The organism is Tamlana sp. 2_MG-2023, from assembly GCF_030548465.1.
Taxonomy (GTDB): Bacteria; Bacteroidota; Bacteroidia; order Flavobacteriales; family Flavobacteriaceae; genus Pseudotamlana.
Genome location: NZ_JAUOSF010000001.1, coordinates 1 through 57,671, shown reverse-complemented (window position 1 = coordinate 57,671; position 57,671 = coordinate 1). Strand labels below are relative to the sequence as shown.

At 32.9% G+C, this 57,671-nt stretch carries 59 protein-coding genes; 14 read left to right on the top strand and 45 right to left on the bottom strand.

What is annotated here, in order from left to right; all coding sequences use genetic code 11:
• Positions 1–103: 103 nt before the first annotated feature.
• Positions 104–1,600, bottom strand: a complete 1,497-nt coding sequence (locus tag Q4566_RS00295) for a TrkH family potassium uptake protein (RefSeq protein WP_303418107.1) — start codon at positions 1,598–1,600, stop codon at positions 104–106.
• A gap of 13 nt (positions 1,601–1,613) precedes the next feature.
• A complete protein-coding gene (trkA, locus tag Q4566_RS00290) occupies positions 1,614–2,963 on the bottom strand; it encodes a Trk system potassium transporter TrkA (protein ID WP_303417105.1) in 1,350 nt (449 codons plus the stop codon).
• Between the two features lie 137 nt (positions 2,964–3,100).
• Between trkA and ubiE the strand changes: the two genes are divergently transcribed.
• Both ubiE and Q4566_RS00280 read left to right on the top strand, forming a co-directional pair.
• Entirely contained in the window at positions 3,101–3,826 is a 726-nt protein-coding gene (ubiE, locus tag Q4566_RS00285; protein ID WP_303417103.1) for a bifunctional demethylmenaquinone methyltransferase/2-methoxy-6-polyprenyl-1,4-benzoquinol methylase UbiE, read from the top strand.
• A gap of 4 nt (positions 3,827–3,830) precedes the next feature.
• Entirely contained in the window at positions 3,831–4,559 is a 729-nt protein-coding gene (locus Q4566_RS00280) for a porin family protein (protein WP_303417101.1), read from the top strand.
• Positions 4,560–4,638: 79 nt separating this feature from the next.
• On the opposite strand, the gene Q4566_RS00275 is transcribed toward Q4566_RS00280, so the two are convergent.
• Positions 4,639–5,364: an RNA methyltransferase gene (locus Q4566_RS00275; protein WP_303417099.1), complete on the bottom strand. Its 726-nt coding sequence runs from the start codon at positions 5,362–5,364 to the stop codon at positions 4,639–4,641.
• A gap of 171 nt (positions 5,365–5,535) precedes the next feature.
• Between Q4566_RS00275 and Q4566_RS00270 the strand changes: the two genes are divergently transcribed.
• From Q4566_RS00270 to Q4566_RS00255, 4 genes are all read left to right on the top strand, one after another.
• Positions 5,536–8,070: a BamA/TamA family outer membrane protein gene (locus tag Q4566_RS00270; protein ID WP_303417097.1), complete on the top strand. Its 2,535-nt coding sequence runs from the start codon at positions 5,536–5,538 to the stop codon at positions 8,068–8,070.
• Between the two features lie 134 nt (positions 8,071–8,204).
• Positions 8,205–9,272 carry a class II fructose-bisphosphate aldolase gene (fbaA, locus tag Q4566_RS00265; protein WP_303417095.1) on the top strand — a complete coding sequence of 356 codons (1,068 nt, stop codon included), beginning with the start codon at positions 8,205–8,207 and terminating at the stop codon, positions 9,270–9,272.
• A gap of 294 nt (positions 9,273–9,566) precedes the next feature.
• Complete coding sequence (gene accD, locus Q4566_RS00260) at positions 9,567–10,424, top strand: acetyl-CoA carboxylase, carboxyltransferase subunit beta (protein ID WP_303417093.1); 858 nt, start codon at positions 9,567–9,569, stop codon at positions 10,422–10,424.
• A 42-nt stretch (positions 10,425–10,466) separates the two neighbouring features.
• Positions 10,467–11,039, top strand: coding sequence for a hypothetical protein (locus Q4566_RS00255; RefSeq protein ID WP_303417091.1), 573 nt, complete (start codon positions 10,467–10,469; stop codon positions 11,037–11,039).
• Between the two features lie 71 nt (positions 11,040–11,110).
• Here the strand turns inward: Q4566_RS00255 and Q4566_RS00250 are convergent, their stop codons facing one another.
• Complete coding sequence (locus Q4566_RS00250) at positions 11,111–12,223, bottom strand: PAS domain S-box protein (protein ID WP_303417089.1); 1,113 nt, start codon at positions 12,221–12,223, stop codon at positions 11,111–11,113.
• Positions 12,224–12,390: 167 nt separating this feature from the next.
• On the opposite strand from Q4566_RS00250, the gene rpsO reads away from it, so the two are divergent.
• From rpsO to Q4566_RS00215, 7 genes are all read left to right on the top strand, one after another.
• A complete protein-coding gene (gene rpsO, locus Q4566_RS00245) occupies positions 12,391–12,660 on the top strand; it encodes a 30S ribosomal protein S15 (protein ID WP_303417087.1) in 270 nt (89 codons plus the stop codon).
• A gap of 209 nt (positions 12,661–12,869) precedes the next feature.
• The gene (locus tag Q4566_RS00240; protein WP_303417085.1) at positions 12,870–15,113 is read left to right on the top strand and encodes a polyribonucleotide nucleotidyltransferase; all 2,244 of its coding nucleotides are present in this window, start codon (positions 12,870–12,872) and stop codon (positions 15,111–15,113) included.
• 188 nt (positions 15,114–15,301) lie between these two features.
• Complete coding sequence (locus Q4566_RS00235; protein WP_303417083.1) at positions 15,302–16,744, top strand: glycosyltransferase family 2 protein; 1,443 nt, start codon at positions 15,302–15,304, stop codon at positions 16,742–16,744.
• 151 nt (positions 16,745–16,895) lie between these two features.
• A complete protein-coding gene (locus tag Q4566_RS00230; RefSeq protein WP_019387909.1) occupies positions 16,896–17,759 on the top strand; it encodes an RNA polymerase sigma factor RpoD/SigA in 864 nt (287 codons plus the stop codon).
• A 212-nt stretch (positions 17,760–17,971) separates the two neighbouring features.
• Positions 17,972–18,376: a BLUF domain-containing protein gene (locus Q4566_RS00225; RefSeq protein WP_303417081.1), complete on the top strand. Its 405-nt coding sequence runs from the start codon at positions 17,972–17,974 to the stop codon at positions 18,374–18,376.
• A 55-nt stretch (positions 18,377–18,431) separates the two neighbouring features.
• Positions 18,432–19,094 carry a ribulose-phosphate 3-epimerase gene (rpe, locus tag Q4566_RS00220; protein WP_303417079.1) on the top strand — a complete coding sequence of 221 codons (663 nt, stop codon included), beginning with the start codon at positions 18,432–18,434 and terminating at the stop codon, positions 19,092–19,094.
• A 190-nt stretch (positions 19,095–19,284) separates the two neighbouring features.
• Positions 19,285–20,223, top strand: coding sequence for an alpha/beta fold hydrolase (locus Q4566_RS00215; RefSeq protein ID WP_303417077.1), 939 nt, complete (start codon positions 19,285–19,287; stop codon positions 20,221–20,223).
• Between the two features lie 20 nt (positions 20,224–20,243).
• Here Q4566_RS00215 and Q4566_RS00210 read toward each other — a convergent pair whose 3' ends face one another.
• The 24 genes from Q4566_RS00210 to Q4566_RS00095 form a co-directional block, all read right to left on the bottom strand.
• Positions 20,244–20,735, bottom strand: coding sequence for a hypothetical protein (locus Q4566_RS00210; protein WP_303417074.1), 492 nt, complete (start codon positions 20,733–20,735; stop codon positions 20,244–20,246).
• A 2-nt stretch (positions 20,736–20,737) separates the two neighbouring features.
• A complete protein-coding gene (locus tag Q4566_RS00205; RefSeq protein ID WP_303417072.1) occupies positions 20,738–21,106 on the bottom strand; it encodes a 3-hydroxyacyl-ACP dehydratase in 369 nt (122 codons plus the stop codon).
• Between the two features lie 4 nt (positions 21,107–21,110).
• The gene (locus tag Q4566_RS00200; protein WP_303417069.1) at positions 21,111–21,704 is read right to left on the bottom strand and encodes an outer membrane beta-barrel protein; all 594 of its coding nucleotides are present in this window, start codon (positions 21,702–21,704) and stop codon (positions 21,111–21,113) included.
• Positions 21,705–21,717: 13 nt separating this feature from the next.
• On the bottom strand, positions 21,718–22,323 hold the full coding sequence (locus Q4566_RS00195; protein ID WP_303417066.1) for a hypothetical protein: 606 nt from the start codon (positions 22,321–22,323) through the stop codon (positions 21,718–21,720).
• Positions 22,301–22,918: an outer membrane lipoprotein carrier protein LolA gene (locus Q4566_RS00190; protein WP_303417064.1), complete on the bottom strand. Its 618-nt coding sequence runs from the start codon at positions 22,916–22,918 to the stop codon at positions 22,301–22,303. The genes Q4566_RS00195 and Q4566_RS00190 overlap by 23 nt, the downstream gene beginning before the upstream one ends.
• Positions 22,911–23,687, bottom strand: coding sequence for a polysaccharide deacetylase family protein (locus Q4566_RS00185; RefSeq protein ID WP_303417061.1), 777 nt, complete (start codon positions 23,685–23,687; stop codon positions 22,911–22,913). Before Q4566_RS00185 ends, Q4566_RS00190 begins: the two co-directional genes overlap by 8 nt.
• Positions 23,681–24,745, bottom strand: a complete 1,065-nt coding sequence (locus Q4566_RS00180; protein ID WP_303417059.1) for a beta-ketoacyl synthase chain length factor — start codon at positions 24,743–24,745, stop codon at positions 23,681–23,683. The genes Q4566_RS00185 and Q4566_RS00180 overlap by 7 nt, the downstream gene beginning before the upstream one ends.
• An 11-nt stretch (positions 24,746–24,756) precedes the next feature.
• Complete coding sequence (locus Q4566_RS00175) at positions 24,757–25,959, bottom strand: beta-ketoacyl synthase (protein ID WP_303417056.1); 1,203 nt, start codon at positions 25,957–25,959, stop codon at positions 24,757–24,759.
• Positions 25,960–25,993: 34 nt separating this feature from the next.
• Positions 25,994–26,251: a phosphopantetheine-binding protein gene (locus tag Q4566_RS00170; RefSeq protein ID WP_303417054.1), complete on the bottom strand. Its 258-nt coding sequence runs from the start codon at positions 26,249–26,251 to the stop codon at positions 25,994–25,996.
• Position 26,252: 1 nt separating this feature from the next.
• Entirely contained in the window at positions 26,253–26,870 is a 618-nt protein-coding gene (locus Q4566_RS00165; RefSeq protein WP_303417052.1) for a 3-oxoacyl-ACP synthase, read from the bottom strand.
• Position 26,871: 1 nt separating this feature from the next.
• The gene (locus Q4566_RS00160; protein ID WP_303417050.1) at positions 26,872–27,933 is read right to left on the bottom strand and encodes a class I SAM-dependent methyltransferase; all 1,062 of its coding nucleotides are present in this window, start codon (positions 27,931–27,933) and stop codon (positions 26,872–26,874) included.
• A gap of 3 nt (positions 27,934–27,936) precedes the next feature.
• Positions 27,937–29,082, bottom strand: coding sequence for a beta-ketoacyl synthase (locus tag Q4566_RS00155; protein WP_303417047.1), 1,146 nt, complete (start codon positions 29,080–29,082; stop codon positions 27,937–27,939).
• Between the two features lie 19 nt (positions 29,083–29,101).
• Positions 29,102–29,548: a thioesterase family protein gene (locus tag Q4566_RS00150; protein WP_303417044.1), complete on the bottom strand. Its 447-nt coding sequence runs from the start codon at positions 29,546–29,548 to the stop codon at positions 29,102–29,104.
• Complete coding sequence (locus tag Q4566_RS00145) at positions 29,526–30,791, bottom strand: ABC transporter permease (RefSeq protein ID WP_303417041.1); 1,266 nt, start codon at positions 30,789–30,791, stop codon at positions 29,526–29,528. Before Q4566_RS00145 ends, Q4566_RS00150 begins: the two co-directional genes overlap by 23 nt.
• Positions 30,784–31,527: an ABC transporter ATP-binding protein gene (locus Q4566_RS00140; protein ID WP_303417038.1), complete on the bottom strand. Its 744-nt coding sequence runs from the start codon at positions 31,525–31,527 to the stop codon at positions 30,784–30,786. Before Q4566_RS00140 ends, Q4566_RS00145 begins: the two co-directional genes overlap by 8 nt.
• A 4-nt stretch (positions 31,528–31,531) precedes the next feature.
• Positions 31,532–32,527 carry a BtrH N-terminal domain-containing protein gene (locus Q4566_RS00135; RefSeq protein WP_303417036.1) on the bottom strand — a complete coding sequence of 332 codons (996 nt, stop codon included), beginning with the start codon at positions 32,525–32,527 and terminating at the stop codon, positions 31,532–31,534.
• Positions 32,517–32,924 carry a hypothetical protein gene (locus Q4566_RS00130; protein ID WP_303417033.1) on the bottom strand — a complete coding sequence of 136 codons (408 nt, stop codon included), beginning with the start codon at positions 32,922–32,924 and terminating at the stop codon, positions 32,517–32,519. Before Q4566_RS00130 ends, Q4566_RS00135 begins: the two co-directional genes overlap by 11 nt.
• A 9-nt stretch (positions 32,925–32,933) precedes the next feature.
• Positions 32,934–33,389, bottom strand: coding sequence for an ABC transporter permease (locus tag Q4566_RS00125; RefSeq protein WP_303417030.1), 456 nt, complete (start codon positions 33,387–33,389; stop codon positions 32,934–32,936).
• On the bottom strand, positions 33,382–33,816 hold the full coding sequence (locus tag Q4566_RS00120; protein WP_303417027.1) for a hypothetical protein: 435 nt from the start codon (positions 33,814–33,816) through the stop codon (positions 33,382–33,384). Before Q4566_RS00120 ends, Q4566_RS00125 begins: the two co-directional genes overlap by 8 nt.
• 3 nt (positions 33,817–33,819) lie before the next feature.
• Positions 33,820–34,953, bottom strand: a complete 1,134-nt coding sequence (locus Q4566_RS00115; RefSeq protein WP_303417024.1) for a beta-ketoacyl-ACP synthase III — start codon at positions 34,951–34,953, stop codon at positions 33,820–33,822.
• A 14-nt stretch (positions 34,954–34,967) separates the two neighbouring features.
• Positions 34,968–35,891 (bottom strand): dialkylrecorsinol condensing enzyme DarA, encoded by a 924-nt coding sequence (locus tag Q4566_RS00110; RefSeq protein WP_303417021.1) that lies wholly within the window; start codon positions 35,889–35,891, stop codon positions 34,968–34,970.
• 5 nt (positions 35,892–35,896) lie between these two features.
• Entirely contained in the window at positions 35,897–36,781 is an 885-nt protein-coding gene (locus Q4566_RS00105) for a lipid A biosynthesis acyltransferase (protein WP_303417018.1), read from the bottom strand.
• 8 nt (positions 36,782–36,789) lie between these two features.
• Complete coding sequence (locus tag Q4566_RS00100; RefSeq protein ID WP_303418105.1) at positions 36,790–37,032, bottom strand: acyl carrier protein; 243 nt, start codon at positions 37,030–37,032, stop codon at positions 36,790–36,792.
• A 215-nt stretch (positions 37,033–37,247) separates the two neighbouring features.
• Positions 37,248–38,375, bottom strand: coding sequence for a WG repeat-containing protein (locus Q4566_RS00095; RefSeq protein WP_303417015.1), 1,128 nt, complete (start codon positions 38,373–38,375; stop codon positions 37,248–37,250).
• Positions 38,376–38,756: 381 nt separating this feature from the next.
• Between Q4566_RS00095 and Q4566_RS00090 the strand changes: the two genes are divergently transcribed.
• On the top strand, positions 38,757–40,001 hold the full coding sequence (locus Q4566_RS00090; protein WP_303417012.1) for an NAD(P)/FAD-dependent oxidoreductase: 1,245 nt from the start codon (positions 38,757–38,759) through the stop codon (positions 39,999–40,001).
• 5 nt (positions 40,002–40,006) lie between these two features.
• On the opposite strand, the gene Q4566_RS00085 is transcribed toward Q4566_RS00090, so the two are convergent.
• The 17 genes from Q4566_RS00085 to Q4566_RS00005 form a co-directional block, all read right to left on the bottom strand.
• Entirely contained in the window at positions 40,007–41,080 is a 1,074-nt protein-coding gene (locus Q4566_RS00085) for a putative zinc-binding metallopeptidase (RefSeq protein ID WP_303417009.1), read from the bottom strand.
• A gap of 143 nt (positions 41,081–41,223) precedes the next feature.
• On the bottom strand, positions 41,224–42,075 hold the full coding sequence (locus tag Q4566_RS00080; RefSeq protein ID WP_303417007.1) for a zinc-dependent peptidase: 852 nt from the start codon (positions 42,073–42,075) through the stop codon (positions 41,224–41,226).
• Between the two features lie 95 nt (positions 42,076–42,170).
• Positions 42,171–42,764 (bottom strand): hypothetical protein, encoded by a 594-nt coding sequence (locus Q4566_RS00075; RefSeq protein WP_303417005.1) that lies wholly within the window; start codon positions 42,762–42,764, stop codon positions 42,171–42,173.
• 550 nt (positions 42,765–43,314) lie between these two features.
• Complete coding sequence (locus Q4566_RS00070; protein ID WP_303417002.1) at positions 43,315–43,800, bottom strand: hypothetical protein; 486 nt, start codon at positions 43,798–43,800, stop codon at positions 43,315–43,317.
• 35 nt (positions 43,801–43,835) lie between these two features.
• Positions 43,836–44,795, bottom strand: a complete 960-nt coding sequence (locus Q4566_RS00065) for a hypothetical protein (RefSeq protein WP_303416999.1) — start codon at positions 44,793–44,795, stop codon at positions 43,836–43,838.
• Positions 44,779–45,303, bottom strand: a complete 525-nt coding sequence (locus tag Q4566_RS00060) for a hypothetical protein (protein ID WP_303416996.1) — start codon at positions 45,301–45,303, stop codon at positions 44,779–44,781. The genes Q4566_RS00065 and Q4566_RS00060 overlap by 17 nt, the downstream gene beginning before the upstream one ends.
• Entirely contained in the window at positions 45,303–46,484 is a 1,182-nt protein-coding gene (locus Q4566_RS00055) for a hypothetical protein (protein WP_303416994.1), read from the bottom strand. Before Q4566_RS00055 ends, Q4566_RS00060 begins: the two co-directional genes overlap by 1 nt.
• Positions 46,485–46,487: 3 nt before the next feature.
• On the bottom strand, positions 46,488–48,389 hold the full coding sequence (locus Q4566_RS00050) for a type II secretion system protein GspD (RefSeq protein ID WP_303416991.1): 1,902 nt from the start codon (positions 48,387–48,389) through the stop codon (positions 46,488–46,490).
• 2 nt (positions 48,390–48,391) lie between these two features.
• On the bottom strand, positions 48,392–49,804 hold the full coding sequence (locus Q4566_RS00045) for a GspE/PulE family protein (protein ID WP_303416990.1): 1,413 nt from the start codon (positions 49,802–49,804) through the stop codon (positions 48,392–48,394).
• A gap of 481 nt (positions 49,805–50,285) precedes the next feature.
• Positions 50,286–50,708, bottom strand: coding sequence for a type II secretion system protein (locus Q4566_RS00040; RefSeq protein WP_303416987.1), 423 nt, complete (start codon positions 50,706–50,708; stop codon positions 50,286–50,288).
• Between the two features lie 12 nt (positions 50,709–50,720).
• The gene (locus Q4566_RS00035) at positions 50,721–51,851 is read right to left on the bottom strand and encodes a type II secretion system F family protein (protein WP_303416984.1); all 1,131 of its coding nucleotides are present in this window, start codon (positions 51,849–51,851) and stop codon (positions 50,721–50,723) included.
• A complete protein-coding gene (locus tag Q4566_RS00030; RefSeq protein ID WP_303416981.1) occupies positions 51,841–52,335 on the bottom strand; it encodes a type II secretion system protein J in 495 nt (164 codons plus the stop codon). The genes Q4566_RS00035 and Q4566_RS00030 overlap by 11 nt, the downstream gene beginning before the upstream one ends.
• The gene (locus Q4566_RS00025) at positions 52,322–52,663 is read right to left on the bottom strand and encodes a hypothetical protein (protein WP_303416979.1); all 342 of its coding nucleotides are present in this window, start codon (positions 52,661–52,663) and stop codon (positions 52,322–52,324) included. Before Q4566_RS00025 ends, Q4566_RS00030 begins: the two co-directional genes overlap by 14 nt.
• A complete protein-coding gene (locus tag Q4566_RS00020) occupies positions 52,641–53,861 on the bottom strand; it encodes a hypothetical protein (protein ID WP_303416976.1) in 1,221 nt (406 codons plus the stop codon). Before Q4566_RS00020 ends, Q4566_RS00025 begins: the two co-directional genes overlap by 23 nt.
• A gap of 5 nt (positions 53,862–53,866) precedes the next feature.
• The gene (locus tag Q4566_RS00015) at positions 53,867–54,664 is read right to left on the bottom strand and encodes a toxin-antitoxin system YwqK family antitoxin (protein WP_303416973.1); all 798 of its coding nucleotides are present in this window, start codon (positions 54,662–54,664) and stop codon (positions 53,867–53,869) included.
• Positions 54,609–55,517, bottom strand: a complete 909-nt coding sequence (locus tag Q4566_RS00010; RefSeq protein ID WP_303416970.1) for a hypothetical protein — start codon at positions 55,515–55,517, stop codon at positions 54,609–54,611. Before Q4566_RS00010 ends, Q4566_RS00015 begins: the two co-directional genes overlap by 56 nt.
• Before the next feature lie 17 nt (positions 55,518–55,534).
• Positions 55,535–57,154 carry a T9SS type A sorting domain-containing protein gene (locus tag Q4566_RS00005; RefSeq protein WP_303416967.1) on the bottom strand — a complete coding sequence of 540 codons (1,620 nt, stop codon included), beginning with the start codon at positions 57,152–57,154 and terminating at the stop codon, positions 55,535–55,537.
• Positions 57,155–57,671 lie beyond the last annotated feature (517 nt).

Below are 57,671 nucleotides of genomic sequence, written 5' to 3'. Positions count from 1 at the left end.
ACAGTAACACTTCATATAAAAAAGCCGTTAATTGAATTTAGCGGCTTTTTTTATATCATATCTTTAAACTATAATTTTGGTTTCTAAAACAAAATCTGAAGGATTATCTATTTCTCCAAAAGAATGGCGTAAACAAGATAAGTACTGTAAACAGCTCAAGACGCCCGATAAGCATTAAAAAGGATGCCCACCACTTGCCCAAGTCTGGAAGTAATGCGTAATTATTTACTGGTCCGAAATCACCAAAAGCTGGCCCAACATTTCCTAAGGTAGATGCCGCTAAACCAATGGCCGAGCTAAACTCCAAACCAAACATAGAAAACACTAATCCTCCTATAATAAAGGAGAGCATATACAAAATAAAGAAGGCTAAAACATTAAATACAATAAATCGATTAATTGCCTTCCCATTATATCGTACAGGCACAATAGCATTAGGATGCAACGTACGTTTAAATTCTAAAAAACCATTCTTTATCAAAATTAAATGACGCACTACTTTCACCCCTCCCGATGTGCTTCCTGCCGAACCTCCTAAAAACATTAATCCGAAAAAGAAAACCACCAAAAATGGTGTCCAAAGGGTATAGTCTGCAGAAACAAACCCTGTAGTTGTCACTATAGATAGTACTTGAAATAACGCATGTCTAAAGGCACTTTCAGCTTCTCCCCATACAACAGGATGATGAATGGAAGATAAACTTAAATCGGCATGAAAATAAATAATAACCCCTGCTATAGCCGTAAAAATCGCTATAAACTTAAAATACAGGCTAAACTCTTCATCATGCAATATTTTTTGAAATTTTCCTTTAAAAGCAAAGTAACTTAATACAAAATTTGAACCTGCTAAAAACATAAACAAGCAAATTATATACTGTATAATAGGTTGATGATTCCAATAAGCAACACTTGCATTCTTAGTAGAAAATCCTCCTGTAGAAAGCGTACACATAGCATGATTAATCGCATCAAAAAACGACATCCCAGCAAGGTTTAAAAGAATAGTTTCTGCAGCCGTGTAGCTAAAATAGATAAGCCATAAACGTTTTGCTGTATCTGTTATACGTGGATGTAGCTTATCGCCACTAGGACCTGGCGCTTCCGCTGCAAAAAGTTGCATCCCACCAATTCCCAAAAGCGGTAAAATAGCTATGGCGAGTACGATAATCCCCATACCTCCAATCCAATGCGTTAAACTACGCCAAAACAATACACCTTTTGGTACCGCTTCAATATCATTTAAAATAGAAGCTCCTGTAGTCGTATAACCAGACATGGTTTCAAAAAAAGCATCTGTAAAACTAGGAATACTTTCAGTAATCACATACGGCAAGGTTCCTGAAAGTGACATAAAAATCCAGCCAAAAGTTACAACAATATAACCTTCACGCTTGTTCATCACTTTCTCATGATTTCGTGTAAAAAACATTCCAACAGCACCTATAAACATCGTCAAAACACCAGCAATTGATATTTGAGATGTTACGCCGTCTTGATAAATTAAGCTGACTAGTGCTGAAAGCAACATAAAACCACCATTAAACAATAATAGCAATCCTAAAAAATGAAAAATGATTTTAAAATTAAGTTTCAATATGGATTCTGTTTAATTAGATAAATAGTTTTTCAACGCGCTTGATAGATTTTAACAAACAACAAACCACCACACGGTCGCCTGCTTGAATTTTAAAGCTCCCTAAAGCAATCATTCCAACCCCATCTCTAATGACTCCTCCAATAATAGCACTTCTTGGGAAATCGATAGATTTAATAGCTTTATTACAAACTGCCGATGAACTCTTTACCTCAAACTCTAATAATTCGGCGTTCAAGTTACTTAGTTTGGTCATGGCAACAACTTCACCACGACGTATATATCTAAAAATATTATTTGCTGCTAAAAGCTTTTTATTAATTAAGGTGTCAATCCCAATGGAGTGGGAAAGATCAAAATAATCCATGTTTTCAACTAATGCAATAGTTTTTTTAACACCTTTAGATTTCGCCACTAAACAAGACATAATATTGGTTTCAGAGTTTGGACCTACGGCTATAAAAGCATCCATATCTCCAATGTTTTCTTCATCTAGCAAATCTGCATTTCTACCATCACTATTAATAACGAGTACTTTCGTTAAAACATCAGCAATATCAAAAGCACGATCTCTATTACCTTCCATCAGTTTTACATTAAACCCTTTTGCACTTAAATCACGAGCCGTTTTAAAACCAATTTGTCCACCTCCTAATATCATGACATCCTTAATCTCTCGATTAACTTTTCCGGATAATTTACATAACTCTTCTGCACCACCTTCTGAAGTAATAAAAACGACGTTATCACCACGTTTAAAAACGGTATCGCCACGAGGAATCGTAGTATACTGTGTTCCAAAACGTTGAATCGCGATAGGCACAAAGTGAATTTCAGGAAAAACCTCAGCTGCTTCTTTCACCGTTTTACCAACAAAAGTGGCCGATCTTGAAAGTGTTAATCCTGCCATTGAAAGGGCGCCTTCTTCAAACTCATAGGTCTCGTTGAAGGACGATTGTTTCAACGACAATTCAATTTCTGAAGCCGCTAAAGCCTCAGGAGAAATTAGCTCATCGATACCAAATTTAGTAAACCCAACTTCATCCTTATAGCGGATAAATTCGGTATTAGAAATTCTAGCAATCGTTCGTTTAGCTCCCAATTGCTTGGCTAAAACGCAAATTGTAATATTTGTAGTTTCACTAGAAGTAACGGCAATAAACAAATCGCAAGAATCTATTCTAGCCTCCCTTAAAATAGCGATAGAAGTTGCATCTCCTTTAACAACACGGATATCCAATTGGTTATCTGCGTGTGCTAAACTTTTCTTATTGGGATCTATTAAAGTTATTTCTTGAGATTCGTAAGACAATAATTTTGCCAAATGAAATCCTACTTCACCTGCTCCTGCAATTATTATTTTCATTTTTGTGTCATCATAAAAAGTAGAACAAATATAATATAAAATAAAGGGGCCTACATAAAATTGAATCAATATAATTATTTAGAGCCCTATTATGTAAAGCTTCTTTAAAAGTTTATATTTGTGAAAAATTTACAAACTTGTCAAAAGTAAAACCATACAAAAACAGCGCATTAGGCAAAAAAGAACAAGTCACTAAAATGTTCGATAATATTTCTAGTGACTATGACGGCTTAAACCGCGTAATTTCTTTCGGAATTGATATTAAATGGCGTAAAAACGTCGTTAAAATTATAAACAAAAGTAATCCTGAAAGCATTTTAGACATTGCAACAGGAACCGGAGATTTAGCCATAAACCTTTCCGAAACTAATGCTACTAAAATTGTTGGTTTGGATATTAGTAGTGGTATGCTTGAAATTGGCAAAGAGAAAGTTAAAAGGAAAGGGCTTGATTCTAAAATTGAAATGGTTTTAGGCGATAGTGAAAAATTACCTTTTAAAAATGACACTTTCGACGCTATTACTGTGGCTTTTGGTGTTAGAAACTTTGAGAATTTAGAAAGCGGGTTGAAAGAAATTTACCGCGTTTTAAAACCTAATGGTACTTTCGTAATTTTAGAAACCTCAATCCCAACAAAAGCACCATTTAAACAAGGTTATAACTTATATACCAAAAACATTATGCCCCTTATTGGTAAAATCTTTTCTAAAGACCGAAGTGCTTATCAATATTTATCAGAATCAGCTTCTGTTTTTCCATATGGTGAAGCTTTAAACAATATTTTACGAAAAATTGGGTTTATTAATGTTGAAGATTTTCCACAAACTTTGGGTGTGGCAACTATTTACAAATCATCTAAGTAAACATATGAAGCACTTTTTTGCATTAATCGCTTTCTTTTTTATACTCCAAACATCATACGCTCAACTATTTAGCAAAGAAAAAGTAATATACGACGCTAATCAAGGCCGAGGTTCAACAGATTATAATCTACTCCGTTGGGGTTACTATTTAGGCGTTAACGTTTTAGATTTTAATTTCGATTATAACGAAGACTTACGTGATGTTTACGTAAAACGCAGTCCTGGATTCAGTGTAGGTTTAATAGGAAACTTACGTTTGAACAACTACATGGATTTACGGTTAGAACCAGGGTTAAACATTTCGACTAGAGAATTAAAGTATAGCGAAACTTACTTTGATGGCATGAGTTATTCCAATGCAGATTTAGTTAGAGAAGTTAAATCAACTTATATACATATACCTTTATTATTGAAGGTTTCAACTAAACGCATCAACAATTTTAAACCGTTTATTGTTGGAGGTTTTTCAGCAGCCATAAATTTATCGAGTAACGAAACGAACCCTGAAGACAACTCTAGCGGACAATTCAGAACGGAAACAACTCCTTTGTTTTACGAACTAGGGTTCGGGATAGACTTCTATTTATATAACTTTAAGTTTACGCCTTCTGTTCGTGGGGTATTTGCTATTTCTGATGAGTTAATTAGAGATGAAGATCCTAACAGCCCATGGACTAGCAATATAGCTAGCATGAAAACAAGAGGTGTATTTTTAAACTTTACGTTTCAATAAACTGCTTTTTTTTCAGACTCTCTTGGTTAACATTTATGATGAGATAAAAGTGTTTTTCAATTTCTGAATACTTGCAACTCTAAAAGGTCGCCCTTTTAAATTCACTAAGTAAAATAGCGGTTGCTGTTGCAACATTTAAGCTTTCGGCAGCTTGTAAATCACCAAATCTAGGGATTGATATTTTAGCTTTAATTAATTTCTCTATAGCTTCAGAAATCCCATTAGCTTCATTACCCATAACCAACACGCCTTCAGTAGGAAGCTTACTAGTATAGACATTTTCACCTTCCATAAACGCTCCGAAAACAGAAGTGTTTTGAAGCTTTATAAAGGCTTCCAAATCAACATAATTAATATTCACTCTTGCTATAGAGCCCATAGTAGCCTGAATAACTTTCGGGTTATAACAATCTACAGTTTCTTTACTACACACTAAATCATGAATACCAAACCAATCACATAATCGTATTATGGTTCCCAAATTCCCTGGGTCTCTTACGTCATCAAGTGCTACAATTAGTTTGTTTTCTTCAATAGGCTTCGGTTCAGGTATTTTAAATAATGCTAAAGCGGTATTTGGTGTAGATAAAAAGCTAATTTTTTTCAATTCAGCAAAAGATATTAAAACTTCACGATCTAAGTATTCTCCAAATGATTCTGTAGTATACAGTTGAAAAAGCTCTAATTCAGAACTCAAAAGTTCTCGAATTGTTTTTAAACCTTCAACAACAAAAAAACCATGCTGTTGTCTATATTTTTTTTGCTTTAAGCTCGTTATTAACTTAATCTGACTTTTAGAAAGCATCTACTTTTTATTTTTTTATAAAGAAAAGAAAATAATTAGAAGATTTACTTAGACTCGAATTAATTAAATACATTTTTTAGCTTAAATACTGTATTTTTGATTCCTAATTAATATTATTAGAATACTTCATATAAAAAAACACTTTTAAACCCTGAATTAACTATTCCTCATTTGAAAAAACAGCACTTAAAAATATTCATTTTAGCATTCATCACAGGACATCTTTTCTCTTGTGATACCGTAAAAAGAGTTAATGAGAGTGAACTTTTATTAACACAGAATGAAGTGTTTGTAAATGAAAAAAAAGACAATTCAGATAAAACTGAAAATTTACTTTACCAACAACCTAACAGTAAATTCTTTGGTTTACCTTTAAGGTTAAATATCTACAATACAGCAAGACCTAATAGAGACTCCATTTTTGAAGCTTGGTTGGATAAAAACCCGAAACGTCGAGAACGTCTAAAAAGAAAATACTCTCAAAAGCAGGTTAACAATTTAAAAAAATCTGCAATTGGCTTCAATAATTGGTTAAAAGAAACCGGTGAAGCACCTGTAATTATTAATGAAAGTAAAGCTAAGAAATCGGTAAATCGATTAGAAGCCTACTATATTAATAATGGGTGGTTTAATGCTGAAGCCAATTACAATATCATTGAGGAAAAAGACAAAAAAGCTGCTATAAAATACGAGGTAAAAACAGGAGCAGCCTTTTTAATTGACACTATTACAGAAACGATTAAATCTCCAGAAGTTAAATCGATTTATGACCGTTATAAAGCGGAATCTTTTATAAAGTCTAGTGAGCAATATCAAACTGCCAATTTTGAAGATGAACGCAAGAGAATTTCAACAAGATTACGTAATTCTGGAGTGTATCATTTTAATCAAGATTATATTACATTTGAAATTGACACCATTGGAACTAATAAAAAGGTAAACGTAGGATTAACAATTTTAAATCGCTCGATAAGAACTCATGATTCTATTAGGCGTGAACCTTTCGATGTTTATACCATTAGAGACGTTAATATCATTACAGATTACACCTTTGAAAACCGTGGGAAACCATTTCAAGATTCCACATCATTTAACGGTTATAAATTTTACAGTTATGGTAAAATAAAACACCAGCCTAAAGCTATTGTAGATGCTGTTTTTATAAAACCAGGGGATGTTTTTAGAGACGAAGACATGATTAACACCTACCGTCATTTAAAAGAATTACAAACCTTTAAATACCCTAACATTGAAGTTACAGAACGTCTTGACAACACGATAACCGACACTATCAAGTTAACGCCATTGAAAAAATTTAGTCTAGGGTTTAGTACGGATGTTTCAACAAGTAATATTCAAACTTTAGGGTTCTCTTTAAACCCAAGCCTACTGATGCGTAATATATTTAGAGGTGCCGAAACCCTCGAAATCGCAGGAAAAGGATCGATTGGCTCGTCTAAAGAGGCCAATAACAATATTAGCAGCAGTGATGCTTTCTTCGATATTATAGAATATGGTATTGATTTCCGATTAACCATCCCTAGGTTTTTCTCACCATTTTACACCAAGCATTTAATACCTAAATACATGTCGCCGACTACCAATATTAGTTTGGCTATGACAAGTCAAACGAATATCGGATTAGACAAACAAACGTTTGGGGGTATCTTTAATTATAATTGGGCACCAAACCAGACAGTAACTAATAGACTCGAAGTATTTAATGTACAATACGTACAAAATTTAAATGTTGACGCCTATTTTAATGTCTATCAAAATTCGTTTGAATCCTTAAATGACATTGCTCAGGATGTAAATTATATTGGTCCAGATGAAAATTTAAGCATCCCAGATCAGGCTAACGAATTTATTGAATACGCAACAACGATTCCACCTCCATCTGAATTTTCAGATAGCCAATACAACACAGTAAATAGTATTAGTGAACGAAAAAATAGATTAACTGAAAACAACCTAATTTTATCCGCAAGTTGGAATGTTACCGTTAACGAACGCACCAGTCTTTTTGATGAAGATTATTCTATTTTTCGCTTTAAAGTAGAACCCGCGGGGAATCTACTAAATTTAGGCGCTAACTTATTAAATCTAAAACAGGATGATGAAGGTCGAAATACCTTATTTGATGTGGCCTATTCGCAGTTTATTAAAACAGAAGTTGAATATATAAAACACTGGGACTTAGGTAAAAAAAACATCCTTGCTTTTAGAAGCTTTTTAGGGGTTGCTATTCCTTATGGAAACTCAAATAGTATTCCCTTTTCTCGAAGTTTTTTCGCTGGTGGCCCTAACGACAATAGAGCTTGGATAGCTTATAGCCTAGGCCCTGGGAGCTCTCAAACAACAGATGAGTTTAATGAAGCCAATTTAAAGCTAGCGTTTAATGCCGAGCAACGTTTTCATATTTTCGATAAATTCTTTGGAGCTGTTTTTGTTGATGTCGGTAACATTTATAATGTTTTAGATAACGTTACAGACGAAGGCGCGACTTTTACAGGTTTTAAATCCCTAGAAGATCTAGCCGTTGGTTCTGGTGTAGGACTTAGATACGACTTTAGTTTTTTTGTTTTTAGGCTCGATGTTGGTTTTAAAACACACGACCCATCTTATAACAAAGACAACAGATGGTTTCAAGACTTTAATTTCTCCAATGCAGTATACAATATTGGTATAAACTATCCCTTTTAGCACTAATAATCACTACATTTCACTACAACGTTTTAGTATTGTTTTAACGTTTTAGCCTCATAAAACACTGTAGAGTTAGTCCAAATTTGTTTACATTTATACTCTACTAACTCATAAAACATTATTTTTTTAAAATGGGACACAATATTAAACCAGGTGTAGCTACAGGACAAGAGGTTCAGGCTATATTCAAACATGCAAAAGCTAATAACTACGCACTTCCAGCTGTTAATGTAATCGGTTCAGACACTATAAACGGTGTTTTAGAAACCGCAAGAGACTTGAATGCTCCTGTGATTATTCAATTTTCAAATGGTGGCGCTCAGTTTAATGCAGGAAAAGGACTAAGTAACGATGGTCAAAAAGCAGCTATTGCAGGTGGTGTTGCTGGCGCTAAACATGTTCATACATTAGCTGAAGCTTATGGCGTTCCTGTTATTTTACATACAGACCACTGTGCTAAAAAATTATTACCTTGGATTGATGGTTTATTAGATGCTAGTGAAAAACATTTCGCTGAGACAGGAAAACCTTTATTCAGTTCTCATATGATTGACCTATCGGAAGAACCTATCGAAGAAAACATTGCTATTTGTAAAACCTATTTAGAGCGTATGAGCAAAATGGGAATGACTTTAGAAATTGAACTTGGTATCACAGGAGGTGAAGAGGATGGTGTAGATAATACAGATGTTGATGATTCTAAATTATACACACAACCAGAAGAAGTAGCTTACGCTTATGAAGAATTAAGTAAAGTGAGTTCTCAATTTACAATTGCAGCGGCTTTTGGTAACGTTCATGGAGTTTACAAACCAGGAAACGTAAAATTAACGCCGAAAATCTTAAAAAATTCACAAGAATATATTTCTAAAAAATATAATGTTGAACATAACCACATTGATTTCGTATTCCATGGTGGTTCTGGATCTACAGTTGAAGAAATTCGTGAAGGAATTAGCTACGGTGTAATCAAAATGAATATCGATACCGACTTACAATATGCATTCATGACTGGTATTAGAGATTATATGGGTGAAAAATCTGAATATTTAAAAGCTCAAATAGGTAACCCTGATGGTGATGATTCTCCAAACAAAAAGCATTACGACCCTAGAGTTTGGTTACGTGCAGGAGAAGTTACTTTCGTTGCTCGATTAAAAAAGGCTTTTGAAGACCTTAACAACGTAAATACTTTATAGATTTAAGATAAATTTACTACAAATACTATTTAAAAGGTCCTGTTTCTTGCAGGACCTTTTTTACTTATACCGCAGTTTTTCAATAAAATACAGAAGTCTACTTAATAAAACCTGAATGTGATTACTAGAAATTTAAAAAAAGGCTTAATTTTGTAGTCAGGCTTTTTCTGATTTTTTATGGCTGAATTTATTTCAAATTCATTCTTAAAATTAAGTTGAAGTATAATGATAACATTTTATTTTGAACACCACATTTTTTTAGCTAGACTAAAAAACTAAAATATATTAATCAATATGACTTGGTTTAAAAGAACAACAAAAGGAATAACAACCACTACCGAAGAGAAAAAAGACACCCCGAAAGGACTATGGTACAAATCTCCAACTGGTAAAATTGTAGATACCGAAGAACTAGAAAAGAACTTCTATGTAAGCCCAGAAGATGGCTACCACGTAAGAATAGGAAGTAAAGAATATTTTGAAATTCTTTTTGACGATAATAAATTTAAAGAGTTAGATATCAACTTAGAATCTAAAGACCCTTTAAAATTTGAGGATACTAAAAAATACCCAGACCGTTTAAAAACGGCTCAATCTAAAACTAATTTAAAAGATGCCGTTCGTACCGCAGTAGGAAAATCTAAAGGTAAAGATTTAGTTGTTGCCTGTATGGATTTCGCTTTTATTGGAGGTTCAATGGGTAGTGTTGTTGGTGAAAAAATTGCTCGAGCTGCAGATTATTCGCTTAAAAACAACATTCCTTTAATGGTTATTTCAAAATCTGGAGGTGCTCGTATGATGGAAGCGGCATTATCACTAATGCAATTAGCAAAAACATCTGTTAAACTTGCACAATTAGCTGATGCTGGAATTCCTTACATTTCATTATGTACAGACCCTACTACAGGAGGTATTACTGCTTCTTTTGCTATGTTAGGTGATATTAACATTGCAGAACCAGGGGCTTTAATTGGTTTTGCAGGTCCTAGAATTGTAAAAGATACTACTGGAAAAGACTTACCAGAAGGCTTCCAAACGTCAGAGTTTTTATTGGAACACGGATTCTTAGATTTTATTACGCAACGTAAAGAATTAAAAAATAAGGTGAATCAATACTTGGATTTAGTATTAAACCAACCTATAAGAGCATAAATTTAATCACTATTAACTTAATTTTTAACCAAACCATTTTTTATGAAAAACCAAATCAATGCCCTATTATTGGCTTTAACCTTAATTGTTTCTTTCACATCTTGTGACCAAGCAGATGAGTTAACAGAATTTGACGTTACTGAAACTTTTGATCCATCTTTATCTATTGACGTTCCTGGAAGCGATGCTGTTGCAAAAATAGGAGCTACTAAAGAGGAAATCAGTAACGATTGGAATGCATCTACAACAATTGATATTTCTGATAACGACGAAATCAATGACAATCTTAAATACATTGAGAAAGTAAAAATAAACAGTTTAGACTATAAAATTACAAACTATTCTGGACCAGATAACACAGCAGCAAGTAATGTTACTGTTACTTTAGGTGATGTAGAAATAGCTTTAGAAGATGTTATTTTAAAATCTGCATATGATGCTGGTAAACTTTTTAGTATTGAAGATCCAGAGAAATTGAATGCGATTGCAAATAAATTAAAACAAGACAAAAAGCTTACAATTTCTTCTAAAGGCACCGTTAACAATGGTACTTCTGATGTAGATTTTGAAATTCAATTCTACATAAAAACTACATTTACCATTGATGCCATCTAAGTTTTAAACTTATTTGATATTTATTATCATAAACTTAAAAAGTCTGCCAGTATATAATGAGCAGGCATTTTTTATGCGCTTTTAAAATATATCGAAAATTCACTTCCTACCCCCACTTCGCTTTCTACCATCACTTTTCCTCCTAAAGATTCAATATGGTTTTTAGTGATAAACAAACCAATACCTATAGCATCCTTATTTGAATGAAAGGTTTTATACATTTGAAAAAGCTTATTACCATACTTTTTCAAATCAATACCTTTTCCATTATCTGTAATTTTAAGAATAATAAAGCTACCCTCTTTAAAGGCATCTAATTTAATTTTAGCAGCACGCTCTTCGTCCCTATACTTTATGGCATTAGTTAAAAAATTTAAAATAATACTATCCAAATAAGCAGGTATACCTTTTATAAGTAAATCCTCATCAACTTTATTTATAATAGTCGCTTTTGTATTTTTAGCAAAAGCAGCTACGGTATAAATTGCTTTATCAACATAATCGTATAAATTCAAATGCTTAACTTCACTAGAATCTACTTGTTTTATTTTAGCAACTTGGGTTAAATGAGACACGGTGTCTTCAAGATTGCCAATAGCCCGTGATAAAAGCTCAAAATTTTCGTTTCCTTTCAACCAGGAAAACTCCTCTTCCATGAAACCTTTAATTGTAGATAAATTTCCAGAATGAGATCTTAAATTGTGAGTAATAATATCGGCGAAAGCTGTTAATCTTTCATTTTGTTCCCTCACAACACTTAACATCAGTTTTAGCTTATCTTGGTTACGTTTACGGTTTGTAATATCTGAAAACTGCCAAATCATTTGTCCCGGCGTCCCATCGGCATTCAATATTAAAGACACCGAAATTAAAACCCAAATAACCGAACCATCCTTATGAAAATAGCGCTGCCTGACTCGGTAGCGATCAAATTTCCCTTGCAATAAACGGTCATATTTAATTTGATGAACACCCAAATCTTCCCTAAAGATTATATTTTCAATGTTCATATTGAACAACTCTAGCCTAGTATAACCAAAGAGTTCACACACACTATCGTTAACTTTTATCCAGTCACCATCCAAAGTTAGAATAGCAATACCATTATAAGTATTATTAAAAATGCTTTCTAAAGAATCGTAAGTATCAGGAAAGTTGTTTTGAGAGAATAGTGCTTTCTTCATTTATACGCTTTGTATTAAAAAAATTAAATGATTCTATCTACTTTAATTCTAAGGAAATAATTAGTAAAAGTTACGCAAAAAAACTTTCAAACACAAAAAAGTTAGTATATTTGCCGCTCGAAAGAAAATCTTTCGTGTACATAAAAATCATTTACAATAATATTAGCATGTATTTATCAAAAGAAGAAAAGCAAGAGATGTTTGCTAAACACGGTAACGGAAAAAACGATACTGGTTCAGCAGAAGGACAAATTGCATTGTTTACACAAAGAATTAATCACTTAACTGAGCACTTAAAAAGAAATCGTAAAGATTTCAACACTGAGCGTTCATTAGTGAAATTAGTAGGTAAGCGTAGAGCTTTACTAGATTACTTAACTAAGAAAGATATCTTAAGATATCGTGCCATAGTAAAAGAACTAGGATTAAGAAAATAATAAAAAAAGAGGCTTTAATTAGCCTCTTTTTTTTATCTTAGCCTTTATCGGTTTTTGTCTAGAATTACAGATAAAATCAATAAAAAAACAACTCTAGCGCAGAGTTTAAACTACGTATTGAAGAAGCTAATTACAGTTTTTCATTGGTCACACACAACACTACACACAACAACACAACGACCATTGTTTAATTTAGTATTACAAAATTTATGATTCCACAAGTTTTTAAAGAGGTCATAGACCTAGGTGACGGTAGAGAAATTTCTATTGAAACTGGAAAATTAGCAAAACAGGCACATGGTTCTGTTGTTGTTAAATCAGGAAAATGTATGTTATTATGTACAGTTGTTTCCAATTACAAACAAGCTGACGTTGATTTTTTACCTTTAACAGTAGATTATCGTGAAAAATTTGCAGCTGCTGGACGTTACCCAGGTGGTTTCTTCAAAAGAGAAGCAAGACCAAGTGACGGTGAAGTATTAACCATGCGTTTAGTAGACCGTGTTTTACGTCCGTTATTTCCAAAAGATTACCACTCTGAAACTCAGGTGATGATTCAATTAATGTCTCATGACGAAGATGTAATGCCTGATGCAATGGCTGGATTAGCTGCTTCTGCTGCTATTCAACTATCTGATTTTCCTTTTGAATGCGCGATCTCTGAAGCTAGAGTTGGCCGTATCAATGGCGAGTTTATCATCAACCCAACAAGAGCGCAATTAGAAGAGTCTGACATCGATATGATGATTGGTGCTTCTGCTGATTCTGTGATGATGGTTGAAGGTGAAATGGATGAGATTTCTGAAGAAGAAATGACTGAAGCTATCAAATTCGCTCACGAAGCAATCAAAGTACAATGTGCTGCTCAAGTTAAATTAGCTGAAGCCTTTGGTAAAAAAGAAGTTCGTGAATACGAGCCAGAACGTGAAGATGCTGATTTAGCACAAAAGGTTCACGATATGGCTTACGATAAAGTATATGCTGTAGCAAAAGCCGCTTCTTCTAAACATGAAAGAGGTGCTGCATTTGGTGAAATTAAAGAAGAAATAAAAGCGACTTTTTCTGAAGAAGAATTAGCAGACTTTGGCGATTTAGTTTCTAAATACTATAGCAAAGCTGAAAAAGCAGCTGTTAGAGATTTAACATTAAACGAAGGTTTACGTTTAGACGGAAGAAAAACTGATGAAATCAGACCAATTTGGTGTGAAGTTGATTATTTACCATCTACTCATGGTTCCTCTATCTTTACACGTGGGGAAACTCAAGCATTAGCAACTGTAACGCTAGGTACTTCTCGTGAAGCAAATCAAATCGATATGCCTTCTTACGAAGGAGAAGAGCGTTTCTATTTACACTATAACTTCCCTCCTTTTTCAACTGGTGAAGCCCGTCCTATTCGTGGTACATCACGTCGTGAAGTTGGACACGGAAATTTAGCACAACGTGCCTTAAAAGGTATGGTTCCTGCAGATTGCCCATATACAGTACGTGTGGTTTCTGAAATTTTAGAATCTAACGGTTCTTCTTCTATGGCAACAGTTTGCGCAGGTACAATGGCTATGATGGATGCTGGTGTGCAACTTAAAAAACCTGTTTCTGGTATCGCTATGGGATTAATTTCTGATGCTGATTCTGGAAAATACGCTGTTTTATCTGATATTTTAGGAGATGAAGATCACTTAGGTGATATGGACTTTAAAGTAACAGGTACGGCTGATGGTATTACAGCTTGTCAAATGGATATCAAAGTAAAAGGATTATCTTATGAAATTCTTGTTAATGCTCTAAAACAAGCTCGTGAAGGTCGCTTACATATCTTAGGAAAAATTACCGAAACGATTTCTGCTCCTAATGCTGATGTAAAAGAGCATTCTCCAAAAATGATTACAAGAAGAATTCCTAATGAATTCATTGGTGCATTAATTGGTCCTGGAGGAAAAGTAATTCAAGAATTACAAAAAGAAACAAACACCACTATTGTTATCAATGAAGATCCTGTTACAGAAGAAGGAATCGTTGAAATATTAGGTGTAGGTAATACAGGTATTGATGCGGTTCAAGCTAAAATAGATTCTTTATTATTCAAACCTGAAGTAGGTAGCGTATACGAAGTAAAAGTTATTAAAATGCTTGACTTTGGCGCCGTGGTTGAATACTTAGATGCTCCTGGAAACGAAGTATTACTACACGTTAGTGAATTAGCATGGGAACGTACTGAAAACGTAAGTGACGTAGTTAATATGGGTGACGTTTTTGATGTGAAGTACTTCGGAGTTGATCCAAGAACACGCAAAGAAAAAGTATCTCGTAAAGCCATTTTACCAAAACCTGAAGGTTATGTAGCTAGACCACCAAGAGATGACAAACGTTCTGGTGGACGTGATAACAGAGGTAGAGATAATCGCGGACGTGATAACCGACGTGACGATAGAAAACCTAGAGAAGATAACTAATTTATTCTTTTTCTAATATTATAAAACCCCATAAAGTTTAAACTTTATGGGGTTTCTTTTTTAGTATAAACCAGGGAGTAATCCTCTTTTTGAAAACTTTATGCATGTTATAAAAATGTTAAAACGAAATTAAGAAGCATCTAAACTCCAAGCCTACACGTACATCCAACAAACACAAACATCAAACCATGGGAAATAGAACAAAATTAACTTCAGCACAAAACGAGATCAACGAAGTAACAACCACACCTCCTGTCAATAAAACGATTGAATCCATAAAAAACCTATTAACAAACAAAACAGGCCGCACTTGGGGCTTTCTAGTTTTAGTGAGTACGTTTTTATTAATGGCAAATGCCGTTTATCTTTTCTATTTACTGCAAAATGATTTTTACGAATTTAACTTAGCACAATCAAGTTCTACATTGGGATCTATTTTCTTAATTTTCTGTACAGGATTACTCGTTTTTAAAGCTAGTTTTTTCATATATACTTTATATAAATATTTCTGTTATAAACCAGTTGAATCGGTTTCAGATGAAGAATTACCAACTGTTACCATTATTGTCCCTGCATATAATGAAGGAAAGCAAGTTTGGGATACACTAATCAGTTTGGCTGAAAGTGATTTCCCTGAAGAAAAACTACAATTATTAGCTATTGATGATGGTAGTAAAGATGATACATGGCAATGGATGCTTAAAGCAAAAGACCAACTAGGTAACCGATTAGAAATACTAAAACAACCAAAGAATAAAGGAAAGCGTCATGCATTATACCGTGGTTTTAACCAGGGTACTGGTGAAATTTTTGTTACTGTTGATAGTGATTCGATTGTTAATCCTGATACTGTAAGACTTTTAGTAAGTCCGTTTGTGAAAAATGAACAATGTGGAGCTGTAGCCGGAAATATTAGAGTGCTTAACAATAAAAAGGCTTTATTGCCAAAAATGCTTGATGTTAGTTTTGTACTAAGTTTTGAATTTGTTAGATCTGCAGAAAGCACACTAAACTCAGTACTTTGTACACCAGGAGCTCTTGCCGCATATAGAAGAACAGCTGTTTTTGCTTGTTTACCAGAATGGATTAACCAAACCTTTATGGGAAAACCATCAGATATAGGAGAAGATCGTGCTATGACTAACATGATTTTAAAACAAGGTAAACATGTGTTGTTTCAAAGAAATGCGTATGCCTACACGAACGTTCCAGAAAAATATCAAGGCCTTTACAAAATGTTTATCAGATGGGGACGTAGTAACGTTCGTGAAAACATTGAAATGTCTAAATACGTATTCACAAATTTCAAAAAAGACTCAAAACTTGGAACACGACTTTTATTTTTAAGTCAGTCGTCGGAAATTATTATGACCTACCCGTTCTTAATTTTCATGTTATTTTTTGTGATTACACATCCTCTACTTTTTATAAGTTCAACATTGGTAAGTACATTAATTCTATCAACATTTTCAATGTTGTTTTATGCTAAACGTTATGATGTTTCCGAATCTTTTTGGGCATATAGCTATAGTATTTTATATACCTTCGCATTATTCTGGATTACCCCTTACGCTATTGCTACAGCAAGTAGAAGTGGTTGGTTAACCCGTGAACTTGCGGTTAAAAAATAAGCACTTTTTTCTTGTAATCACATTGAACATAAAGGCTATTGATAATAATGTTACAAAAAAGATGATCTTTTTTGTAACATTATCTTTTTTATATACGTATAACTATTGAATGCCCCTATTATTCACAATTAAAATTACAGGAGAACATTAAATGAGACAGCTAAAAATTACGAAGCAGGTAACCAATAGAGAAACCGCTTCGTTAGATAAATATTTACAAGAAATTGGTAAAGTAGATTTAATTACTGCCGATGAAGAAGTAGAATTAGCACAACGTATTAAAGCCGGCGATCAAATTGCTTTAGAAAAGTTAACCAAAGCAAATTTACGTTTCGTTGTATCTGTGGCAAAACAATACCAAAACCAAGGTTTAACATTACCCGATTTAATTAATGAAGGTAATCTAGGTTTAATTAAAGCGGCACAACGTTTTGATGAAACCCGTGGTTTTAAATTTATATCGTATGCGGTATGGTGGATTCGTCAATCAATTCTTCAAGCTTTAGCTGAACAATCACGTATTGTACGTTTACCATTAAACAAAATTGGATCTATTAATAAGATCAATAAAACTTTTGCCTTTTTAGAGCAAAGTCATGAGCGTCCACCTTCTGCTGAAGAAATTGCAAAAGAATTAGACATGACGATTAACGATGTTAAAGAGTCTATGAAAAATTCTGGTCGTCACGTAAGTATGGATGCGCCTTTAGTTGAAGGTGAAGATTCAAACTTATACGATGTACTAAACAGTGGTGAATCTCCAAACCCAGATAAAGAATTATTACACGAATCTTTACGTACTGAAATCGAGCGTGCTTTAGAAACACTAACACCTCGTGAAGCAGATGTTATTCGTTTATACTTTGGCTTAGGAAATCAGCACCCAATGACTCTAGAAGAAATTGGTGAAACTTTCGATCTAACACGTGAGCGTGTAAGACAAATTAAGGAAAAAGCCATTAGAAGATTAAAGCATACGTCTAGAAGTAAAATTTTAAAGACTTATTTAGGTTAGTAATTCATTTACATTACGACCAAATTACAATAACAAACAGTTACTCATAACTGTTCGTTTTTTGATTGATGAAAGAACCCTCGGCTGATTACCGAGGGTTCATTTTTTCACATATGTGCATTCAAATTATTAACTGAATCACCTTTTTTAGATTGGATTATTTCAATACTTTTATACCTACTATTAATCCGATCATCCCCCAATGATAAATCATGCTTAAAACCATTTGTTATATTAGTGATGCTACCAGAAACCTTGAATATAACGTTCAAGATGAAATCTACTTAAAAGCAAAAGCCAACAATAAAAAAAACAATATCACAGGCGTTCTTATTTATAAGAATTTTAATTTCCTTCAAGTTTTAGAAGGCCCTGATAAAGTCGTAGATCAAGTCTATAAAAAAATAAGCTCAGACCCTCGGCACACCAACCTATTTAAAGTTATTAACACTAACATTGAAGGACGAATTTTTGAAGATTACAATTTTGGCTTTACCGTTATTGATGAAAAGTCAGATTTAGATAATCTTTACGAATACCTGGAATGGCTAAAACTAGGGCATAATAAACTAGCTAACGAAGTTATCGGGATGGTTGAAAATTTTATTGAAAACTAATCCCCTGCCTCAATCAAAACCTTTATTTTTGCAAAAATTATAATATACAATCTCAATGAGTTCAAAATTAATTGCTCCATCGGTGTTAGCTGCAGATTTCGCTAACCTTCAACGTGATATAGAAATGGTTAATCAAAGTGAGGCTGATTGGTTTCATATTGATATTATGGATGGTGTTTTTGTACCAAACATTTCTTTTGGAATGCCTGTTTTACAAGCTATTTCTAAGCATGCTAAAAAAACAATCGATGTGCATTTAATGATTGTTGATCCAGATAGATATATTAAAACTTTTGCCGAATTAGGAAGTGATATTTTAACGGTACATTACGAAGCTTGTACGCATTTACACAGAACTCTTCAAGCCATAAAAGCTGAAGGTATGAAAGCTGGTGTTGCCCTAAATCCACATACAAACATCAATGTTTTAGAAGATGTGATTAACGATATTGACCTTGTTTGTATCATGAGTGTGAATCCTGGTTTTGGCGGACAAAGTTTTATTGAGAATACTTATAAAAAAGTGCAACAACTTAAAGAACTAATTGTGACAAGAGGTGCTAATACACTTATTGAAATAGACGGTGGTGTAACCGATAAAAACGCCAAGCAATTAACAGACGCTGGTGCCGATGTTTTGGTTGCTGGAAGCTATGTGTTTAAAAGTAATACGCAGCTAGAAACCATTAAAGACTTAAAAGCGATTGCTAATTCTTAAGAAAAGGCATAACTTTAATTAAAATATCAAACCTCGTAAAGTTTATTTAAGACTTATCGAGGTTTTTTTATGCCATTCAGAAACGCGATACAGTTAATCAAATTAAATTTAGCATACATTTTTTTAGCTATATTAGATAACTCATATCCCGAGTTACAACATGGATATTTACCGCTTGATTTTCAAAATAATGACAAAGCTAATTTCAAAATTTATCATTTTATTTTTATGTCTTGGATGTGCTTCCTCTAAGGAAACAGGATTTAATGATTATGTTTTTCAGAATAAAAAAGAAAAACAAACCTATCTCAGAGCTTATAACAAAGCACTCACGCTTTGGCAAGTACCATATACCGAAGACACTATAGAAACAGCATACGGCACAGCCCATGTTATTATTTCTGGACCGAAGGGCGGAAAACAAATGGTACTTTTACACGGTATGGATGCGAGCTCCACGATGTGGTATCCTAACATAAAAGCATTATCTGAAAGCCATCGTGTGTATGCTATTGATTTTTTAATGGAGCCAGGAAAATCAACTTTAACTAAAGACGCGTTAACTTCTGAAGAAATCATCATTTGGTACAACAGTATTTTTGATCACTACCAATTAAAAGACTTTGATTTAGTTGCGGCCTCACGCGGAGGCTGGATAGCAACCCTATTGGCCGCTCAAGAAAATCAAGCTATTAACAAGATGGTTTTACTGAGCCCGGCCCAAACATTTGAATATATAGATGATTTAAGAAAAACATCAAACGCCTTGTTTTTAAAACTGTTTCCGAGTGAGAAAAAGTTTAAAAAAACCTTAGAAACCTTTTCATCACACCCCGAAAAAATTAATTCGATTTACAAAAAGCAATTCTATTTAGCTAATAAATATGCAAAAACGAATAGTAGCATGCTTCAAATGAAACCTTTTTCAGATGAGCAATTAAAAGCCATTACCATTCCGGTGCTTGTTTTAATAGGTGATGAAGACGTTATCAATTCTGAAGAAAGCTTAGCAAAGGCCAATCAATTATTATTTAAAGACAAAACAGCTGTTATAGAAGATGCAGGCCACTTTCTAAGTATTGACCAATCAGAATCTATAAATAAAGAAATTACTAAGTTTTTGAAGTAATTTAAGGGTTAGAGCACTTATTAGAAACCTGCAACACGTGCTTTTTCTTCCTCGGTAAAATCTTTGGAATGAGAAATATAATCGGCAATATGACTTTTTAAAGAAGCACTATTAATACTGCTATAGTTATCAAGAATAAATGCTTTGTCGTTTTCAATATCAGAATAATACCTTAAAAATTTAGGGATATTCTGCTGAATACTAAGTCGCACAAAGCGTACTTCAATATTATTCGACTCCCTTTCTACGGCATATTCAACCAAGCCAGTACCTTCAAGAAAGCCGTCCTTTTTCCCTTTTATGCTATTGGCCTCTTTTGCCATAAGCGCAACCGCAGCGCCTTTGTACGCTACTAGCTCTGCTCTATCGGTTTTAGTTACACTCTCTAAATCTTGATAAAGTGCTTCTATTTTACTCGAATCTTGAGCCGCATATTTATAGTCACTTCTGATAACTTCTAAATCAACAGACTGTGTAATTAATAATAAAGTCAATATCAATAAATACTTCATAACTATTGTTTTTCTATAAAATTACTAGACAATTTTAATGCCACTGTATCCTCAAAACGCGTCGTATTTTTAACCTTATACCCTGTTTCTGTTTCAGAGATATCCAATTGTATTTCCAAATTTGGCGTTTTTTCAGGATTAATAATCGCCATAAATTTTATATTACTAGAGCTCTGCATAAACAACTTCTTTCCAACAACTTGCTCGGTAAGCTCTTTAATGATTTGCATCATACAAACCCCTGGAGTTACAGGATTACCAGGGAAATGTCCTTTAAAAATAGCATGCTCTTTATTTATAGTGATTTTAGCCGTTGTTGCAGCGTCATTTACTGATAAATCATTAACCGTATAAAAATCCTTTAATTGCATAAATTTAAAAATTGAATTTATAAAATAACCCCAGTTGAAAAGTAGAATTCAATTGTGTTTCCTCGCTAAGTTGTTCCGACTCAAAACTATTAAAAGTCCCTGAAAAAACATCAATAGTACCTTGTTTATATCTCGCCTCGATGCCTAAACCGTTATTAAACTCATAACCAACACCTAAGGATACAGTTAAATCAATAAATGAAACATCGTTTCCGTCCTTGTTATTATACAGTCCTATCAAGGTATCATCGGCATCAAAATCAAAACCAGGTGCAATAATAAAATGAAAACCTGAATCCTTTATAAAAAACTTATTTGCAACTGTTACGGTAATGTAATGAATATCAACATTCGCTTCTGAAACTGTTTCAGATTGACCGCCTTGAAGCGAATAACCTATTTCTGGTTGAAGAGCATAAAATTCTGTGAACTTAAAATGTCCTAAAAAGCTTAAGTAAAATCCTGTTTTCGTTTCTAACTGAGTTCTTGATATTTCAGAAAAATTCACCCCACTTCTAAACCCAAAAGAGCTTTTTCTTTGTGCATATGCCAAGGTGATCATTCCAAAGCAAAATATAGTTAACAACCATTTTTTCATAATTTCAATAGGTTTAGTTTATAGATTTAAGCAACATTTTAAACTTTATGTTTAGATGTTGAATTTGAATTTGTTGTGCAATATTATCATTAATTTCTGAAAATGTAAACACGACTTTCTCCTTTCCGTGATTTGCTCTTACTATTTTGTTAATTATCAAATCACCAAAATAAAAATAATCATCTTTATCTATTAACGTCTGGTTTACGGTTTCCGTATGGTTACTAAATGAAGTGCGAACATTCAAATGCTCAGTAATTAAAACTTCAAAATCTTTCTTAAGCAGATTAATGAGTAGTTTTTTATTGAGTGCTTCTAAAATGTAATTGATTTGAAAATCATTCTTATTAAAGGAAAAATCTAATATTTTATTTCCCATTTCGGTAGTGAACACCACGCGATGATGATCTGTTTCTATTTTTTTTACGATAAATATTCCGCCAAAGACCTTATCATAAACCGTTATAGTTGCCTTATAAACATAGTCTTTGTTAGCATCTGAAAAATATGGGTTTTGTAGTATGCTTTGCGTTTCTATCTCTTCAAAATTATGCTTCTTTGGGTAAGAGACACAAGCTACAAAAAGGAAACATATACTAATTATTAAAAACCGCTTCATCTATAGGCTGGTTTAAAACTTTATTATTGAAAACTATTTTGGTGTAATCATCTGAAGATTCAATCATTTTAACTTCCACCACATCGGCAGTTTCATTAAATACAATATGAAATGTTTTTATGTATTTCGCTAATTTTTCATCCTTCGGACTAAAATGTACGAGACTACCATTGTCGCTTTTGAAATAATCTATTGTAAATTTTTCATCATCAAACATATCGCCTTTAACGCTACTGATGATGAGGCTATTCAATTGCTTGAATAACTTATTACGACCAATATCAATATCGCTTTTATTTCCTTCATCATTAATATAAATCTTATTTTCTTTAAATATAATGGCATATTTAAAAGGTGTAACATACTCCCATTTAACCAAATCTGGAGCTTTAAAAGCCAATTTCCCTGTAGATTTAATGTCATTATCTAAAAAATCTAAATGCTTATATTGAGTAAAATCACTAGAAATACTCTGAACGTCCTTAGCTAAGGTTTTCACTTTTAATTTTAAATCGGAAGCTTCTTTAGCAGTCATTTTGGTTTGACCTTGCATTGAAAAAGCAACAAAAAATAAAATAAATATAAGATTACGCATAGGCTTTAATATCAAATAAGGTGTCAACAGTGACAGAAGTTAGGTTTTGTTCCTGTAAAAATAACAATAACTGTTCCAAAACAATAATTGTTTTTTGACTGCTATCATGCAGCAAAATAACATCACCAGCCTTTAAATTAGTTGTTATTCTTTTTAAAACAGCATTTTCATCTAAGCCTGTAGTGTCCAATGAGCGCTTACTCCAGCCAATAGACTGCAAGCCTGTTCTATTTAGAGCACGCTTTATATTGGGGTTGGTTACTCCAAATGCTGGACGGTAAAGCAGTGGTTTTAACCCAGACTGTTTTTCAATTATTTTAGATGTACGTTCCAATTCCAGTTCAACCTTTTTTGCGCCGAAAAAACCAAAATAATTACTATGCGAATATGTGTGATTCCCCACAACATGATCATTTTCTATAATTTCATCAAAAAGATCTGGGTGCGACTCTACTTGTTTTCCAATACAAAAAAAAGTGGCTTTAACATTATAAGTTTTTAAAAGCTGTAAAACTTGCGGGGTAAATTCAGGGTTAGGGCCATCATCAAAAGTAATCGCAATTTGGTTGTGGGTTGTTTTATAATTTGAATTTAACGACTGTACATGATAGTTCCAACCAATAAATGCTGAACCAGCCGCCGTAAGTAAAAACCAAATAAACAACCCTATATAAAAGAAGATCAATGAAAAATCGTAAAAAAGGAATAATATAAACAAACCTAGACATAAGAAGCTTGCTATTATATTGACCTTTTTAAAATTTAGCATTGTTTTAATAAGGTGAAACTATGGTTCTCACCACGATATTGATTGTATAGTAGAACTGTTTTAAAATCGGACGACTTAATATCATTTAATTTAACAAGATCAGGAAGGGTTTGAAGCTTTAATACTTTTGAAGCCAACCAGAACCCGAATGATGAAGCGGTATTAAATTCTCCAGAAATGTGTTTGTAATAAGCTTGTTGTGTTTCATTAAATCCTCCTTCACCTAGAATATCATAATAGTCATCAAATTCTATATCACCATTGCAACCCAAAACAAGCAAGTCGATATCTTCAACCTGTAATTCATTAGCACTTAGAAATGCTTTAATTGTTTCTGAAAGCGCTTCTTTAGGCAGGGTATTATACATTTTTACAGCCATTAATTGAGCATAAGAACTTTCTTGTTTCTCATTTGAAAGCACAAAAAAATTAGCGCCTTCTCCATAAACAGCACCTGAAGTTTTTGAATTTAATAATTCTGAAACCTTTACCGGCTTGACCTTAACATGGCCTACTAATTCTTGAAGCTTAAAGGTGTGCTCTCCAATTTCATCAACACCTCCTACTAAAATAGTGTTTTCTTCATTGGCTGCTAGTTGCATTTTAGCATCTACGAGGGCTGATTCAAAAGAATTACTGCTGTGTACATAGGTAAAATTGTAACCTTTGCATTGTAATTCTAGTGCAACTTGCCCGCCAACTGTATTATGTGTTGATTGAATAAAGGATGTAGGTGTTAAATATTGCTCGTCATTGTCTATTAGTGTACTTAAGAATTTTTCTGAATCACGAAGACAGCCCATGCCCGTACCCGTAATAATCGCATCAACAGCTTCAAGCTCAGCTTCCTGAAGTGCAATTTTTGAAGCGACAATACTCATTTTTATACCCTTTGCCATGCGTCGTGCTGCCGCTGGCGGAATGAAATCTTTATAATTAGGATTAACAACAGGTATTTCTATGCCTTCATGATCAATAAAATCATTTAAAAACTCAGCGTTATCAAATGTTTTTTGAGCCGAGACAGAAGCAATACTATTTATGTAAACCTTTTTCAATATCTTTTATTTTAGGGTTCTTTTGAAAAAATAACCGTGGAACAATTTCCTCCAAATCCAAACGAATTTGACATCACTGCTTGAATTGGTTTTTTCTTTAATTGAAGTTCTGGTGTTATTTCAAACGCCTTCATTTGAGTTTTAAAATTCAAATTTGGATAAACAACATTGTGCTGTAGCGCTAAAATCGAGTACACGGCTTCAATCGCTCCTGCTGCTGCCAAAGTATGTCCGGTGTATGCTTTCGTAGAACTAAAATCGGGAACAGTATCTTCAAAAACACGTATTATCGCGCGACCTTCAGATAAATCGTTGTTCCCAGTGGCTGTACCATGTGCATTAATATAATCAATATCCGCTGCATTATAATTGGCAACTTTCAAGGCTTTTTTCATCGCTAAAGTAGCCCCATCACCATTTTCTGATGATGCGGTTTGATGGTAGGCATCATTCGCATTACCATAGCCCTTAACGTAAGCCAGTACTGTTTTATTTTCTTTTTGAACAAGGGCATCAGATTCTAAAACTAAATACGCTGCAGCCTCGCCGAGGTTAAGTCCTTTACGGTTTTCATCAAAAGGTGTGTTATAGGTATCCGATAAAATCATAAGGGTTTTAAAACCATTGATTGTAAACTTCGACAAGCAATCTGCACCACCAACAATAACACGATCGAGTTCTCCCGATTTTATCAATCGAGCTCCTAGCATAATCGCATTGGCTGCGGAAGAACAAGCTGTACTTATTGTTGTTACAAAACTTTTATTGATACCTAATTCTTCGGCTATTTTCTGTGTTGAATCACCCGCATGATGACTTTCAATATACTTCTGAACAGCTTTATTTTCAAAAGATTCATAGTAGTACCGTTCGGTCATATCCATACCACCAACACTGGTTGAGGAGATTAACCCTGTTTTGTAATCGTCAACATTATCAATACCAGCGTTTTCAACCGCTTCTTTTGCGGCCAAGCACCCCAACAAAGCTGTTCTTGTAAAACTATTATCTGACTTTAAACCTAACTGGGCGGCAATTTCTTCATTTGTAAAAGCAATTTCTCCAACCATGATATCATTAACATGATTGGTCTTTATTTTAGAAATTCTAGAAATACCCTTTCTGCTTTCAATTAAAGACTGATAGTTTTCCTCGACATTGTTTCCAATGGCAGAGATGATTCCCATTCCCGTTATAGCAACGCCTTTACTCATAAATATACTGTAAAATTAGAACAACTAAAGGTTCTTAGTTTGTTCTGTTTGCTGTAATATAAGCAGCCATAGTATCTATAGATTCAAAAATGGCACGACCTTGTTTTGGGTCGGTAAGTTTAATTCCGTAATTTTTATCTAACATCACAATAAGTTCTAGGGCATCGATAGAATCTAAACCTAATCCGTCTCCAAAAAGCGCATCGTCATTAGCAATGTCTTTAACTTCTATATCCTCTAAGTTCAATTGTTCTATGATAAATTCTTTTAATTCTTGCTTTAAAGCATCCATATTAAATATTGTATAATTTGTTAATTTCTTGTTCGTTATTGTCTAGGTCTCCTTCCGAAGAAACCAAATATAAAAAAGCTTTATAATCTTTCTCATCTTCAAAATCTACCCAGCCACAAAGCACTTCCTTAGCCTTGTTTTTCGATAGTAAAATATCGGAATAAGTCTTTAAATGATTGGCATTAAACCTGTCAAAGATAAAGAAACTATTTTCGGAATTCAATTTATATTTTATACTAATCTCCCCAATGCAAATGTTGGGTAAAGTATAAACAAATACCGCAGGACTGGGGAAATAATTTGACTTATCTTCAATCGTACTTTGATGTTTTCTATCTGTATTTAAACTTGAAGAATTATTAGAAAAAACAATAGCAATATCTTGTTCTTCATCTGTATAATTTTGATTTTTCAATAAAACATCTGCAGCTAAAAAGGCTAATTTACTCAAGCTATCCATCTTAAAAAACTTCGAATACTTGGTGTTTTCAGATTTATAGGCTGCCTTTATAAATTCGGTAAATGCTTTTGATTGATCCGCATATAAAACCTGTCCATTGAGTAACAACTGACTATCCTCAATATGACAATATGATTTTATTTTATACGATTCTAACATCTTACTTTTTATTGAATGTAAACATGGTATGGTATTCTCCAAATGCAATATCTTCTTGAAGCGCTAAACCAGCTTGATCTGCAATTTCCATAAATTCTGTGGCTTTATACATTTTAGAGTTTCCGTTGGCTAACACCGTAAAGTAAATAGAAGTAGCTTCTAAAATAAACTTCGCGTTATCGAATTTCTGTCTGTCTGTAAAAGTTTCAACAATAATTAATTCGGCATCATCATTCATGGCATCTACACATGTTTTCAAAACTTTGTAGATTTCTTCTTTAGAAAAACAATCTAAAAACTGACTCATCCAAATGGTATCTGCTCCTGTAGGAATTTGTGGGTTTTCAGACAACCAATCGATTTCATGACCGGTCACACGGTTTTCAAAACCAGCATCTTTTACATTTTTTAATGCTTTATTTAATTGACCTGGAAGATCAATCATAGTCATATGAACATCGTCATTGTTTTGACAACACTTAATGGTGAATTTCCCTGTGTTTGCTCCAATATCAAAGATGTTTTTTCTATCTTTTTCAAATACAAACTTAACCGCATCGCTAAAAATATCATCTGAATAATGATGATCGAATTCAAACCAAGATTTCTGTTGTAACGGATTTAATTGCGATAAACCTTCATAAATGGTATTCCATTCTCCAAGCTCTTTTAAACCTTCTGGTTTTCCACTTTTAATCGATTCATCTAAATGAAAAAGTCCTTTGTAACAAACCTCATTCGTGAAATTAATATTCACATTTACGGTTTCGTTAAAAGCTAAAAAGTAACCTGTTGTGGTTAATTCAAAATGCCCCGTTTCACTCTGATTAACAATTTGAGATGATTCTGAAATTTCTAATAACACACCAATGCCGTAAGCACTAATTCCTAATTCTTTTGAAAGCGCCTCAAGTGTTATCCCTCCCTTTCTTCTACGATCAAATATGAGTTGAAATACGCCTAGTTTTCTCAAGGCTACAACAGCTTGAAAAACAAATGGTGCAAAAGCGATTTTTTGAGCTTCCTGAATAGCGTCTATAGCCTTAATACTTTGATTTGACATGTTTTATTTAGATTTTTTGAATATTACTGCTGTGTTACAACCTCCAAAACCTGAGGCTGTTTTTAAAAATATTTGTAATTTTTTTTCTTCTGTCTTTTCAATAACGTTTAGCGGTTGTGTCACCCCTGAAGTTTCGAAACCAGCCGATTTAAATACGGTTTGATTTTTTAACGATTGCATCCCTACTATAGTTTCTACAAGCCCTGAAGCCCCTAGAGTATGTCCGAAATAACCTTTTAAACTATTAAGTGGCACCTTACTTAAACCCATGCGGTTAAAAGCAATCGCTTCCATTTCATCATTAAATAAAGTGGCGGTACCATGTGCCGAAACATAATCGATTTCGTTTGCTGAAATTTTTGCTTCTTTAAACGCAGATTGCATACTTCTATACAAGCCCTCCCCTGTTCTTGAAGGTCCAGAAATATGATTGGCGTCATTGCTTGTACCTTCTCCCAAAACGATAACTGAATCTTCAGAAAGATGCTGTTCACTGTTTGTTACTAATGCCGAAGCTGCGACTTCCCCTATGTTTATTCCTATTCTATTGGCATCATATGGTTTACAAGGCGCTTTACTTAAGGCTTGAAAAGAATGAAATCCAGATAAGGTAAATCTACTCACTACATCGCCGCTAGCAATAAACACATGATCATAAACGCCATGATCGATATAGCGTTTCGCAATTGAAACTGCCAAAATACCAGAAACACAGGCATTAGAAACTACTATAGCTTCGTTTTTAAAATTAAAAAAGGTATTTATTTGATTTCCTAATTTACTCAGGTACGCACGATGTTCATCAAAATAATTATCATTTCCTAAAGCATCAATATTACCTTTTGTACTTGAAATGATAAGTCCGACACGTTCGTTTAATTTAATTCCTGAATTTTTTATGACATCACTTAACGAGGTGATCATCATTTGCTCCAAACGCGTGTATTGATATATGGGTGAAAGCTTGTTGAAAGCTGTTTGTAATTTTTCGGTGTCGATTAAAGCACCACAAAAACTTTCTTGAAAAATCCTTTTATCATCAACAATTTTTAAACCTGAATGACCAGCAGCAATGTTTTTCACAACCTCATCGGTTGAAAATCCTAGCGCAGATACGATATTATTATATGAAACGTGAACGGTACTCAATACTTAATGAATCTTCAATTTATATTAGTCCTACTTGTTTTTTCCACTCCAGAAAAAACTCTGGAATATTTAGAGATAATTCGCCCCTACCTATATCGTCAACAAAAACTTGAACCGTTTCTCCTGTACATACCAAATCTTCATCTTGGTTATAGACTTCATATCTAAAAATCATTTTTGCGGCTGGATTATCTACATAAATTGTTTTTATAGTTGCTACATCGCCATAACGAAGTGGTCTTTTATGATCGGTACTCGATTTTACAATGGGTGTCGCAAAACCATGATCTTTCTGATTTAAATAAGAGATGCCATGTTTTCTTCCGAAGGACTCTCTACCATCTTCAAAATATTGAATGTAGTTACCATGCCAAACTATCCCTAGGGGGTCTGTTTCAACAAAACGCACACGCACCTGACTGGTATGTTCTATTTCCTTATACTTAGACGGCATTTTTCTTTTCATTATAAATTATGGCAATTGACGTGGTTCCTATAAAGAACAAAAATAACAAACCTAATTCAGGCAGAATTTCAACCACACCGGTATGTCTTAAAAAGATATCAAGATAGGCATTTAAGCCCCAATTCATAGGCGAAATATTCGATAAAACCTGCATTATTTTAGGCATGATAAAAACAGGAACCCAAACCCCTCCAAGTGCTGCAAGTATCACCACTAATGTGGCTCCGAAAGGTGCTGATTGCTCTTGAGTTGTCGCGATAGTCCCTAAAAGTAATCCTAATCCAATTGCTGCTAATCCCGTAAAAACAGTTACTAGCAAGAGTAACGGTAATCGGCCTGAAATATCTAATGTAGGCAAACCAATTTCTGGAAAAACAAATATCCCTACCAGAAGCATTAAAATAAACTGAATGATACAAACAGCTAAATAAACCATGGTTTTACCCGCTAAAACAGTCGTGTATGAAACAGGATTGGTACGCAATCTTACAAATGTGCCTTGACTTTTTTCTTTAACAATATTTATTGAAAGTGGTACAATGATGAAAAATATAGCGAATAGTGTCCAAGCTGGCACATTGTGTTGTACTGAATTTGGTAACAGTTCTTTTTCCCCGTTTTTTGCTACAACTTCTTTAAAAGTGATAAAGTTTTCAGTTTCAAAAACAACTTCTGAAGGGTCGTCTGTTATTTGCTTTTGAAAGGCTTTATAAATAGATTCCGTTTCTATTTTTGAAACCATTTTATCAATGCCGTTTTTTACTGAAGATTTAAAAGATTGTTGGGTAGCAGGATCAAAGTAAAGTCTGACTTCCTTTTTTGGAATTTCAATGACGTCTTCTTCTGGCGTATCATCTAATCCAAATTTTGCTATAATAGCATTTACATTCTGATTGACTTTACGCTCTAAATCTACTGATAAATTTTCAGGAATCACGATAGCTAATTGATAAGTGCCTTTATAAACCAAATCTTTAGCTTCCGCTTCTGTTTTATCAGAAATAATTTCAAAAGCATTTGAGGTTTCAAGTCCGTTTTCAATAGTTTTTGAAACTTCCCCTTTATCATTATTTACTAATAAGATAGGAATATTGGTGTCTGATATCGTTTTAAAAGTACTATCCTGAATGAGGGTTACCGTAATAATTAAAACCAACGGCATCACGAACAAAATCGCCACACCACCAATATCGCGACTTAATAGCAAAAGCTCCTTATATGTTGACGCCCAAAGTTTATGCACTATCTCTTAATCCTTTACCTGTTAATCCTAGAAATACATCTTCTAGGTTTTGAGCACCTTCCTGGAGCGTAATAAGTTCTTTCGGTTTACCATTTGCTATAAGTTGACCTTGATCAATAATCGCCACCTTGGTACAAAATAATTCCGCTTCATTTAGATGGTGCGATGTATAAATTATCGTTGCACCTTCTTTATTTAAATTCTGAAGAAAATCAATTATCACATTTTTTGATTGCACATCGACTCCCACTGTAGGTTCATCTAAAAACAAAACATTCGGGTTATGTAGCAAACTTGCAATTAAGTTTATACGCCTTTTCATGCCACCTGAAAATGTTTCTATTTTTTTATGAGCAAACTTCAACAAGCCCAATTGATCGAGTTTATCGTTAATTTTATCATCAAGATTTTTTCCCTTCAGTCCATACATGCTTCCGAAGTACTTTAAGTTTTCAAAAGCGGTAAGTGTTGGGTACAAAGCGTACTCTTGAGGCACGATACCTATAAGTTGCTTTAACTGATTTTTATTGTTTTTATAGTTTAGACCATTTATAGTGAAAGATCCTGAGGTAGGTTTTATAAGCGAACACAACATAGAAATTAAAGTTGTTTTCCCTGCCCCGTTCGGTCCTAGAAGTCCGAAAATCTCCTTTTCAGCAATGAACAAATCTAAATCCTTGACTGAATAAGATTCAGCAGATTTATATTTTTTAGAAATTTGTTCAATATTTATCATGTTACTAAATGGCTTTCCTTAATTTTTTAAAAAACACCTTTTCCTTATCCGCAATAACCTCTAACTGTGTGGCCACATCATTATAAGCATCAATTTTGGCTTTTCTATTTCTGTAGATGCGCGAAGCATCAAGTGCAAAATCACGCCATAAATCTCCAATAACAGTCATTTCTTTAGAAAGTTCAGCTAATTCTTCATTTTTAAGAATCTTACTAGACTCCTGTAAAAAGGCGGCATAAATATAGCGAAAACCACCTCCACCAGTACCAATTTCTTCTTGCATTCTTACAATCTGTCCCAAATAATGATTTGCTTTACGCACGCCTTTCTTTTTAGGCCACTTACGAATAAGTTTAGCAACCATTTTAATACCATTAACGCCAACAATGGGAATGGGTGCTAACATATCTTTACATGTGTGCTTAATCCCTTTTGCAATAGCACCTTCCAAATCTAACTTATCAGGAAAACCCGTTGGGTAGTAAATATGACCTTTTGGAGCAAATGCACCTTTGGCAAACCTCACTTTTTCAAGTTGTTTGCCGGTTAAGGTCGTTACCGATTCCATAACAGGATCACTAATAAGATATTTATCTTCTTGTTTGCCGTAAACAACCAAGTTATGCGCGTTAAAATGAAAACGGTATTCATCTGGAAAATATTCGAGATTATACACCCCTACCTGCAATCCAACAGGGTTATTATTCTTTAAATTTTCATCTAATCTTAACTTCGCTTTTTCGGGACTCTTAAATTTTTCATGTTTAATTTTTATCCCAACACGTTTTGCAAAACGCTTGAAAATAGCCCCTGGCATAGCCCTATAAGTAATTGCGGGAGCATGGTTTACTTTTAAAAAAGGAATGTAACAAAAAAGCAGTCCGGAACCTATACCAAACACCATGGGCTCACTAACATTAAAGCCATTATGCTTCATTAAGTTAGATACCACACCATTCTCACAATGCGCAGATTGATGGTGTGTAAAGTTAATTTCCATGCTTTATATTTTTTAATTCTTCAATAGTAATTTCAAAAACATCAGCATATTTTTGAAGTATTTTATTTGATAACTTATTAAAAACCTTTGGTTTAAAATGACGTTTTACCCGCCATGTCCATAAACCCGCATAGCTCGCTAAAATACCGATGTCCATTTTATGAACCTCCATGTAATATTCTAACGGACTAGATTTCTCGTTTAATACGTTTTGTTTAGCATTTTCAATACGCTCGTTAATATCGGCAATGGCATTATCTAACGCAATTGTTTTTGGTGCCCAACCCGAACTGTGCGCAGTTGTATACTCGCCATCTTCATTAACGGCATAGCACAACTCTTTGGAATTTGTAGATTCCAAATTACTTTTATCCTGAGGCACATCGCGTTTCTTCATAACCAAATATTAATTGATTTTCTGAATAAATAAATTCAAAACACAAGATAGTAATTCTTTATCTGAAGTAGAAACCGTGCACGACAACGTACAAATACTGTAATCGTCTGCATCAAATCGCGAGACTAAATTGGCATCAGATCGGATGGTTTCTCCAACTTTCGGACAAGCACTAACCTTTACACTTTTTATCGCACTGATAAACCCGATAAGTTTAGCCCCCTCTCCTTCAACATCATCTTCATCAAAATAACTTTTTCCTACTATAGAAGAGCATGTTTGCGCAGCATTTTCTACCAGGCCCACTTCACTAAAAACACCATCGACAACAAATATATCATCTTGACGAATTTTAAATGAAGTCGCTACATGTTCATCATCAATAGAAATTACCGAGTCAACCATTAAAAATGGTGCCCTATGGGGTAGAAATTTTTTTATATCAAGTGATTGAATATTACGCATCACTTGCAATTACAGTTTTCATTTCAGCTTGAGCTAGTCTTTCATTCACTTTGTTAAAGACGGCCACTTCTACCATGGTAACCCCCATGAACTCATGAAGAATTTTAACCTTGGTAATTATTCTGTCGTTTAACATGGGAAGCCCGAATACCTCTACTTTTTTTATGGCTCCTATATAACCTGTAGGCGCTTCTTCACCTTTCAAAAAATAGTCATACCCTGTATGCAAGGCCACAGATTGTGCCATATTTTCAATTAAACCAGGTTCTAGTAATTGGCTGTTATTTACAAAAAGATTATCCTTTGAAATTAAAAAACTTGAGACCACATTTTCAGCAGAAAACTCTAATAAAGTATCTACCATAATAAATGGTGCTTTTTGCGGAATTAAGTGCTCAATATGATTAAGTGGTAACTGCTGCTTCATAATCTAACAAACAGTTAAAAAGGCATATGCATAAGAAAACCTAGCACTTTCAGGTACAGAAAGTAAAATTTTATCTCCTTTTTTAAGTTTCCCCGAATTTACTAACTCCTCTAACATCAAGTAAATTGACCCCGCACCAACATTTCCAACTCTATCTAAATTCATAAACCAGTTGTCCCAAGGAATTTCTACACCTTGATCAACCATTTCTTTATATAAGCTTTCTTTAAAGTAGTATGAAGAAATATGTGGTAAATAATAATCAACATCACTAGGCTTTAAGTCATGTTTTTTTAGGAGTTTTTTAAAACTATCAACGCCTTTCGCTAGAATATTTTCGCTTAGTAATTTAACGTCTTGCTTTACAGCAAAAAGGGATTTTGTACTCCATTCTGCAGAAGGATATTCAGTCCAAGATTTTATAGAACCATCTTCTTGCTTATCACCTCCAGCATACATGCAGGCATCCATTTCAAAAGCATATGAATAGCCTTCCATCCATTCCATTTTTAAGGGCTGTTTTCCTTTTGGCTCACTTTCCAATAAAAAAGCACCAGCTCCATCGGAAAGCATCCAACGTAAAAAATCTTTATTAAAAGCTAGGATTGGATCATCCTCTAGAGTTTGTAAATGTTTTATCTCCTCTTCATAGGTATTTGACATGAGCCATGATGAAGACCTTTCTGAGCCCGTACATACCGCATTATTCGTCTGTCCTGACTTTACAGATAAAAACCCATATTTCAAGGCATTCATTCCCGAGCAACAAGCGCCAGAAGGTGAGTTTATTTCTAAATTCCCGTTTTTCAACGCACCATGAACCATAGCTGCATGAGAAGGAATTAATTGATCAGGACTGGTAGTCCCACAAGATAACAGCTCGATATCTTGTAATTTAAAATCTGCATCACAAAGATTTTCTACTGCTTCTTTAGTTAATTCCGCATTATTATGCGTCATATTACCTTGATCGTCTATAGCGTAATATCGTGTTGTTATTTTATTGTTACGTAAAACAATACGTCTCCCTTTTGAAGCTTTACCATTAAGCATCCCCAGCTTAGCTTCCATCTCCTCATTACTAACAGGTTTATTTGGTAAAAACTTGGATATTCTTGTAATGTAAACGTCTTTCATACTTTTTAAATCTTCTACTTTAATGCTACCGATTCATAATACATTTTCTCCCTTTTAATTCTTCCATAGAACGGTAAATAGGTGAGCAAAAATAAGATAAAAACGATAGGAGCAATGACCCAGATGGCAATTAACAAATATTTCGTGAAAAACTTGACCCAAAACTTACGTTTATCATCATTTATTTCACCTTTAGACTTTAAAAACTTAGCCCATTTATCGAAAATAGCGTTACCTCGTTTATCGGTTACCACTAAAAACGGTTTAATTTTTACCGCATCTTTTCGCAGTAAATCCTCCTGTAAGGTACTGTAATCATTAAGCTTTAAATGACTTAAAATAACGTCACCAAACTTGGTTGCTTCATCAATATCTTTTTGAGACACCCCTGGTTTAGGAAAAATTTTCAAGAATCTTTCTTTTTTCCCAGAAAACATCCATTGCACGATAGTAATCACACTAACATGATTAATATGCCTATCTACTAAAGCAATATTTCCAACAAGATTTGCTTGCAAGGATTTTAGTTCCTTTTTAATTTTTTCTTGCGCCATAATCCACATATTCCGACTACCGCTCACGGTTATAACTGGCGTATTTGCAAACAGCTTATTAGCTTCAGGGCTTTTCAAAAATGAATTTGCAGGGATGGAAGGTGTTAAATACCACACTTGGTAACCAAAAATGATTAAATCGTAGGTTTTATCTAAAATATGGTTTGAAGGAGGATAAATTTTAGCTGGCTCTTGAAGAAATGATTCAGGGAAAACCCCCATAAATTTTTCTTTAGTCCAAGGAAAAGGAAAATCCTCGACCATTTTTATATCATGAAAATCTATTTGAATAGAGGTATCCTGTTTTAAAGGTGCAACAATATTTTGTAAAATTTCAGTAAGCTGCCCAGACTGAGAATAATGTATAACTAAAATATTTTTCAAAAGAATTATTTTTTATGAGTATTCCAAAAGTGAAAATAGTTAAACCATTGTAAAGGGTATTTACCCAATATCCATCTTAAACTTTCGGTATACTCCTTTAATAGTGCCTTGGCATCCCTTTGTTCAAATTCAGCCTTTCTTGTATATAGATGATAATGTGTTCGTGTTTCCTTCATAACATACACAAACAAAACAGGAACACGAAGTCGTGAAGATATTAAAAAAGGACCTGCCGGAAACGCAGCTTCTTCGTTAAAAAATAATTCAGACAGATATTTTGAACCAGGAACATAACGATCGCCAGTAATACAAACCAGTTCATTTCTTGCTAACGCAGCATTAATCTCAAATATATGAGACAAATCTTCTTGAATAAAAATCAAGTTAACGTTGGGTTTATTGGTGACAGATTCCAAATATATTTTTATATCGGAATGCTCTGCATCTGTAGTTAAAATATTAATAGCGGCCTTCTCTTCTAATTCACCAAAAAAATGCTCGGCAATTTCAAAATTCCCAACATGAGCACTAATTAAAATGCCTCCTTTTTTATTTTTAAGTGTTTCGTTGATGAGTTCACCACCATCAAAATGATAAGTGAATTTATCTCTTAACCCAGAAGAAATAGCGATTTTATCTATAATTGTTTGTCCGAAAACATAATAGCTTTTGAAAATACTTAGAATACTTTTTAATGTGGAAAATTTTTGTCTTTTCTTGAAGTAATCAAAATTGGCGCGAGTATTTCCCCAAGCAAAAAAGAAGAAATAAGAAGAAACAAAATATAAAACGAAATAAGCCGACCTTAACCCTAGTTTTTTAATACAAAAAACGAAAATTTTATAACCAAAAACGGTTCCTCTCGACTTCCCTCGCCACTCCTTTAACATAGAGCCTATTAACTTAATTTATTTTCAATAAGATTGTAAAAATCTTCGAGAGTGTTAACATTAATAAAGTCTTCACCTTTAAGTTTTACTCCAAAATTGGACTCTATAGCCACTACCAGATCAACAAAATCTAAACTATCAAGATCTAAAGTTTCTTTTAGGTTAGCCTCTGGAGTAATAGCGTCTGCATCAACTTCAAACTCATCAACAAGAAAGTCGTTTATTTTTTCAACAATAAGCGCTTTATTCATTTCTATTTCAGTATTACTTTTTAATAATTTGAGGGTATCAAATCCAAATGAGATTGGCAAAAATACATCAATTTTTCCATCTATGGTTTTCATCGTTAAATTTAATTGACATCCTTACAACCTATACCGTCATCAATAAAACTATTATTCTGTATTGCCAAAAGAAAAAGCTGCATGAAAATAACCTCATACAGCCTTAGCCCTTTTTACATCAGTTACTTAAACAGCTCTAGGTGTTCATACCATTTATCATTCAGGACATTACCACTAGTATCGATATATGCCCATTTCTTTTTTAATTTCACTCGAGCTAAGCCATCAACAAAACCTTTTACAGCATTTTTCTCAAACATGCTTAACCCAAAAGCAGAAATATCATATTTATCTTCAACCACTAATTTTCCTGTTTTATCAATAAAACCCCATTCTTTTTTAGGTTTTGCAGGCGCATATCCATCATCGCTAAAGATCTCTAAATCCTTAAATTCAAAGGGTACCATTACGGCTCCTGAAGGACTAACAGCTCCCCATTTTTTACCATCATAAACGGGAGCCAAACCATTAACAAAAGCTCTTGCCTTCTCGTATTCTGGTTGAATAACCCACTCCCCTTGACCGTTTATAAAACCCATTTTCCCGTCCTTTTTGGCATAAGCCATATCTTCATGTACCGAAAAGTCCCAAATTTTTTCCGCCCCGTCAACGGGTTTAAAAGCGCCATTAATAACTAAGCCATAAACATCACCTTTCTGAGCCACTACATTACCATGGTAATTATTACTAACACCATCATATTCCGTTTTCACAAAATACGCCCCTGTTTTATCGACCAAGCCCCATTTATCATTTTCTAAAACTTTAGCGTATCCATTTACAAAACCGAACACCTTCTTGAATTTTGGCGCAATAACAACTTCTCCATTCGTGTTAACAAAACCAACATTATCACCATTACGAATAATCGCCATTCCTTCGCTGAAATCATAATATTTATCGGTTTGCACACTAGATAAAGCCTTCTCTCCTTTTTCATTTATATAGAACCATTCCTTGTCTTTATTAACTATCGCATATCCTGAGTTAAACGCTTTTGTTTTATCAAATTGTGGTTCAATCACCCATTCACCCGAGCGGTTAATAAACCCCCACTGTTTATCATCATTCATAGCTTCGGCCAAATCACCAGAAAAACTCTTAGCCATTTTAAATGTGGGGTCAATAGCCCAAGTTCCTGTTTTACTAATATACCCAGCCTTGTCATCTACACTTGCAAGCGCCAATTCCTGAGCATGACTAAAAATAGTACATAAAAATAGTACACCTAAAAATACTTTTGTTTTCATAATTGAATTGTTTTAACGTTAATGTTTTAAAGAATATTTATTGTTTTAACGCTATCAATTAAGTAGGGAGAGATAAAATTGCATAGTAAATATAACAACAAATTATTAAACGCCCTTAACTTCAGTCAAAAAACAACAATCATTTTACCAAATAACTTCCACGACACAAACCCTTTACTTCCTTATACACATCTACAAGAAACACATTTCCTATTCACAGTAACCAACTTTACCGATACAAGACAAGCAATAGTTGCAGACTCCTAAATTTTACTAATATTTTAATTTGTACAATTTCAATTAATGTGGATTTGGTTGGCTTCTATTACTAAATTTCTCGTAATTTTGATTCACCAATTTTTTCTAAAAAAAATTATTCCTATGAAATTAAACCCAATAGAAGTTGATGTTTTAATTATTGGAGCTGGACCTTCAGGGTGCGTTGCAGCCGCCTATCTTAATAAAAAAGGTGTAAAAGTTAAAGTGGTAGAAAAAAATAAATTTCCGCGATTTGTAATTGGTGAAAGTTTACTTCCTAAATGCATGGACCACTTTGAAGAAGCAGGTCTTTTGCATGTTTTAGAAAATCATGGTTTTGAAATAAAAAAAGGTGCTCGATTTTTGAGAGACGATATTGTTTGCAACTTTGATTTCAGTAAAAAACATACACCTGGTTGGGACTGGACTTGGCAAGTACCTCGTGCCGATTTTGATAATTTATTAGCTACTGAAATTCAAAATCAAGGTGTAGATCTTAGCTTTGAACATGAGGTTATAAATACCGAGATAGACGATAAAGGTATTTCACTTACAAATATAAAAGATGAAAATGGCCAATCATACGTCATAAAAGCAAATTTTATCATCGATTCTAGTGGTTACGGTCGTGTATTACCACGGTTATTAGGTTTAGATAAACCGTCTTCAATTCCTGAACATTCTTCTATGTTCACCCACGTTAAAGATATTAACAGACCTGAAGGCGAGGAAGGCACATTAATTACTTTTGACGTTCTCGATCGCGATACATGGTTTTGGGTGATTCCTTTTTCAAACGGCGACACCAGTATTGGTTTTGTAGGCAAAACAGAGCTTATTGAATCTTATGAGGGCGATATGGAAAATATGTTGAAACTTTCCAAATATTACCACAAACGCTTTGAAGGTGTTGATTTTAAATTCAACCCTATAAGTATTAAAAACTATGCGAAATCTGTAACGCAATTATACGGAAAAGGTTATGTATTAACCGGTAACAGTGCAGAATTCCTAGATCCTGTTTTTTCGTCTGGAGTTACTTTTGCAACGGAATCAGCTTTAAAAGCAGCCAAACTTATTGATAAAGCACTAAACAATCAAACAGTAGATTGGCAAGTAGAATACAGCGATTATATCATGAAAGGCGTTAACGTTTTTGCCACTTATGTGAAGGAATGGTACACTGGAAATTTACAAACTTTATTTTTCCACAGACCTGAAAACCCAGAAATTAAAAAACAAATTTGCGCTGTTTTAGCAGGATACGTGTGGGATGAAACAAATCCTTTCGTAAAGAAACATGACCGATTGGTTAAAAATCTCGCACATATTATTCACATGAATGAGAAAGAAAACAACACAGACTAAAACTATTAATATAGATTGCTTTCAGCTTTAAAACGTTGTAAAATTTCGTGAATAAATTCTAGTTTCTCTTTCACTTTATCTGAAATAACAAAAGGATACACATCTGTAATCCCCATAGATCTATTTATACTATTTACAGCATAAAATAGTGGTGTCGTTTCTTCTAAAATGGTTTTAAATGACAGATCTTCATTATACGGATAAAGGGAAACCACCCGCATATGTGGTGAATTTCTTAGATTCGGATCACCTTCTAAACCAAAATAAAAGGCCGTTTCCATAGTGTCTAAAATATGAAGGTAATGTGCCCAAGTTTCAGCCCAATCTTCCCAAGGGTGAGCAGAAGCATATTCACTAATAAACCGTGATTTCCAATCTTTTGGGGCTCCGTTGGCATAATGCGCCTTTAATGCGTCAGCATAGCTTTCACTTTCATCGCCGAACAATTTTCTGAAATCCGCTAAAAACGTATCGTTATTTCTAAAAATAACATCCCAGTAATAATGTCCAACTTCATGCCTAAAATGTCCAATTACAGTACGGTATTTTTCGTTTAAGGACACTCGCATTTGCTCCCTATTAACATCATCAGCCTCTGCTAAAAGAATAGTTACAACTCCATTCGCATGCCCTGTCATGACTTTATCCCCATCAACATTTCTATCGCCTTTAGATAAAAAATCGAAAAACAAACCGTTTTCAGCATTTTCAAACTGACTCACTACAGGCAAACCCAAACGCTCTAAGGTATAAATAAGGCGGTGTTTTGCTATTTCCATATTTTGCAAACGCTCATGAAGCTTCGGAATCGAAACATCAGGAATTGTTCTATTCAAATGGCATGACTTACAAAACCCCGTTTCACTTGTAATAGGAACCAGCCAGTTACAAATACCTAAAGGTTCATTTTTACAATTGGTATATGTTTCACCGTCTATTACCCAGTTCAAATCTTCTGGTTTCCTAGCGAACATTTCATTTTCTGAATCCAAGTACCCTAAAACAGAATCACAACTTTCACACGAAGTATTCTCAAAAAACACTGGAAAATCACAAGCACTGCATTGAAAAATTTTCATAGTTAAACACTTTTAAATGAATTCTATAAGTCTGAAAAATATTTTAAACCCTTTCAAATATAATACAATATTCAATCAAAAAAGGGAAGTAAATGAGCTCAATACATTATATATTTAATAATAAAATATAAAACGGAGCAATTTTAATACCCCGCAAAGTTAAAATTGAGCATTTGCTTGGTTTTACTATAAACTTCAGGGAATTTCGATTTAAATTCTGAAGGCGTTTCAATAAATGTCTCCAAAATAACAGCCAAAAATTCAAACTGATTGGTAAACGCATATTTTCTAAAATAATGAGATTCTATAAGATTAGCCCGTAAAACTGGCTCATTCTGCAGGAGTTCTGTAAGTTCTTTAAAAGAATCACTGAAAATGGTAGAACTTATATCCCGCTCTTTTATACTGTTAATATGTATAGCGTGTGCAAATTCATGAATTCCTAAATTCAGGTTATCATCTTCAATATCGATACCCTTTTTAAAATCTTTCCAGCACAACACCAGTGTATTTAATCTTGGATTAAACTCTCCTTTATGAAAGGCTTTGTTTATATTCGAATAGTAAGCTTCTGGATAGATGATAATTTTTGAAATGATACCAATATAAAAATCTCTAAAACCAAAGGTTAGCATAACCGCTGTTGCGGAAATTAAAACCTCAACTTGATCGGTAATCACGAAACCATTTCTTCCAATGAAATTTTTATCGTCTATAAAGCAAGCTACACGGTGTTCAAAATAGCCTTGACGTTTTTTATCTAATTTATTATAAAAAGGAAAACTTGTTTTTAAAACTTGTTTTTGGTTTTTATTGAGGGTTTTTCGAAACACATAAAAGTGTGTATACCACGGTTTCATGTAACGTAGAACATATCCCATTTCTAAGGTTCGAACCAAAAAATGCAATATCATATAAAATAATATAGCAAATAAGACACCTAAAATAATTTGACCCGTCAGGTTTTCGTCTTGTATGATTATGGGGAAACTCATATAATTTACTAAACATCAATAATAAGCTATTTTTCATAAAAGCACTATTCGCCCTATCATAAAAAAACAAGTAGCATGATGAAAGTCACTGTTTATTAATTCAAATTTTTTGGCAGTTTAATATCTACACCTCGACCAAAATGATGAAGTGAATTCATAGCTTGTTTCATGGTTATAGGCACGTATTCACAAGCATCTGCAGCAAAATAACGCACTTCTCCAGCATCCATTTTAGGAGCATCAGGGATGTAAATAGCTATAATGTTAGGCTGATTTCTATCGGTTATAAATGCCACTCGATAAAACGTATCTTCTTTAAGTAAAATTGGTTCCCAAAACTTTTGTTTTTTATAGGCCTCTTCTTCAACAAAACGATATTTCATAATTTGAAATGAAGGCAGAAAGTAAAATAAACGTTCTTCAAAACTATTACTCCACTGTTTTAAAAATCCGTTCAATAAAAAATACCCACACAGTACACCGATAAGTAAAACGATAACAATACCAACAATAAGCACAGCTGCAGACCCAAAGATGGATTTTAAATCCAAAGCTTCAGTAATTTTATGCGTAAGCGGCATTAATAAATGTAAGGCCTTAGAAAATAAGACTATTACAATAATTGCAGGCACAACAACAAAGAATATTCCTGCAAAAAAAGACTTAACAATACCTCCAGATTTTTTCATAACATTTATTTCGATTGGTTAACTAAGTTATAAAGTTAAGTAATATCTTTTAAGAAATTAACTCTTAACCAAAGGCTTTTTATAGAATGTAGATGGTTATTTAAAAAAATAGATTTTTTGAAAACAAAAAAACCTTAATTATTTGCGAACAAACAATTAAGGTTTTAAACTAGTGACCGCGAAGGGATTCGAACCTAATCTAAAACTAGCAGTCATTATAAGGGTTTATAAGGTATCATTAATTTGAGGTAGCTATATAACTACCATAACAATTAAATTGGTTTATCGACCAATGACTTTCAATCTGCAATAAAGTTACAATTTTAATTAATGAAATATAGTTGTTAGGAAAAATAACCCTGACTTCAATGTTTTTTTTAACTATTGAATTCTAGTAAGGCAAAATACACCCTAGCTGCGCATTTCTTTTTCCTTGATAAGGGAAAAGAAAGCATTTTTTAAAAGAACAAATTTAGAACTAAAAATTTGTAATTTTACAGGCATACTATATTAGTAAAATCCATTGCTTTAACTCTTCTCATATTCATTTTTAATTTCTCAAAATCGTTTTACTCTCCTTATACATTTGCACTGTAATAGAATCTCTGTATACCTTTTTTATAATAATATCCTGTAATTTATCACCTTTTTTTATCTTATGAAGTTGGTTGTCTACTTTTATCAAAAATAATAATGATGAACTCTCTCCTGTTTTTAAAGAACCATAATAACTTAATTTAGGCCAAATATGGTTTTTATTCATGACCTTTTTAATTGGTTTTTTTATACCTTTTTCAGAAGATTTCTTGCTAGACTTATCGTTTACAATTAAGACCTTTTTTTTTCTAACTGGCCTACTCTTACCTAAGAAGGGGTCTCTCTCAATCTTTTTGAGAATGAAAGTGTCTTTTGAAAAATTATATAAGGAACTTTTTCTTGACGATACATTATTAGTAATGTCATTCACTGAACTATCACCTGTAAAAAAAGTATTAAAAACTCTGTAAAAAACAACGAGCCATATTACTGACATCATAATTATTAATACACCATTTAATAGTCGCTTATTCATCATTGCACAGTTAATTTCCTTACCTCACTTGGAATACTTTGATTACTTGCCTGATCAATAGCTTTTACTCTCCAATAATATTCTCCTTTCGATGTAAACACAATCTGTTTAGAGTTTTCATCTACATTTTCAGTTAGTATTATGTTTCCAAAACCATTATCAATTGCAACTTCAAGTATACTTGAAACGGGAGATTTTATTTCCCCAGAATCACTACCTAAACTCCAAGAAAAATTAACAATATCCGTTGTGGTGTCATCTGAATTAGGTAAATTTAACATAGGTTGATTTGGATTTTGCGTATCTAAAAAAATTCTTCTAGAAGTAAATTTAGTACTACTATTTTCATTCACTCCTCTTACTTTCCATGTATATATCGCGTCTTCTGATAAAACTGAAGAGTCTAGTGTATAATTAGTATTAGTTATCCCTAAAAACTGAACTTCTGTCCCTGTATTTCCTCGAAAGGTCTTATCAATTTCCAAATTGTATGAATCCGCGGACTGAATCTCGTCCCATGTTAATATAATTTCATCGGTATTTGTATAATAATCCTGTGAAGGGAACCCTAAAAACACAGTTTGATTAGACAAATCATTTGATGAAACCAAAGTAAATAATTCTGGAAAGCTATAAGCCGTTTCATAGGCAAAATTCTCTGCTCTAACTACCCAACTATATTCACCAGGATTGAGACCAAAGGTAAAACTATTACCCTCTACTAAAGAATCCAAGGACCTTATCTGTGTGAATTGCTCCACTACTTGAACTCTATAAGCATTAGCCCCATCAATAAGATCCCACCTAAATTGAACTGAATTTCCAGTAAGGACTATACCATTTTTGGGGGAGGTAATATTGACAAAATCGTTGGTAATATCTTCTTCAAAAATATCATCGCATCCAACATTAAAATAGCCCACAAAAACAACTAATGAAATATTAATTAATTTTCTCATAATTCTGAAATATTATTTTAACCCTTAATTTATTTTTTCTAGTTAGATATTCTTTTTCTTTCTGGAAGGACACACTAACGATACTTGAAAATTCAAATTTTTTCTCGAACTCATAAATCACTTCAATTAAGGAGTTATAATCTCCTTCAAGAATTAACTGATTTGTTATAATTTTAAAACCATTACTTTCAGAAAAATGCATTTCTTCCATTCCAAAAACGTCTACATTGATAAACTCAGTAGTAAAGTCTAAAACACTTTGTTGTACATCTTCTGGCTGTACACCTTGAACTCCTATAATTCTATCATATAAATCTAACTCATTTTGCAGATCACTTACATTTGAATTAGAATCATTAATGTAGTTTAATTTTTCCTCAAGTTTACTTGACTGGATATAAGCTTGTTTAGTAACCTTAAATGATCGTTTATTGGCTGTAAAAAATAAAAGAACCGCAAGCAAGCCTACTCCACATAATTTCTGTTTATATGTTAGGTTTGTAAACATTATTTAATATTAATTTTTAATGAAAATACTGCTCCGTTTTTATTGGTGTTACTGTAATTTAATATTTGGATTTTTGCTATCCATTTTTTTAATTTTAATTTCTTTACCCACATATTTAGTGGTAAACTTGAAATTGAACTACCTTCTATGAAAATTGAATTAGACTCAAATATTATTTTTTCAAAATTTTTAATTTTCTTATTGTTTGGATTTACTTTCAAGCTATTTAATACTATCTCTCTAGGAGTAGAGCTAACAATTTCTTGTATATAATAAGAGGTAAAATTCTCTTTTAACACACCTGATTCTTGAAGTACTAAAACCTTGCTTCTTTTCTCTTCTTCTAATTTTTTGACCTGACTATAAGTGTGATTTAAATTATATAGCTGTGATTCAAAATCAATATATTGATTATTAAAATAACTCAACAATAAGTAACTACTGAGCAATGCACTAAGAAAAAACAGTCCCAAAAACACAACGGCCTTATCAAATATTTTTTTTAACAACAGTTCTTGCTTATTAAAACTAAGGAATTCAAAATTATAGCTAATACTATCCGATGGATATAGGTGATTTAATAAAGTAGAAAATAAAGGAACTTGAGAATTACTTAATTTCTCTTTATCGATACTATAATAACAACTTGGCAACTGACTAATTTGGAATTCTTTTAAGTTATCTCCTTCAAAAATTAAGTGGCACTCTCCAGAATAAAAAGCCCCCTTATTCAAAATATCCTTAATTAAAACTGCCGAAAAAGGACCAATACTATAATCAATTAAAATATATTTTTCATTTTCAAATTGATTGAAATAAAAGTCCAAAGCGCTCTTTCTAGCTATTGAAATATATTTAAATTTTAACTGCTGTAATTCGTAGATATAAAAATCATCCGGTGATGCACTGAACAGTACCTCTTTCAAATAATTGCCTTCAGAGGCCACTTTCTTATTTATAATTCCTTTACCTGAAAAGTTAAGTAAAACAGGGATTGAAACTTCTACTCTATCTCTAATTTCATCAAATCTTTTCGTTGTAAATGATTCAATCACAGCAATCCTATCAGATTCCTTTTCTAAAACTAACACCTCATATACAGGAATATCGCCCATTATTACACCTATAATAGTATATCTTTTTTCCTGGAAAGGATTTATGCTTTTCAATGTATCTAACATAAATTAATAAACTATAGTTGGCTTTATAAAAACGTGAAGTTTAGATTGATTTTTACTTTTAATTTTGCTGCTAAAAAACCATTTAATTATAGGAATTCTGGATAAAACTGGTGTTCCTGTTCCAGAATCCTGTCTATCTAACTCATCCAGACCTCCTAATAAAACCATTTCTCCATTCCTTACCCTTAATAAAGATTCGAACTGCTGTGTAGATTTTCCCGGAGGTGCATTTTCGCCAGCTCTACCTAAAAACGAACTTTTTTCAACTATAATTGTAAGTGTAATCTGTTCATCTTTGGACACAAATGGTTTAATATTTACACTTAAATTTGCATCAGTAGATTTCCATTGTCCAGATTGTAAAATATCATTCCCTATACCACTATTTATCAACCTATTATTTTGTTCATAATAATAATTTGTTTCTCCAATAGATAATTTGGCTTCATGACCACTTAAGGTAGAAATCTTTGGAGTTGATTGTAATCTGATTATTGAGTTATTCTCAAGTGCTTTTAAATTCATGTAAAAATCCTCAGCAACTTTTCCTAAATTAAAAATTCCAAAACCATTAAATGCATCTATCAGGTCATTGATCGATGTTGAGTTAACTGTAACTTCTGGAGTAGGGTACACAACTCCTGAGGTTGTTTTTGGTTGATTATCTAATCCGGCCTTAATCCCTGTTTGTATTTCGTAACCTTTTTGATATTGCACAATCAAAACCTCAATGAGGATCATAGGAACAACTTTATCAATTTGCTTAATATATTCCTTTAGCTCCAATATTCTAGGTCTTGAACCAGAGGCGACAAATCCATTAAGTTCTATAAACTCTTTTAGCTCTACATTTACTATTAAATCTTTTGGTAATGTTTCCAGTACAGTCTCAATAGTTCGATTTTCAAGTTGAATTAGTTCTGAACTTCTTAAACCCTCAGAATTTCGATCTCCAATTAAGTAAAAATTATCGGTTTTCTTATAAGTACTCCCTTTTCCTTTAAACACATGATCTAAAAGCTCATCAAACGTAATATCATTCACCACTAAAGTTGTTTGATCCTCCACTGGTTTATCATACATGAAATAATCAATATTTAGTTTCTCAGCAGCTTCCATTATTAAGTCAGTAACCGAAATATCAAATGCCTGAATACTTAAAAAACCATTTTTATTTACTTCTACTTCAGATGAAGACTCCGAGCCATTTACTCTTTCTTTTCTATTTCTACTCTTTCCAAGGTTTTCTTTTGTTAAAGGTTCCAAATTATCCTTCTCTATATAATAAAAACCATTTTCATCCTTAGTTACAAGTAGTTGATTAGATTTTGCCATCATATCTATTACCTGGTCGAATGGCCTATTTAGTATATAAGCTGAAATACTTACATTTTTTATTGAAGGAGAGAGTACAATACTCTTTCCTGAAACATCAGTAATTTTTTGAGCAACCTTTGGTAATGAATCATTTTTCAACTTAACAGATAAAAAATCATTCTGTTCATTATAGCTAACTTCAATCTCTTTCTCTACTATCTTTTTTGGTAGTACTTTGGCTCGTTTTTCTTTTTTAAAAACTATAATATTATTGATAAACTCAATCTGCAAATTGTATTTCTTTATTACAAACAAAAACACATCTTTAACCGGAACATCAAAAAAACTACTTGAAACCAATTCATTTAATTCATTATCAACACTAATATTCAATTTATGTTCTATGGCAATAGATGTTAAAAAATCATAGAGTGTAAGTCCTGAAACATCTATCTGTATTGTTTCATTCAATTCTGGTTTTTCTTCAGCATATTCATTTATCTGATTTTCTATTTTTAAAATATCTTGTTGTCCAAATGAAAATTGAACAACCAAGGTTAATAAAAAATATAATAAAACTTTCTTCATAACTAGGAATTAATTAACAAGGAATAAATCTCTTCTAAAGAAGTTTCTCCTTGTTCAAGTAGGTTAAATGCTTTATCTGCAAGGCTTACATATGTAATCCCCAAGCACTGTTTTAATTGATGATTATCTTTCTTTATTCCTTTAACCACTTCATCGGTTACTGGCACGATTTCATATATTGCTCTTCTTCCCCTATAGCCTGTATAGTAACATTCTTGACATCCATTAGCTACAAAATGAGTATTAAGTAACTTCAACATCTCATAACTCTTAGGTAGTTCATTTTCATCAAAACGAACTTCTTTTTTACAATGATTACATAATCGACGTACCAATCGCTGGGCTACGGACACATTTAATGTTTCTGCTATGTAAAAAGCTGGTACTCCCATATCAATGAGCCTCGATATCGTTCCTAGAGCAGAATTAGTATGTATAGTAGATAAAACTAAGTGTCCTGTTAAGGAGGCTCTTATTGCCATTTTAGCTGTTTCAGAATCCCTAATTTCCCCAAGCATTATGATATCGGGGTCCTGACGTAAAAATGACCTTAGAGCGGCTCCGAAAGTAAGTCCAATATCTTCTTTTAATTGTACTTGATTAATTCCTTTCAGAGTATATTCAATTGGATCTTCAACGGTTACAATATTTCTTTTAATATTATTTAGTAATTTAAGGGTAGCATAAAGCGTTGTTGTTTTACCAGATCCCGTTGGTCCACTGATTAATACAATACCATTGCTCTTCTTTACAGCTTCGAGATAAATCTCTTTTTCTTCTTTTTCAAAACCTAGGTCCTCTAAATCAATTTCAGATGCGTCTTTACCTAATATTCGCATTACTACCTTTTCTCCATGAAGCGTTGGAAGAATAGAAACCCTAAGGTCAAAATTTTCATAATTAATTCTACCGTCTTGTGGTAACCTTTTTTCTGTAATATCCAGATTAGACTCTATCTTTATTTTATTAACTAATTCTAGATAATGTTCTTTAGGCACTTTATATTTCTCAACAAGGACTCCATCAATTCTTAACCTTGCTCTAGCTTCGTCCTCATATACTTCAAAATGAATATCACTGCTACCTATTGATTTGGCTTCAAAAATAAGATCTTCAAGAAAATTGTTTTGTCCTGAAAAATTAGAACTTACTGTTGACTGTTCAGAATTTTTTCTATAATACAGAAACAGTGCCTTATTTAATCGTTCTGTTGAAATTTTTTCAAAAATTATGGATATCCCCAGATATAACTCTAATTCTTCCTTAACATTAGGTGTCCATTTTTTCTCATCGGCGTACAACGTTAAGACACCATCAATCTTCTCTTTAGGTACTACACTATAGTGATGCGCGAGATCAGTGTTGATTAATTGTTGTAATTCTACGGATACCTGTATGTCTTTTGTTATTTTCAAAATAAAAAACTGTAAAAAATATTTGTTGGAATTAAAATATTAAATGAAAGCAGTACTATTATATAAATAGATAAGTAGCCGGCTAAGGGAATAGTCTTCTGGATAGATTTCTTACGAAACAGAACATGTAATATTAACGTAAAAAACATACCTGTTATGAAAAACAAAACATAATTTCTAAATGAAAACATAGGAATCACTCCGACTAAAAAAATAAAATCCCCCAAACCAATTTGACCTTTAAAAGGGTTTACCAACTCAGACTTTTTAATAGAAAAATAAATAGTTATACAAATAAAATTTATTATTAAAAAGCCTGAGGATTTGAATATTTCCAAAGAACTTGTCAAATTGAAATTTAAATAATAATTTATCGCAAATATCAAAACAGGCAATATGATATGAATATGTCTGAATTTTATATCCTGATAAATTATGATAATAAAAATCACATGCAAGAAAGAAAGTAAAACGTATTCCATCAATCTTTTATAGTTTCTTTAAGTATTTTATTTTGATCAATCTCCCATGTGTTAAAATTCCCATCTCCATCAAAATCAGATTGTGATACTGCTATTGCCTTAAATGAATTAGTAGAAGCTTCGATAATTTCAATCCTATAAACTGCCTGACCACCTTCATTTACAGAAAGAGCAGGTTCAAACCCTAAGGCTTCAAAATCTGATGAATATTTGGAATATCTATAAAAATGGCTCTTCTCTAGTCCGTATAGATGATTTAACATACTCTGAGCTTCAATTGCCTTAGCTTGGGCAACCACTGAAGTCTGATTAGGTAGTACCAACAAAATTAAAATTCCTATAATGCAAAGCACGATAACTAATTCGGACATCGAGTATGCTTTGACATAAACACTCTTCACTATATTTTTGTTTCTTTTCATGTTCTTATTTTATCAAGGTTGAATAATTTTACTTAAATCAAACATAGGAGAATACATTGCTATTAATACAGTCCCGACTACAATTCCTATAATAACGATTATAAGTGGCTCCATGATAACTCCAATCATTTTAGTCTGATGCTGCAATTCTTCATCATACTGTTTTGCCAATCGCTCAAACATCGTGTCTAATTGGTTTATTTGTTCAGCTACACTTACTAGTGAAATCAATTTAAAATCATATATTTTATGTTTAGATAATGCCTCTGAAAACAACTCTCCTTTAGTTACCTCTTTCTTTATACTTTGCAAACTATACTCCAGTGGATAAAATGAAATCATTTTCTGCACTAAATCTAATGAGTTTACCAATGGAGTCTTTGCCGATAATAAGAGGCTTAATGATTGACAAAACCGTGTTATATATATTTTTCTTATAATATTTCCCACAAAAGGGAGTCTCATTAAGAATGAAGAGAGGTGTTTTCGGTAAAATAATTGATTTTTAAAATAGAAATGTCCTACAATAGCCAAAATTACTATCAAAACAAAAGTTAAACTAAAGCTTGAAAAATGTTCTGATATATATATAATTTTCTTTGTTAGATTAGGCAATTCCTTACCAAACTGTTTAAACACTGATGCAAACATTGGTACTACAAATTTCATCATAAAATATAGCACCCCAAAAGTCAACAATAACACAAAACCAGGATAGGTAAACACGGACACTAACTGACGCTTCATTTTTACTTTCCTATCAAAATACTGATATAACTCTAAAAGTATTTCATCAAGTTTCCTCGTTTCTTCACCTATTTTAATACTATAGTATTCATAAGTAGAGAATTTTTCAGACTCCTTTAGTGCCTCAAATAAAGATTTTCCTTGTACTACTTTTTTTAGAATAGATTGTATTAAATCCTTATGCTTCGCTTTTTTTTGTTGCTCCCTCAATATTTCTAGGGCCTTCCTAAAATCTACCCCAGAACTCAACAAAATAGAAAGCTCTTTATATAGCTCCATTTTATCTTTGTCAGAAAAACGATTTCCAAAACTTAATTCTGTTGAAAAGAAACTAGTATTATTTTTCTTTCTATAGGAATTATTTTCAGGTTTATATGAAGATATATTAATACCCATCTAGAAAGAAATTATTTAACTGTTCAGCCAAGGCAATTTTTTTTTCTTCAAAAACCATAACATCTTCACCAAGCAAACTCATGGTCAATCGTATAGTTTTGTATTCATCATGAATGTATTCATTAGTGTTAAGCGCTATTTCTTTTACTTTTATTTTAAATGTATCTTGCGTCATACTCTTTCTGATAACAAGCCCTTCCCTGAAAAAGTAATCAATATCGTTTGTAGCCATGTTTAATTTTATATGTTTATGATCAACGTAACTAAGTTGACGACACATTTTAACATCAATCGCTAACACATTTTGAAACTGATTGTATTCCATTAACTCAGCCTGATGAAATGTATAAACAGTGATTTGTCTGGTAATATTAGTATATATTAGATAAACCATAGATATGATAATGGAAGAAATAGCCATACCAACTACTAATTCCGTTACAGTAAATGCCTTTTGATTGGAATGTTTTTTAATAACTAACAATGTATTGATACTTTCTTTTAGAATTATTTGTAATCACTATAAAATCAATTTTAAAACTTGATAATCCATCCAATACTTCTATTCTTTTCTGGACTTTAAAAAACTCAAAATCATAATCCTCATTCTCTATTTGCCTATCTCTTTTTGTTTCCCACAACAGTTCTTTTACTTTTTGTTGTGATTTATAGAACGTAATATTATGATCGGTTTGTAAAACGCTACTATAAATCGTAATTGCTATAGAGAGACAAATTGCGATAATTGTCATAGCTATTACTGATTCTGAAATAGAACTCGCTTTTAAGCTAAAGTGGCGTAATGATCGCATACTTCCTTTCTCGTTTATTAATATTATTAAAAAGTGAAACTTTCAAAAAGTTATCTGGAAGGTTTTTCTTATCAATAACACCATCCATAATATAATTATCATAAATTGAGGCATCTGTTCTCAAATAAAAACTATTCGTATATACCGTCCCTATCACGCTGCCTTCAAGTGCAATTTCACCACTACAATAAACATCGCCAACAATTTCTACATTTTCTTCAATGGAAATTAATTTATCTGCACTCCTATTCTGATCATCCAATACAATCGCTCCCAGAAGTTTACTACTATTTTTTAACCTAATTTCTTTATGCGCTGTTTCTCCATGATGGATAAAAATTCCTGATGGATATTTTAAAATCACATTCTCTTCTAAGACGACCAATTGATCTGCGACAACCTGTACACTTCCTTTAAAACCACTTTCAAAAACCACTTTTGGAGCCTTTACAATCACATTATCAAGAACATTATTTTTTTTAATATATAAAGAGTCTTTGGATTCGATCACTATGTTTCCGGAGAGTTTTTTTTGTAATAATTCGGTCTCAATAGCATCAATAAACAAAGTCTTTTCTGCAAAACTTTGGTAATACTTAATCGAATCACTAAGTTCTCTCAAATCTATCCTTTCCGTTTGCTGATTTTCAAATTTAAAAAAAGTAGTTTTCAGTTCTGGTAGCTGAGCTTTAGAAACACTTTTGGATCCTAATAAGATTTTTGTGTTGGTATATGCATTTGAGGTAATATACCCCTGTTTTATGCCTTTTTTAGGGATAAAAACATTTCCTTTAATTATGGCTTTTCCTACCATAAATAAAGCTTTATTGTTATCTGTTAAATATAATGCCAACCCATCATCTTGTTGCTTTTCACCGATTAAAACAGTTTGTCTAATCGTATCTGTCTTAAAATTAGATGTAGTTACTAAGATCTGGTAGAACCCCCAAGGCTTAACTTCTGCAGACGAAACTATTCCATTGTCAAAAAGGTCGATTGAATTATTTTGACTAATATCATTTGCTTTGCTTAGAAAATACTGCTTAGCAGATTCATTATTAGAATGCAATTCCGTAGAGGTAAATAGCATCGTTTGATGCATTTTAGAATAACTACTTATCATCAGTAGTGCGTAGCAAAACACACCAACTACAATGCATATAAGTATTGCATATGCTATGGAACCTGCTTTAATCACGTAATCTAATCTTTATCCTTCTTTACAAACAATCTTTGGAAAAAATTAGGTGCCTTATCGAACTCCTTCTTTTGCTTGCTTTGTTTCTTTCTACTCTTTTTCACTTCCTTTTTGGAGCTGTTTTTTACTGATGATTTTCCAACTTTATTTTTGTTCTTATCTCCCTTTTTATCCCCATTCTCCTTTTTAGCAAATAATCGATTAAAAAACCTAGTTTTAGTAGTGTCTTTAGTTTTAATTACCTTCTCACCTTTTTTATATTTAACGGTAACCCCTTTAATAGGATATATCCACTTTCCTGAGCGTAGGCCATTTCTATATTTTCCTTCACAAATAATCTTGCCTATACTATCATAGAAAACACTTTTTCCAGATAATTTTCCATTAACCCACTTTTCAGAAGTAACAATTTGTCCATTTTTATACCATGAATTCCAGATTCCTGTCTTTATTCCTTTAATAAAATCTCCTTTTTCAGCTAACTCATTAGTATAATAATATTTCTGATAAACTCCATCTAATAATGCACCACCATAATCTCCTTGAGAACTATGAACCTTTTGGGATTTAAACCAATAATATCTTTTATCTCTACGAGGTTTTGGTTCATAATCCGATATAAAGAAATGCTCCTTAAATTCTGTATCACTAGTAATTATTTTGGTGAATGGCTCATTTGAACTTTTACAACTAACCAGACCAATTAATATTGCGACTACATAAAAAGACTTTTGCACTAGAGTTATTCTATAATTTTCTACCATACCGGTTATTAACTTTTTGAGCAAACTTACTTGTTGCATATTTGAGGTACTTAGCCTTTATAACCTCGTTCATTGTTTGGTCGCTACCAAAATGAACACCTCCAAAACTATTAATTGATATAATAGAACCATTAGTAGCATCTACAACAACCCACACGTATAGATGATGTTGCCTTGACCATATGATTTTAACATATGAATTCCCACTCTCTTCGTTTAGGATTACCTCTTGATATCCTTGCAGATCCACTAATTGAAAAGGATAATCATAATAGTTCCCAATTTTATCTAAATCCTTTTCTCTAAACATAAAACGTGGTAACACTAATGTTGAATTTTTAAGCTGTTCAATATTGTTCTTTACATTAAAATATTGATTAGACTTTTTTCCTTCTGCTGATGCTTTAATTAATTTTGATAATTGCTGACATAAAAATAGGTGATCTGCTTTCATTAGGTTTGCATTACCAAAATCAACACCAGTCACAAAATGATTCTTACCGTCAATTAAAATATTTAAATAATACTGGTAATTAGAAAAGGTGAACGCATTGTAAGTATAAGACTCACCTAAATTATCTTCTCCAAATCTACGTTCGTTGCTCTCTCCTGCCTTTTGATACAAAAAGGAATATCCATTTTTATGAACCTTTCTAAGGTTATCTATTTCGGGTTGTGTTAAAAAAAGCACTTCGGTATCAGTCCATTTATTTGTAAATATTTCTTTGATACTGCTATTCATATTAGCTACATACTCAGACTCTCCTTCAAGCAATGTCACAACTAACTTACTCTTTAAAACCAACTGAGCGTACTCCTTTTTTGGATAGGAATATTGTGAAAAAGAACTAGCGTAACAAAACAAAAAGCAAATGGTAATTAAATATTTCATATGTAATTATAACTTAATTATTTTACAAATTTTGATGTGTACGTTTTACCTTCCGATACAATCTTAAGTATATAAGATCCTTTAGACAAGTTAACTTCAATGGCGTGATTCCCATTAATCGTAATTTTGGAGCTCTCATAAACCCTTCTACCTAACATATCGATTATTAAAACATGGCTGTCTTTTAAAATCTTTTTAGATTGAATAAAAAACGTACTCTCAACTGGATTAGGGTATATAAATACAGAAGGATTTACATTGTTTAGATCAGAAATTGAGAGCGATTCAGGAATCTCAAAAATATGTGCCGCCCCAGATGAATTTATATTTTGATCTCCACCATTATCCTTTCCATCTCCTACAATAATTTTATTATTGCTCATAATGACATGCAATCCAAATTCTTTATCGCTATAATCGTATTTAGGAATAATCGTTTGTATTAAGTCCCAGTTGTCTGTATCATCATTAAGTTCATAAAGGTAGCAGACGCCTTTTGATCGTAATCCATATTCTTCTGAAATATAGGGTTTCTTGTCAGCAGATACAATAACCCTATTACCTGAAGCACTAATCGATTGCCCGAAAGCTTCAGCAAAATTACTAGCATCTTCAAGAATAATATATTGCACTTCTTTCCAATCCCCATTGTAATCTTTTTTAAAAACATACGCAGCACCAGATTCCACGCCAGTTCCTGATACTATTCGAGGATGTGTTGGTGCTCCAATAAAAATATAATCACCACTAATAGCTACAGATTCTCCAAATTGAGCCTTATTACTTCTATTAGAAGCTTCTAATATTTGTTCCTCAATCCACTCTCCGGTTTCATCTTTACTAAACACATAAGCAGCGCCCACCCAATAATCATTTTCTTGAGGATCATGTTTAGCTGCTCCTATAATAATTGTTCCATTGCTTATATCCACCATTTTACCAAACACATCTTGCCCCACTCGATCAGATCCTTTTAGTTTTTTAACTTTCACCCATTGATCACTAAGAGCATCCTTTTCAAATACATATACTGACCCCGTTCTGGGCAAGTACTCTCCATTTAACCATTCGCTAGTATTTAAAGCACCTACTAAAATTACGCCTTCTTTTATTTTTACAGGAAAACCAAATTGCTCACCACTAACACGTTCGTCTCCCCCATGTATTAACTGATGTTCTTTCCATATTCCATCTGTATCCCTTTTGTAAACCATAGCGACCCCAAGCTGAGTAGATCTGTTACTATTAGGGTCTTCGGGATCATCCATATCTTCCCCCGTTATGCCTACCACGGCATATTCGCCTTCTATAGAAACCATGACTCCAAAATGATCAGAATACCATCGGTGTTCTTGAACCAGTTTTTGTTTAAAACGCCACACACCTTCTTCTTTTTCATAAATATATGCGGCACCTGCGTATTGAATAGGGTTTTCCTCATTAACATCATAGGCTTCGCCGTAGGCTCCAACAATAGCGTAATCACCACTAATACCAACAGATCCACCAAAATATTGATTACTACGTCTAATGGAAGGAGCAAGCTTAACTGTTTCAGTAAAGTCTTGAGCAAATAAAAATGCAGAAGAAGTAACACAAAAGAAGAATAGCATCTTCCTTATAGTAGTTATGAGCATAGGTGGTTTAACTTTAAGTTCCTGAGCTTTGGGGCTTAGAATATTTAACTTTTCTTAATAAAGTAGCCAAATATATTATATGTGAGCACGAGAAAAAAGCAATTCTTTAACTTTTTTTTAAGAAACGATTTGACTTAGATTACTTAAAAGAATAAATGTATTCGTAAATAGTCAGTGATTTAAGGTTATCCATTTAAACATGTTGAAACAATAATTAAATATAGATCCAATAAAAGGTTTTTAAATAAAATTAATTTCACCCTGTAATAATTGTTTAAAACAAACAAATACTATATAATTTATACTTAACTTTATAAAATGTATTAATACATTTTAGATCTTTGATATATACTACTTTTTTGATGATTTTTGACCATAAATGGTCATTTTTAGATAACATATTCGTCCTATAACTCGTTGAATATGTTATTAATTTGGCCACAATAATTACTATCCGTTTGGGATGCTACAACCTAACAGACATAAAGACTCTAAATCCTATAGGTACGGCTTCCAG

Bases quoted from the DNA above. Each gene is read 5' to 3' on its own strand.
- trkA (WP_303417105.1), bottom strand. From the start codon at position 2,963: ATGAAAATAATAATTGCAGGAGCAGGTGAAGTAGGATTTCATTTGGCA.
- Q4566_RS00280 (WP_303417101.1), top strand. From the start codon at position 3,831: ATGAAGCACTTTTTTGCATTAATCGCTTTCTTTTTTATACTCCAAACA.
- Q4566_RS00275 (WP_303417099.1), bottom strand. From the start codon at position 5,364: ATGCTTTCTAAAAGTCAGATTAAGTTAATAACGAGCTTAAAGCAAAAA.
- fbaA (WP_303417095.1), top strand. From the start codon at position 8,205: ATGGGACACAATATTAAACCAGGTGTAGCTACAGGACAAGAGGTTCAG.
- accD (WP_303417093.1), top strand. From the start codon at position 9,567: ATGACTTGGTTTAAAAGAACAACAAAAGGAATAACAACCACTACCGAA.
- Q4566_RS00255 (WP_303417091.1), top strand. From the start codon at position 10,467: ATGAAAAACCAAATCAATGCCCTATTATTGGCTTTAACCTTAATTGTT.
- Q4566_RS00250 (WP_303417089.1), bottom strand. From the start codon at position 12,223: ATGAAGAAAGCACTATTCTCTCAAAACAACTTTCCTGATACTTACGAT.
- rpsO (WP_303417087.1), top strand. From the start codon at position 12,391: ATGTATTTATCAAAAGAAGAAAAGCAAGAGATGTTTGCTAAACACGGT.
- Q4566_RS00240 (WP_303417085.1), top strand. From the start codon at position 12,870: ATGATTCCACAAGTTTTTAAAGAGGTCATAGACCTAGGTGACGGTAGA.
- Q4566_RS00235 (WP_303417083.1), top strand. From the start codon at position 15,302: ATGGGAAATAGAACAAAATTAACTTCAGCACAAAACGAGATCAACGAA.
- Q4566_RS00230 (WP_019387909.1), top strand. From the start codon at position 16,896: ATGAGACAGCTAAAAATTACGAAGCAGGTAACCAATAGAGAAACCGCT.
- Q4566_RS00225 (WP_303417081.1), top strand. From the start codon at position 17,972: ATGCTTAAAACCATTTGTTATATTAGTGATGCTACCAGAAACCTTGAA.
- rpe (WP_303417079.1), top strand. From the start codon at position 18,432: ATGAGTTCAAAATTAATTGCTCCATCGGTGTTAGCTGCAGATTTCGCT.
- Q4566_RS00215 (WP_303417077.1), top strand. From the start codon at position 19,285: ATGACAAAGCTAATTTCAAAATTTATCATTTTATTTTTATGTCTTGGA.
- Q4566_RS00210 (WP_303417074.1), bottom strand. From the start codon at position 20,735: ATGAAGTATTTATTGATATTGACTTTATTATTAATTACACAGTCTGTT.
- Q4566_RS00205 (WP_303417072.1), bottom strand. From the start codon at position 21,106: ATGCAATTAAAGGATTTTTATACGGTTAATGATTTATCAGTAAATGAC.
- Q4566_RS00200 (WP_303417069.1), bottom strand. From the start codon at position 21,704: ATGAAAAAATGGTTGTTAACTATATTTTGCTTTGGAATGATCACCTTG.
- Q4566_RS00195 (WP_303417066.1), bottom strand. From the start codon at position 22,323: ATGAAGCGGTTTTTAATAATTAGTATATGTTTCCTTTTTGTAGCTTGT.
- Q4566_RS00190 (WP_303417064.1), bottom strand. From the start codon at position 22,918: ATGCGTAATCTTATATTTATTTTATTTTTTGTTGCTTTTTCAATGCAA.
- Q4566_RS00185 (WP_303417061.1), bottom strand. From the start codon at position 23,687: ATGCTAAATTTTAAAAAGGTCAATATAATAGCAAGCTTCTTATGTCTA.
- Q4566_RS00175 (WP_303417056.1), bottom strand. From the start codon at position 25,959: ATGAGTAAAGGCGTTGCTATAACGGGAATGGGAATCATCTCTGCCATT.
- Q4566_RS00170 (WP_303417054.1), bottom strand. From the start codon at position 26,251: ATGGATGCTTTAAAGCAAGAATTAAAAGAATTTATCATAGAACAATTG.
- Q4566_RS00165 (WP_303417052.1), bottom strand. From the start codon at position 26,870: ATGTTAGAATCGTATAAAATAAAATCATATTGTCATATTGAGGATAGT.
- Q4566_RS00160 (WP_303417050.1), bottom strand. From the start codon at position 27,933: ATGTCAAATCAAAGTATTAAGGCTATAGACGCTATTCAGGAAGCTCAA.
- Q4566_RS00150 (WP_303417044.1), bottom strand. From the start codon at position 29,548: ATGAAAAGAAAAATGCCGTCTAAGTATAAGGAAATAGAACATACCAGT.
- Q4566_RS00140 (WP_303417038.1), bottom strand. From the start codon at position 31,527: ATGATAAATATTGAACAAATTTCTAAAAAATATAAATCTGCTGAATCT.
- Q4566_RS00135 (WP_303417036.1), bottom strand. From the start codon at position 32,527: ATGGAAATTAACTTTACACACCATCAATCTGCGCATTGTGAGAATGGT.
- Q4566_RS00130 (WP_303417033.1), bottom strand. From the start codon at position 32,924: ATGAAGAAACGCGATGTGCCTCAGGATAAAAGTAATTTGGAATCTACA.
- Q4566_RS00125 (WP_303417030.1), bottom strand. From the start codon at position 33,389: ATGCGTAATATTCAATCACTTGATATAAAAAAATTTCTACCCCATAGG.
- Q4566_RS00120 (WP_303417027.1), bottom strand. From the start codon at position 33,816: ATGAAGCAGCAGTTACCACTTAATCATATTGAGCACTTAATTCCGCAA.
- Q4566_RS00115 (WP_303417024.1), bottom strand. From the start codon at position 34,953: ATGAAAGACGTTTACATTACAAGAATATCCAAGTTTTTACCAAATAAA.
- Q4566_RS00105 (WP_303417018.1), bottom strand. From the start codon at position 36,781: ATGTTAAAGGAGTGGCGAGGGAAGTCGAGAGGAACCGTTTTTGGTTAT.
- Q4566_RS00100 (WP_303418105.1), bottom strand. From the start codon at position 37,032: ATGAATAAAGCGCTTATTGTTGAAAAAATAAACGACTTTCTTGTTGAT.
- Q4566_RS00095 (WP_303417015.1), bottom strand. From the start codon at position 38,375: ATGAAAACAAAAGTATTTTTAGGTGTACTATTTTTATGTACTATTTTT.
- Q4566_RS00090 (WP_303417012.1), top strand. From the start codon at position 38,757: ATGAAATTAAACCCAATAGAAGTTGATGTTTTAATTATTGGAGCTGGA.
- Q4566_RS00085 (WP_303417009.1), bottom strand. From the start codon at position 41,080: ATGAAAATTTTTCAATGCAGTGCTTGTGATTTTCCAGTGTTTTTTGAG.
- Q4566_RS00080 (WP_303417007.1), bottom strand. From the start codon at position 42,075: ATGAGTTTCCCCATAATCATACAAGACGAAAACCTGACGGGTCAAATT.
- Q4566_RS00075 (WP_303417005.1), bottom strand. From the start codon at position 42,764: ATGAAAAAATCTGGAGGTATTGTTAAGTCTTTTTTTGCAGGAATATTC.
- Q4566_RS00070 (WP_303417002.1), bottom strand. From the start codon at position 43,800: ATGATGTCAGTAATATGGCTCGTTGTTTTTTACAGAGTTTTTAATACT.
- Q4566_RS00065 (WP_303416999.1), bottom strand. From the start codon at position 44,795: ATGAGAAAATTAATTAATATTTCATTAGTTGTTTTTGTGGGCTATTTT.
- Q4566_RS00060 (WP_303416996.1), bottom strand. From the start codon at position 45,303: ATGTTTACAAACCTAACATATAAACAGAAATTATGTGGAGTAGGCTTG.
- Q4566_RS00055 (WP_303416994.1), bottom strand. From the start codon at position 46,484: ATGTTAGATACATTGAAAAGCATAAATCCTTTCCAGGAAAAAAGATAT.
- Q4566_RS00050 (WP_303416991.1), bottom strand. From the start codon at position 48,389: ATGAAGAAAGTTTTATTATATTTTTTATTAACCTTGGTTGTTCAATTT.
- Q4566_RS00040 (WP_303416987.1), bottom strand. From the start codon at position 50,708: ATGAAAAGAAACAAAAATATAGTGAAGAGTGTTTATGTCAAAGCATAC.
- Q4566_RS00035 (WP_303416984.1), bottom strand. From the start codon at position 51,851: ATGGGTATTAATATATCTTCATATAAACCTGAAAATAATTCCTATAGA.
- Q4566_RS00025 (WP_303416979.1), bottom strand. From the start codon at position 52,663: ATGCGATCATTACGCCACTTTAGCTTAAAAGCGAGTTCTATTTCAGAA.
- Q4566_RS00015 (WP_303416973.1), bottom strand. From the start codon at position 54,664: ATGCAACAAGTAAGTTTGCTCAAAAAGTTAATAACCGGTATGGTAGAA.
- Q4566_RS00010 (WP_303416970.1), bottom strand. From the start codon at position 55,517: ATGAAATATTTAATTACCATTTGCTTTTTGTTTTGTTACGCTAGTTCT.
- Q4566_RS00005 (WP_303416967.1), bottom strand. From the start codon at position 57,154: ATGCTCATAACTACTATAAGGAAGATGCTATTCTTCTTTTGTGTTACT.